Origin of the sequence: Chryseobacterium sp. CFS15 (genome assembly GCF_031118795.1) — a bacterium.
GTDB classification, from domain to species: domain Bacteria; phylum Bacteroidota; class Bacteroidia; order Flavobacteriales; family Weeksellaceae; genus Chryseobacterium; species Chryseobacterium indoltheticum.
This window is the reverse complement of the sequence record NZ_JAVHYL010000005.1, coordinates 288,358-346,028: the sequence shown is the minus strand read 5'-3', so window position 1 is coordinate 346,028 and position 57,671 is coordinate 288,358. Positions and strand designations below refer to the sequence as shown.

The window sequence follows — 57,671 nt, the reverse complement described above, 5'->3', positions numbered from 1 at the left end:
CTCTACCGTCTTCGGTTTCTTTTAAAAGATTGGGTAAATCTCTGTATGCATCGGGACCGACCACCAAGTCTACAAGCTGTTCTTCTTCTAAAAATTTGGTCTTAAGCCTTTCAGCCATACAGCCCAAAACACCAACCGTCATGTTTGGTCGTTCTTTTTTTAGGTTTTTGAACTGAGCAAGACGCATTCTCACGGTTTGCTCTGCTTTTTCACGAATCGAACAGGTATTAAGAAGAATTAAATCAGCCTCTTCCACTTTAAGAGTGGTATTGTAACCCTGCTCATTAAGAATTGATGCAACAATTTCAGAATCAGAAAAATTCATCTGACAGCCATAGCTTTCCAAGAATAGTTTCTTAGAATTTCCATCTTTTTCTGCAATTGCAAAAGCTTCTCCCTGTTTGGTTTCGTCTATATATTTTTCCTGCACTTTTTTCAAAATTTGAGATTTGACATTTAAAATTTAAGGCTCAAAAGCTACAAAAGTTTTAAGTTTAATTTTAATTTCAAATTAAATTAGTTTGCAAAGATACAAAATCTAGTGACAGAATGGCAGAGCTTGATTTTAATAAAAGTTAATTTTTTATGACTGCCTTTTTAAGCTTAGTGAAGAAAATATTTAATGTAAATCTCTATTTCACAGGCTCAAATGGCAAGTTTATTTCTTTTACATTAAAAATCTACTAATTTTCGTCTCCCGTACGATGTTCAGTAAATGACGTTGTAAATTGCACAGGAAAAGCGATACGCTGTTTTATAGGAATATTAGAATAAATTGCAGGCATCCAAGTCTTATCTAGTCTTCTCATAGTTCTCATAACATCTACATTGAAAGCTTTATTATCTACAGGCGGATAGATTCTGATATTTGAAATCTGACCTTTTTGATTGATATAAAACTCTAAATTGATAACACCCTGTATTTGATAGTCTCTGAAAAGAGTTCTAAAATTAGCATTAAACTCTCTTTGAAATTCTTTAAAACCGGTAGGATATTTTGCATATTTTATAAAACTTTGTCCATCATATCCGGGTTTATAATCAGCCATAAGATCCGGCGGATAGATAATAAATTCTGTGATAGCGCCAAACTGCATTCCTTTTACTTCTGCAGGTTTCCACTTTTCAAGATTTTTTATGATTTCCATAGACAAATCGTAAGCACACTTATTTTTTGAAATATTTTCGGGATCGCTATCCTGAATAAGTTTAATTACTTTCTCTTTGGTAACGATAATCCTCGGTTGATAAATTTGATTTTTATCACATTCTTTCGCATTAGATTTCACAAGATAATCGTGTGCTTCTTTATAAAAACCGGTAAGTCCGCCTTCATAAAAATCTTGTTTTTTCGGATACTCGTCCAGAATTTGAGCTTTAAAAAACAGTGTGCTTAAAAGAAATAGAAAAACATAAAATTTATATTTCATCATGAAAAATTTAATAAGAAAACCATTGCAAAAAATACAATGGCGAAAATAATGATTTAATTCATTTAGTGGTGTGTTTTAATGATAATTAATCACAAAAATGGTCTCATTAAAAATTAGAAAAAAATATTTTTTATCAAATTACATGTCGGCAGATAATGATGAGAAGCTCATCTTCAGTTTCATTTCAGATTTTACAGGCTGTCCGTTACACATTGCAGGTTTCCAGTCTTTTTTTATTCTTCTTACCACATATTGCATGTCATCAAAGAAGACTTCACTGTTCAACACTTTCGGTTCTCCTATGACATCGACCACTTTACCCATTGCATCAATAGTCAAGGTAAATGTAAAATCACCGGTCAAAGTATAAAAATCTGAATTGAGATACGTGTACATATATTTTCTAAGAATCTCTTTATAAGCCGCAGCTCCACCTTCGAAACTCGCTGCCTGAAAATCGTTGCAGCCCTTCACTGCAACTTGCAAAAAAGATTCTTTAATGTCTATTTTTAAAAGATTTTTATTGTTTTCGACAATAAATGACTCGTCTCTGTCTTCTAGATCCTGTGCCATTGCAAAATTTGCAGCAATGAGCCCGATAAATAATACAAGTGTTTTCATTGGAAATTTTTAAAATTAAGCTAAAAGACTTCGAGTTTGTTTTAAATTTAGTCAAAATTATTTCCCCGACCCTAAAGGGAGTAATTTGATGAATTTTCACGACATTTTTCGTCCTTCAGGGTTAAGGAAAAGGAAATATGTTGAAAATTTATTTCCCGGCTCTAAAGGGAGTAACTTTAATGAAATTCAAACAGACTCTTATCCTATTCCATTATTAATCTGAACCTTACTTCCTGTTTCCTTAAGCATTAGCGAAACAATAATCGCCAAAACAATTCCGCCAATCCAGAATAATATGGAATGCTGAAAATGCAGATCGCCAGAAGTAACTTTCCCCAAACTTTCCCCAAACCAGCTGCTAAATACAGGGCTTAGCAATGTGGTGACTCCAAAAGTTATAAAATTAATCGCTCCCGTTGCACTTCCTTTTACATAATCTGGATTGGCTTCTTTAATCACAGAATACGGAATCATCGCCGCTCCGGAACCTAATCCAAAAATAAACATGCTTATTTTTGCAGGATATAAATCGGGCAGGTAAATCAACTGTAGTAAGCTTATGATCATCAGAACGGCACCACCAATCAAAACAGGCTTTCTTCGGCCTATTTTATCGGTAATGAAACCAAGCAAAGGACATCCGAAAACCCAGCCAAAAGCAACCATTGCACTTGTTATTGCTGCATCATGAAAAACAAACTGTTTATCTTTCTCGAAAAAAGCAACCGCCCAAGTCATCGCAAATATCGTTGTCGGAGCAAAAAGTAAACCTGAAATAATCCCGCAAAGCCAGGACTGAGGATTTTTAAAAACAATCTTATAAGGTTCTAAATACCCGATATGCTGACTTTGAGTCGCCTCTAAATCCTTCGCTTTTTTTTCACTGGGAATAATAAAGAAGAGACCAAAAGCCGTAATAATCGTTGCAATTCCGGACCAAAGCCAAAATGTATCAATATTAACACCCTCTTCTATCCAAGGTCCTACTACAAATTGTCCGGCTGTTCCACCCAACATTCCTATACATTGCGTAAAACCAATCGCCGTCGCTAAAGATTTTGACGAAAAACCTTTACTCGCAAGATAAACACATCCAGGAAAAGCAAATGCGCATCCCGCTCCCTGCAAAAGTCTTCCCGAAACTCCTGCAACCTGAGTTGAAAGCAAAAACAACAAGCAACCAATTCCCAGAATTAAGGTTCCAACGAAAAGAGATTTTTTTGCACCGAATTTATCTAAAGCAATCCCGGCAATTAAGCTGCATGTAGAATACGTATAATAATATGTTCCTATCATGCTGATGAGTTTCAGCTCGGTTGTATTAAAATTATCAACCAATTGAGGAATCATTACCGCAGGAGCAGACCGTATTACATAATCTAAAAAGTAAAAAATCAAACCGATTGCCCACGCAATAATGTAGAATTTCTTTAAAGAACCACTCATTACAATAATCCTTTAATATGTTTATAATTGGTTTTAACGGTTTCTAAAGCTTCTTCCATTTTTCCGCCAAGCATCAACTGAGCCATAGACTTTGTCATCCCGATCACCTGATCAAATTCAATTTTTGGAGGAAGCGCCAATGCATTAGGATTTGTGAAAATATTTAATAAATAAGGTCCGTCATGCTGAAGGCAATCATTAATAGCTGTCTCAACTTCTTCTGGTTTATGAACATTTTTCCCGGGGTAACCCATCGCCTGTGCGATCATTCCAAAATCAGGGTTAATCATATCGGTTTCATTATCGGGCATTCCGCCAACTTCCATTTCCAGCTTTACCATTCCAAGCGCTCTGTTGTTAAAAACAATCAGTTTTACCGGAAGTTTATATTGAAAAATAGTCGCCATATCTCCTAATAACATCAATAAACCGCCATCTCCACACATCGCAATCACCTGTCGATCCGGATGAGCCAACGAAGCACCAATCGCCATTGGCATTGCATTCGCCATAGAGCCATGATTGAATGAGCCCAACATTTTACGCTCGCCTGTTCCCGTTATAAATCTCGCACCCCAAACACAGCACATTCCTGTATCTACGGTAAAAATTGCATCTTTTTTTGCTAATTTATCTAAAGTATGGGCTACATATTCCGGTTGAATAGCATCTTCTTTTCCGAAATCTTTCACATATGTCAACTGTTGTTCTTTTACTTTTTCATAAAACTCCAACTGTTGGTTAAGGAAATGAATATCTGTTTTTTCTTTTAGTAAAGGCAATAATGCTTTTATTGTTTCTTTAACGTCTCCTGTTAATCCCAAATCCAGATTAGCTCTTCTGCCTAAGCGTTCCGGACTTTCATCAATTTGAATGATCTTATTTTTAACGGGCATAAATTTTTGATAAGGAAAATCTGTTCCTAAAAGCAATAACAAATCAGCTTCATGCATGGCGTGATAAGCAGAAGGGAAACCTAAAAGACCCGTTAACCCAACTTCGTTAGGATTATTAGGTTGAATTGCCATTTTCCCTCGGAAAGAATATCCAACCGGAGATTTTAAATATTTTGAAAGTTCTATAACTTCATCACTTGCCTTTTCTGCTCCGATTCCGCAGTAGATCGTTACCTTTTCGCTTTCGTTAATTAGATTCGCCAATTGATTCAATTCTTCATCTGAAGGTCGAATAACCGGATTTGTTTTAAATATCTGATTGGAAGTAGTTGCTTCTTCGGCATCCAATTCTGAAACATCGCCCGGAAGACCAATTACTGCAACTCCTTTTTTGGAAATCGCGTGCTGAATCGCCGTTTGAAGAGTTCGTTGTACCTGCTCTGGTCTGGTGATCATCTGATTGTAATAACTGCAATCATCAAATAATTTTATCGTATTGGTTTCCTGGAAATAATCCATCCCCATTTCTTCACTAGGAATTGTAGAAGCAATCACCAACATCGGAACATGAGATCGGTGCGCTTCATACACTCCATTTATTAAATGAACGTGTCCCGGACCGCAGCTTCCTGCACAAACTGCAAAACCATCAAGCTCCGCTTCTGCCGCAGCTGCGTAAGCCCCAACTTCCTCATGTCTCACATGAATCCATTCTATACTGCTTTTTTTAACGGCAATATTTAGATGATTGAGACTGTCGCCTGTTACAGCGTAAATTCTTTTCACATTCGCATTTTCGAGCATTTCAACAATTTGCTCAGCTATATTTTTAGCCATAATTATATTTTTTGGTGATTATTCGTCAAATGGAAATACGGAAATTGTCGTGATCAGTTAAAATTTAATATTCTCTTAAAAATTGATCCCTATCAAAATTAATTAATAATTTAGGATTTTCCCACGAACTCAATGTTAAAGTTTTATTAGAAGACCTTCTTACAACCATAAAAAAAATACTCCGCAATTTCTTACGGAGTTGATATATTTAAATTACTTCAATCTGATTTCTCACAAGATCTTCAAATTCATCTCTTTTTCTGATCAAATGAGCTTTTCCGTCTAAGTACAGAACTTCTGCAGGCTTCAATCTTGAGTTGAAATTGGAACTCATCTCAAAACCGTAAGCTCCTGCATTGTGAAATGCTAAAATATCACCTTCTCTTACTTCATTCAGCTTTCTGTCCCAAGCAAAAGTATCGGTTTCACAAATATTTCCTACAACTGTATAAATTCTTTCTGCCCCTTTCGGATTAGATAAATTTTCAATCTGGTGATAAGAATCGTAAAACATGGGACGGATCAAATGATTGAATCCTGAATTTACTCCTACAAAAACCGTTGCTGTAGTTTGTTTGATGACATTTGCTTTCACCAAAAGGTATCCGCTTTTTCCAACCAAGAATTTTCCAGGCTCAAACCACAGTTCAAATTTCTTTCCGGTAGATTTTGAGAATTCTGCAATTACTTTTTCTACTTTTTTGCCTAAAGTTTTCACATCGGTTTCTTCCTCGCTGTCCTGATAAGGAATTTTGAAACCGCTTCCCATATCCAGATATTTCAGATTAGGGAAATGCTCAGACAATTCCAACATAATTTCTAAAGCCTGAAGGAAAACATCAGGATCTTTAATTTCGCTTCCGGTATGCATGTGAAGACCTTCCACATTCAGATTGGTAGACTTCATCACTCTTTCAATATGACGAACCTGGTGAATAGAAATTCCGAATTTAGAGTCGATGTGTCCTGTCGAAATTTTGTAATTACCGCCGGCAAAAATATGCGGATTGATTCTTACCAAAATCGGATAAGTGTTACCATATTTGTTACCGAACTGCTCTAGAATAGATATATTATCGATATTGATGTGAACTCCGTGCGTCATTGCTTCCTCGATCTCAGCCAAATCGACACAATTGGGAGTGAATAAGATTTTCTCTTTGGTAAAACCTGCCTTTAGACCTAATTTAACTTCATTAATAGATACACAATCCAAAGAAGCACCCAAGTTCTTGACATATTTCAAGATATTGATGTTTGTCAACGCCTTCGCAGCATAGAAGAACTTTGTGTGTTTTAAAAAAGAAGATGTAAGTTTTTCGTATTGAACTTTAATCGATTCTGCGTCGTAAACGTACACCGGTGTGCCAAATTCATTGGCGATCTTTAATAATTCTTTTGAATTCATATTTTAAATTTTACATAAAAAAAGGCAGATTCTTCGAAAAGAGTCTGCCGCAATAATTATTTTTTATGCAAGGCAACTCCTTAAATATTCCAAACCTTAGAGAACTTTACAGTTCCCTTTTTTCCAGTTTTCTTTTGTTTAAAATTTTGCATTGCTTTTTTTATTCTCTTGCAAAAATACTATTTATTTTGCAAACATTAATTTGAAAGTATTTTCTCTTTGATAAAAAGACATTTTATCAAAAAATATTTTCTTATTTCGGTAACGGTAAAGTTTCGAAATCACCCTTTAGCAGAGCCAATTGTAAGTCATTGATGAGGTCGGTCGCCGACAAAGGCAAATCAAGTTTTAACTTTGAAAGTTTGCTCATCGTCTGAATCTGCGTAAACAACTCATAAAAACCATAAGAAGTAACTTTTCCGTTTTCAATGATAAGAAATAATTTTTCACCCAATTTTCTACCCGTTCCCAGCCAAAGTTCGTTTCGTTTTCTGAAATCGATCTTCTTTTTGAAAACATTTACATCTTTAAATTCTTCAATTTTACTGATAAACTGAACCGCTTTTGAGCCTTGTGTAAAGGCTTTGAATCTAAGAATCGGTTTTTCGGTTTTATTTAATGTATTTTTTTCGACTATATATTTATCATTTCTGAAATACAGTCCGAAAGGCAATACTTCCCTCTTTTTTACTCCTTTTGAGTTTAAAATCAGCTTGGCAATAATATCGGTTCCTGTCAATTCAAAATTGATTTGCTCAACGCCAGTCTGAATATGTTCCCATTTTTTTGATTTGGAATTAAAAAGCTTTTTAGAAAACTTATTAATATCCTGCACATAATCGGAAAAAATAATCTTCCCAGCTTCATTCTGGAAATAAACAAAACCTTTTTCGCTTGGCAAATCCTGAGTTAACAGTTTTATTTTGTTGATATAAGTCTTTGCATTGGTTTCGTCGTGCTGTTTCTGAATAATCTCGTTTTCGGTATCTTTTGAGATTAATAGCTTAAACAATTCTAAAGTCGCTCTTGCATCACCTTCTGCACGATGTGCATTTACCAGCGGAATACCCAAAGATTTCACCAGTTTACTTAATGAATAACTTACCTCATCGGGAATCAGTTTTTTCGCTAATGGAATTGTATCTAAAGTATTGATTTTAAAATCATAACCAAGCCTCTGAAACGATTGACGCAGCATTCTGTAATCGAAATCAATATTGTGACCCACTAAAGTCGTATTTTCGGTAATTTCTACTACTCTTTTGGCCAATTCGTGGAATTTCGGAGCCGTTTTCACCATTTTCGGGCTTATATTAGTCAGCTTCTGAACAAACGGTGTAATATCGCTTTCCGGATTAACGAGTGAAATAAACTGGTCTACAATTTTGTGACCGTCATACCTGAAAATAGCGATATCGATAATGCATTCTTTTCTAAAACCTGCACCATTGCTTTCTATATCTATGATTGAATACATTTATTACGATTTAACCTGAATTTTTTTATCAAACATGAACTTTTGAAAATTTACAAAAGTACATCTGCTAAATTAATAAAAATCACGTCAAAAAAAGTAAAATGATTTCAAACTATATACTATTAGTTAAAACAGATATCATCATAAAAGATTATTTATATTTTGTAATTTTGGTCTGGTAAGAAGATTTTTCAGTAGTTACTTGTATAATATAATTTCCCAGTTTCAATTCTTTTAAATCAATCTTATTATCTGGATTAATAAAATTTTTAACTTGCCTTCCTGATACATCGTAAACTTTTATGTTTTGAAGTCTCTCTTTTGTATTAATATTTACAATATCAGAAACAAAAGTAGGATAAACAATATTCATTTTTTTCGAATTTTCTTGTGTATGCAAATTTGGAGAACGGATGTATCTTAAAACCACATAGTTTTGATTTTTAATACTAGGAACGTTGGAGTTGGGCAAAACTGTTACAGAACCTATAACAAGCGTTTTTCCAGTAGATAACAAAACAACTTTAGCGGGATACTGATAGTAATGATTGGGTTCCATAACATTAGTAAGAACCTGTCCGTTATTCATATATCCGGAATCTATTGTTAAATCTGCCTTTAGTCCAACTGTTTTATATAATTGATAATTTACAAAAGGACCGTCAATAATATACTTTGAAAGAATGATTTTTTTATCATGAGTAATTGTAGCTGCTGAAAAACTTTCATTATGAGGATTTTTTATAAAACCATTTACTCCGAAAGTGGTGTCTAAAATACCATATTTCGTTAGTTGATAAAAGTTCCCTCCTACAATTGTAAATATTTTGTCATTTGGAAAAATTGCACAATCAAGAATTTTTTTATTTTCTTCAGCGATTAAAGCCTGTACTGAAATCCCACCGATTCCATATGTAGGATCTATAGTTCCATCCAAAAAGACTCTTGCTATCGAAAGACTTACATTAAAACTTGAGTTTTCGGATAATCCTATGGCTAATAATTTATTAGAAACAATTTTTAATCGCTGGAAGTTATTATAAGATGTACTAGCATCATCCACGATTAATGTTCCGACACCATTAAAATTTGTATTTATTGAACCATCGAAATTGATGCTTCCGATGAATCCGTCATTACTGATTCTTCCAGCAACATATATGACATTGTTATGGCTAATCACATCATAAAGCTCTAAAAGATTTCCACTTATCAAAGGCAATCTGGCAATTCCATTAATTCCAAATGTTGTGTCTAATAAACCATCCGAGTTTATTTTTAAAAATACAATATCACTGTTAAGATTACTGCCTTCCTCATATCCTGCACCAGAAATAATCATACTTCCATCATTTTGCAGTAAAATCTTCGAGGTAACATTGAACAAATTTTTCTGAGCCATATATGTTGAATAGCGAAAAACGCCATTATTCCCAAAGGAGCTATCCAAAGTTCCATCTATATTTAATCTGAAAACCGTACCAAAAATAGGCTCGAAAAAGCCGGAACTACTGTGTGATGTTCCTAAACAAATCACTTTGCCATCTGGCTGTTCAACGACATCCGTAATATATTCTGTACTGTTATTAGGATATTGAAAAACTGTATCTAGAAAGAATTTTCCACTTCCATTAAATGACGTATCTAGATATGAATTTTGCGAAGAATAAAATAAAGGAAATATCAATATAAATAAAAAAATATCTTTAGTTCTCATTAGTTTAATTTTTTGATTTTAGCATTATAAGTAATAGTACTCCCAGGACCTCTAGTTTTGTTAAACCCTCCAATAATGATTTTATTATCAGATGTTAATCCCATTCGACCTACAATTTCAAAAAAATCATTAGGATTGTTATCTTCCATATCAGAGAAGAAACCATTATTTTGTGCACCAAATGTAGTATCAAAAGAACCGGTTCCATTTAATCTAAAAACAAACCCATGATCTGATATTCCTTGTTTTGTTCTTTTGCCCGAAATTAGAATTTTATCATCACTTTGCACCTTTACATCAAAGAAATAAACATCCGAGTCTGTACCATAAGAATAGGAAAAGGTTCCATTACTTCCATAGGTTACATCTAAAACTCCAGAGGAATTATATTTTTCTATTTCAATTCTCTGAGTGAAGTTTTCTGTTTTCTCAGTAATCAGATAGACGTTATTGGTATTATCTAAAACTATTTTTTTAAATAAATTTCCATTAGACGGTGTGTAAGAAACCTCTACAATTCCATTATTTCCAAAATTCATAACAGGAATCCCTTCAAGATCATATAGTTTTATAATTTTTTTATCTGTCGTGAAATCTACAGTAACAATTCTCTGGCTTGTTAAATCTATTTTAGTAAAATCTACATCAGCAGAACTAGAACTAGAGCCTATAATGGGTAAATACTGATTATTATTCGCAAAAGAAGTATCAATACTTCCATCTAAATTATATCTGCATAATAACGGATTAGGAAGTTGTGTAGAATAAGGTGTAGAATAGTAAGCATAGATTTTATTCTTAACAGCAGAGTAATTCATACCATTGATGTACATTTGATTTGCTCCTTGAAAATCTTTAAATTCGAAGTTGTAAATAATCATTCCGCTGTCATTAAGCATTATATTGTACGATTGCGTCGCTGTTCCTGGTCTGGTAACATTAGCAACTATTCTATTATTAGGAAGTAAATCAAAACGACTAATATCAATATCCGTAAAGGTTCCGTTATTTCCGAAGGATGTGTCTAAAATTCCGTTGTTCAAATATCTTTTTAACTGTTTTTGATATAAAACATAAATTTTGCCATCCTGCCTTATTTTAACATCACTCACACTGCGTGGATTGGCTTGTCCACAAGTTGATGGTGAGACCGAAATGTTTTGTGTAGAGCCAAACTGAATATATCTTCCCGTAGTTTCTCTACAAAATCTATTACCCAACATTGTAATCTCCCCACCAGAATTGCCCAAAGGCAAAATCCCAAAAGCTCCTGCAACCAAATAATCATCATAGAAACTTATATTATGAATAACTCCTGCATAAGGATGAGGATTTGGATTACCATCAGTATAAAATTGTTGGTAAAAAACATCTTTATAGGAAGTACTTTTTTTATATCCTAAAGCGTAAATTGTTTCTTCATTATAGTTATTTATTTTCACATCAATATAATTAATAACATCTTCTTTTGTTCCTGCATCGAAACTAACTTTTCCTGTTCCGTTGAAAGATGTATCCAAACTCCCATCAGCGTTTAATCTTACAATTGCTGCATCAATATTTGTTGCTGTTTTTGTACAGTATCCTGCTAATAATACTTTTCCATTGTCTAAAATCTTTATTGAGTTTAACTGATCGTTTTGTCCATAAAAATCAATAGTTTTAATTCCATTAATCCCAAAAGTATTATCATAGCTTCCGTCAGCATTTAATTTTGCAATGAAAAAGTCTGTGTTTGAGCCATTTTTAGCTGTTCCCGATATCATGATTTTATTATCTGATAAAATCTTTAAGGTTTTTATTTCTGATTTAGTTCCGATTGTGTAAAAAACAAAACCTTTTTGATTGAAAGTCTTATCTGTGTAACCATCAGAAATATTATATCGTACAATTACTGATTTATCGCCCGCTCTACCTCCAATCCATATTTTATTATCTTTGATATCAATTGCATTTGCTGCATCATCATTTGTAAAATCCGTGATCACTTTATTATCTCTGCTAAAAGTTCCAAGAACGGGCAATGTTGCATTCTTTGCAACAAGTTTTACAATCGCAATATTCTTATTGTTTTTGTCGTTAGCATAGCCGGCAAGATAAACATTGCTTCCATAATGCTTAATAGAATTTGCTCTAGAACCATTATCTCCTACTGGAATAGACAATGTTTTATGTGATGCGGAATTATAAAAAAAGAAGGAATCCTTATTTGAAAACATATCCTCTGGAAAAGGTGGAGAATTATCAGTTTTTCCTACACTATATCCTGCAATATACAATGTATCATTGTCATAATTTATTGCCGAAAGAATACTCTTAAACTCATTTTCAACATAATTATACTCTCCTAATCCGAAATTTGAATCTAAAATTCCCTGTTGTGAAAATGCTAATAAGGGCAAGGTAAAAAGAAGTGTGTTTAAATATTTTTTCATAAGTGTTTTTTATTTTTTTATAATTCTAACCGATTTTAAGAAGCCATTAGCTTCATATTTCACTACATAATTCCCTGTAACTAAATCAGAAAGATTAATTGCAACTTTATTATCATAACCAGAGTCAAATGTTTGCTTTTTCACCAATTTTCCGGACATATCATATACAGAAATCACAATATTAGTTTTAATGCTTTTTGTATTGGCATATAAAAAGTCCCGTACAGGGTTCGGATAAACTTTCAAAATATTATCCTCTCCGTTTAGATCATGTGTACTTAAATTGATTGATTTTAAAATTTTAAATACTAAAAAATCTGAATTAAATCTTCCTCCTCCATATATACTCCCATCTGATGCAATTTGAATACTTTGCAAATTAACCGGTGAATCTGATGGTGAAGTAGCAGATCCATCATAAATAAAATAATTGAAATTCCCTTGATTTGCAAAAGTAATATCAATATTTCCATCTAAATTATAACGTGTAATCCATATTGAATTGCCTCCGCTAATTGACTCGTTTCCAGCTATGTATAATTGATTATTATTTAAAACAATATCATTAATAATATATCGTGAAGATAACCCCCAGCAAAGCCAAGGGTTTCCGCTCGGATTATAGAAAAAGTTAGAAATCGTTTGAGATTGCAAATCAAATCTTAATATTCTGTGATCGCAATCATTTATCTGATTAATAATATAAGCATAAGTATTAGAATTGTCTAAGAGTACTTTCTTAAAAACTCCTGGCTTATCATAAATACTTGGAACATCATCATAACCAAAATTTAGATCAATCATTCCATCTAGATTTATTTTTCTGATAATATTATATCTTGTAACAATTGTGGGATTGTTATTAATTTGCTTTTGACTATACCCAACAATTAAAATTTTACCATCATTTAAGAGTTGTGCGTCATTAATACTCTCAATTGTTCCTAAATCCAAAGTAATAGTTCCCTGATTTCCAAAAGACAAATCAAGGAAACCATCTGCATTATATTTTTCTATACACAAATCATCTCCTTTTTTTCCAAAAATATAAATCTTGCCGTTTGGCAGGATCAGCAATTTATTAAATTCTAAATTTGGTATCGGTTCGAAGTGTTTCTTTCCATTAAATCCAAAATTATCATCAAGAACACCGTTTTGGTTTATTTTAATTAAACCCTGCTCGGACAGAATAAGTAATGAACCATCTGCATATTCATAAATATCTTTAGTGGCTGTAGATCTGTGATAAGAATCGAAATAATAGTGAGCTTTTCCCTGATATCCAAACGAATTATCCAGCCCGGAAGTAAGGCTGTGTTTTAAAACGCCAAAACCGCTCTCATAAAACTTATAATCTTGAAGAGAAACTTCTCCGATAGAATAAATTGAATTATTGGATAATTTAATATTTGAAATATTATCAAAGCTTTTGGCTTTATAATCGGTTTGTAAAAAACCTATGCCGTTGAAATTTGAGTCTAAGAGCTGACTCTGCCCATTCGCTTTTAAAACAAAAAGCGACATGAGCACAATAGTTAATTGTGTTCTCATCTGTGTTTTTAATTGTGTTTGAAATAATTTCTATAAAAATAAGAAAAAAACCGAAACGAAGTTAGATATTGTTAATCAAATATTTACCTCGTCTTTCTTCCCAAGCCAAACATTCCCAAAATAGCTTTTGCACCTTCTCTCATTAAGGTATTGGCAAAAGTTCTTCCTGCACTGCTTTTTAATACTTGCTCAAACATTCCCGGCTGTTCTTTTACCGGTTTTGTTTTTTGTGTAGGCGCAGAATTCTGAACTGCATGTTCCATTCTTTTAACTAAAATTTCGTAGGCAGATTCTCTGTCGATTGGCTTTTCATATTTTGAAACCAGAGCAGACTTTGATGTCAATTCAGAAACTTCAGCATCATTCAGCACATCCATTCTTGATTCTGGTGAAATCAAATAAGTATGAACCAATGGCGTCGGAATTCCTTTTTCATCCAAGGCAGTGATAAAAGCTTCACCAATTCCTAAATTCTGAATGAGTTCGGAAGCATTGTAAAATTCTGTGGTTGGATAATTTTCTACAGCTTTAGAAATCTCTTTTTTATCTTTTGCGGTAAAACCTCTCAGCGCATGCTGAATTTTTAAACCTAATTGCGAAAGCACATTCTCAGGAACATCACCAGGAATTTGAGTGATAAAATAAATACCAACACCTTTCGAACGAATCAGTTTTACCATCGTTTCGATCTGAGAAGCCAAAGCTTTCGAAGCTTCGTCAAAAATCAAATGGGCTTCATCGATAAACAAAACCAATTTTGGTTTTCCACTGTCGCCTTCTTCAGGGAAAGTCATATAAATTTCAGCAAAAAGCGAAAGCATAAATGTTGAAAACAGTTGTGGTTTATTTTGAATGTCAGCAACTCTTAAAATATTAACAACCCCTTTTCCATCACGCGTTTCAAGCAAATCATGAACATCAAAGCTCAGTTCACCAAAGAAATCGGCAGCACCTTGCTGTTCCAGCGCAACTATAGATCTTAAAATAGCTCCTAAAGATGCAGGCGATATAGATCCGTAATTAGCCGACAATTCTGCTTTACCTTCTTGGTTATCGGTTACATATTGCAGAACTTTTTTCAGATCATTTAAATCAATTAAAGGCAAACCTTTGTCATCACAATATTTAAAAACAATCGACATGATGCTTTGTTGCGTATCATTCAGTTCTAAAATCTTGCTTAACAAAACAGGACCAAATTCTGTAACCGTTGCACGCAATTTCACTCCTTTTCCACCGGAAATACTCATCAACTCTACTGGAAAAGCCTGCGGATTGTATGGAAGCTCAGTTTTTGCATAACGTTCTTCAATGATAGAATTCATCTGTCCGGATTCAGCAATTCCAGAAAAATCGCCCTTAATATCTAAAACTAAAGATGGAATTCCGGCATGAGAAAGCTGTTCGGCGAAAACCTGAAGTGTTTTTGTTTTTCCTGTTCCTGTAGCTCCGGCAATCAGCCCATGACGGTTGATGGTTTTTAAAGGAATCGTAACGTTGACTTCGGTGACAACTTCACCATCCAACATTCCTTTTCCTAAAATTATATGCTCTCCTTTTGGAGTATATCTTGTCGAAAGTTCTTCAATAAATTTTGTTTTGTCAGCCATTTGATTTTTTCAATACCTAAAGATAAATATTTTTGTAAAGATCTGAACCTCCCGAATTAATTTCTTAATAAATTAAACTTAAAATGATTTCTGTTTAATATGATTTAAAACAGTTTGTTTTCTTTCACAATAAATATATAATCTTTTCAATTGATAGTGAATGTCTTGGCTAAAATATTAACATAAGCAAATTTTTGAGATTGAGAAAAACTATCATTCAGAATTGTCATTTCTTTCTAATTAATCCATTACTTTGTATCTTTATAATCATTTTAAATAAGAATCAATGAAAATTGAGCAAATATATACAGGCTGTCTTGCACAAGGTGCATATTATATCGTATCGGAAAATGAAGCAGCAATCATAGATCCGCTAAGAGAAGTAAAACCATATCTCGACCGCCTGGACAAAGACAATGTCACTTTAAAATATATTTTTGAAACTCATTTTCATGCAGATTTTGTTTCCGGACATTTAGATTTAAGCAAAAAAACAGATGCTCCGATTGTTTACGGACCCACTGCACAGCCTGAATTTGAAGCGATTATCGCTGAAGACAATCAGATATTTGAGATCGGAAACATCAAAATAAAAGTACTTCACACCCCAGGTCATACGATGGAAAGTACAACTTATCTTCTGATTGACGAAAACGGTGTAGAAACTGCTATTTTTACGGGTGACACCTTATTTTTAGGTGATGTAGGACGACCTGATCTTGCTCAGAAAGCAGGAAGTGTAACCCAGGAAGATCTTGCGGGAATTTTATATGAAAGTTTACATAATAAAATTCTTCCTTTAGACGACAGCATTACGGTTTATCCGGCTCATGGAGCGGGTTCTGCCTGCGGAAAAAACATGCAGAAAGAAACGGTAGATATTTTAGGAAACCAAAAAAGAACAAATTATGCTCTGAATCAACCCGATAAAGAATCTTTCATAAGAGAAGTATTAGACGGATTGACAGCGCCACCAAAATATTTCGGGATGAATGTTGCCATGAATAAAGGCGGCTATGACAGTTTAGATACTGTGATGAACAGAGGTTTAAACCCCGTTTCAGTAGAAGATTTTGAAAGTTTTGCTGAAGAAACCGGAGCTTTGATTTTAGATACAAGAAGCCCTGCAGATTTTCATAAAGGCTTTATTCCAAATGCGATCAATATTGGTTTAAAAGGTGATTTTGCACCGTGGGTAGGAAGTCTGATTGTAGACGTAAAACATCCTTTATTGCTGGTTGCCGACGAAGGAACTGAAGAAGAAGTAATCACAAGATTGAGCAGAGTTGGTTTTGATCATGTTTTAGGATATCTAAAAGGAGGCTTTGAAGCATGGAAAAGCTCAACGAAAGAAATAGACGAAATAAAAAGAATTTCTCCTAGCGAATTTGCTGAAGTATTTAATGAAAATTCAAAAGTGATTGATGTAAGAAAGATCGGGGAATATTCGGCTGAACATATTGATAATGCTTATAGCAGGCCTTTGGACACGATTAGCGATTGGGTTTCTACCATTGATGACTCTGAACATTTCTTTTTACATTGTGCAGGAGGCTACAGAAGTATGATCGCAGCAAGCATCCTCAACTCACACGGAATCAGAAATTTCACCGAGATTGAAGGTGGCTTTAACGGCATTAAAAAAACAGAAAAATTTCCTATTTCAGATTTTGTATGCCAATCTAAAACTTTATAAATGAGAGTAAAAGTAAGTGCGTTAATTCTGATTTCAGTATTTGCGCTAAGCAGCTGCAAAACACAAGCTTTACCAGAAAATACTGTTCAAACCGACATTAAACAGGTTGTAAATAGCGCTGATGTAATTTTGGTTGACGTAAGAATTCCTGAGCAATATGCTGAAGCTACAGCAAAAGATGCCGTGAATATTCCGTTGGCTGATTTAGACAAAAATACGGATGCATTGAAAGGTAAAAAAGTAGTCGTTTTTTGCAACAAAGGTATACAGGCAGATCAAGCTGTAGAAATTTTAAAGAAAAAAGGAGTTGACGTTTATGATGGTACGACCTGGAAAAACGTAAAAGCCATTCAGGAAGAAAAACAGTAAAAACGAAATACAATGTCTCAAAAATTCCAAGAAATAATAGATTCTGAAAGACCGGTACTTATCGATTTTTTTGCTACTTGGTGTCAACCATGCAAGGTGCAGTCGTCGGTTCTGAATACAGTAAAAGAAAATGTTGGCGAAAAGGCCAGAATTATAAAAATTGATATCGATCAGTATCCTGCGATCGCCTCTCAGTATGGAGTTCGTGGAGTTCCTACCTTAGCAGTTTTCAAAAAAGGAGAATTGTTGTATAAAGAAAGTGGCGTGCATGACGTCAATCGATTGACCCAACTGTTGGAACAGTTTATGTAATAATATTTAGCCTAAATACTGGCTTATAAAAAAAGGCTTAGATTATAAAATCTAAGCCTTTTTTTTTGAATATTATCAAATCCTAAAACCTAATTAATTTTTAATTACTTTTTTAGATATTTTTTGTCCGTTTTTCAATTGCAGCTCAACAATATAAACTCCTTTCTGAAGCTGCTCCATATTGATTTGGTTATTTGAAAACTGAACATTCATTTTTTGCCCTACTATATTGGTAACGTTTACTTTATCAATATCCGAATCTGTTTTAATATTTAAAATCCCATTGGTTGGGTTTGGATAAATTCCTACAGCAATTTTTCTAATATCTGAAGTTCCTAAGCCTGTAGTAACATCTTTTATACATCTTACAGATTGGCCTTGAGCTCTTGGTCCGCCAGAATTTGGATTCGCTAACGCTGTAGAATTATATAAATATTTTCCTCCCGAATTGGCAACATCTCCACTCCAATAATATCCTCTTTCGCCCACATACGTAAATCCGCCGGTAATTTGACTTCTGTAACCTGCCGCCGGTAATTTTAATTTGCTTGTAAATGCATTGGCCGCACTAGACATTCCTTCTGCACCTACAGCAGCCACCCAATCTGCCTGAGAAGGTAATTTCCAACCTGCACCGATTGCTTTACAGGGATCAACACTCACTTCAGAAGTTATTGCTGAAGTGTTTGCTCCGTTCCATAAATCACTTAAAGCATTTGTTGACCACCACGCAGGGTTATTCCCTAAAATAAATGATGTAATACCGGAAAGACCTGTAGGATTATTAATTGCCGGAACGGTAGTTGTAGCAGAATTTCTGTTTTGATGACCATCATCCCATCTTCCCCACTGGAAAAGATCTCCGTAAGACTCAGTATCGGCCATTGCCGTCGCAACTTGTCTACTTCCTAGGTTCTGCTGAAGCCAAACTTTTCCATCTGCACCTCTTACTGTTGTATAAGTTACTTGCTGACCTTTGTAAGTAAAAGTTACACAACTTGTATCTCCCGGATTTGTTCCAGGATCAGCATTAGTACACCCCGGAGTGTTATTTGATAATTGAACTCTTTTTACCCTTACTCCATTTTGAGAATAAGTAAGAACCAATGTATTGCTTACCGTATCATATTGTAAATCATTGTATAAAGCAGCATCATCCGATACAAAATCACCTCCGAATGTTTCCCAAATATTAGATACTGAATTATAATGATATACGGTGTTTTTTCCACCGTTTGCAGCCCATCCGCTTGCTACAGTGTAGAGCTTCCCGGAAGGAGTAACAGCAATAGAAACATTATATAAGTCATTTGAAATACCAAAGTCGGCGTTACCAATCTGTACCCAATTTGTTCCATCAAATTTCTTTACATTCAGTTTTCTGTTATTTGCTGCTGTAGATGAATATACGACATATAAAGTATTGTCTGAGCCAATCGCAATATCTAAAGTTGCGTTTGCCCCTTCTGTAAAAGCACTTCCTACTGAAGTTCCACCCACTAAAGTCCATGCATCTGTTGAAGAAGCCGTCAAGCTATTTTCAAAAACTCTTACTCCGGAAGCTATATGACAAACATACACTTTTCCATTTGTTCCGATAACCATTTCTGCGTGCGTTGGATTTGCACCGGCAATATTTGTAGGACCTACTTGTTCCCAAGCTCCGTTCACCAATCTTTTTACCGTTCCTGAACCCACAGATGCATACACATACGGAATACCATTCGGAGCTACTGCTGATGCCTGATAATTTGTTGTATCTGTAAATGGAAATGGAAGTAAACTCCAGGATGTTCCATTAAATTTTCTTACTTCCATTCCCGAGTTAGGATAACCCCATTGATTAGTATAATAAACATTTCCCGAAGTATCTAAAGAAAGAGAGTTGTATGTTGCTGTAGCAGTAGTAATTCCTGCATTTCCTCCAACATATGACCAAGAGATCCCGTTAAATTTCTGTACAGAACCTTTTTGAACAGAAACATCATAGTACGAAACATAATAATTTCCCTGAGCATCAATCGCCAGATTATTATAACTGCTTCCACCAATAGAAATACTCCCCGTAGAACCCACATCTTCCCATTGCTGAGCATGTAGTGAACTTCCTACTATAGAAAGGATACCGATTCCGATTCCGGTTCCGATTTTCTTTGCTGTTAATTGTAAATTTTTAAACATAAATAACTTATTTTTATTTATTCTAAATTATATTTTAATTTTCGGCAAAATTACTCTTGATTACAGCAAATCAATTATCATATCCAACCTTTTAGTTATCCCGATGATTACTGCAATAATTCAAACATTTAAGTATAAAACAAAATTGATCACGTTTAAAATTATATTAAAATCGTTAGTTTTCACTTTAGATTATTCTAGCTGATGAGAGCTAGTTTGCAAATAAAATTCCAAAAAGATAATTTTATTTTTATTTATTCTAAATTTAATTTAATTTTGTTCGAAATTTAATTTCTATCCTATCATTGAATGAGATTAATTATTGAATGGAATCTTTTACTTACATATGAGAACGAAAACAGCGAAAGAAATAGATCGATCCAAAAGAGGTTTACTATTTAAATCTGAAGACATTAAGGTTGTTTTCAGTGAAGATGAAACAACTGGAAATTATTTAAAATCTCATTTCATTGAAGGAGAATCCAGTTTTAATCTTTTGTTTTTTCTGAGTCCGAATATCAATTTACTGACTTCAGATTGTGGAACTCATTTAAAATTCAAAAAAAATCAATACATTCTTCATTATTCTTCTGCAGAACACCGTGCAGAATTGTGGACAGAAAATCAGGACATCTTAAAATATCTTCAGATACAGATTAATTATCAATACGTTTTTAATTTAATCGATCCTAATTCTAACACCGAAAGTGCTGAAATACTGAAAAATATGAAGAATAACAGTTTCATTTTTCTTCACAAAGAGACTCCTCCCAATATGACTGTGGAAATGCACATGATCTTAAAGGAAATTTCGGGATATTCTAAAAAAGGGGTAATGCAGAAACTTTTTATTGAAGCTAAAATCATAAAATTGCTTGTTCTCATTTTTGAACAGTTTAAAGAAAAAGACAACAGCGATGATCATTCAAAAACTCCTGAAGCCATCAAAAAATTTTTGGACGAGAATTATCATAAAAACTTGAAAATCGAAGAGATATCTAAAATATTGGGTATTAATCAAAGTAAATTGAGAAAAGAATTTAAAGAACATTATCAAACGACTATTGTAAACTACATTTCAGAGCTCAGAATGCTGAAAGCAAAAAAGATGATCATCAATAATCAAATTATGATTAAAGAGATTGCAATAGAATGCGGTTATGAATATGTTCAGAATTTTACCCGTGCATTTAAGAAGAAATTCGGGGTATCACCGGAAAAACTGCGATTAGGGTAAAAAAGAAAAACCACTAAAATAAATTAGTGGTTTAATATATGTTGTTTTGCTTTGATATTACTTTCCCAGAATTCGTGTGAGAAAGCAATGACAATCAATTAATGATGTCCGTGATCGTGCCCGTGGCTATCGTGAATGAAAGGACCGTGACCTTTAGGCTGGCTGAAAATCACTTCAACGCCTTCTTGCTCAGTAAGCAATTTACTTCTAATCTGCTCAGGATCAAAAGGTTTTACTTTACCAAAATATTCTTTCAAACCTTCAGTTAACCACAAAGGAATAATAAAACCGAAAAACATTAAGATACACCAGAATCCTACAAGGAACATACATACAAAATAAATTGTCCAAAGGAATTGGTAAAACGGCCAAAATGCTGATAACATCATGTTTCTTAAATTTTAAGCAAAAGTAGGGCTTTTTTCTTTTTCATCAAAAGATATAGAACCTAAATTTTGCAATTTATTTTTATTTTAAACTAATTAATTTAGATATTAGAAGTTAGATGTTAGATATTAGACTACAATTGCAACCCTAAAATTCTTCAATATAACTTTCTAACCTAAAATTTTAATGGGCAAGGTTGGCGAAGAAATCGTTTCCTTTATCATCGGTAATGATGAATGCAGGGAAATCTTTCACTTCAATTTTTCTTACTGCTTCCATACCTAATTCAGGGAAATCAACGACCTCAACCGATAAAATATTATCTTTTGCCAAGATTGCAGCAGGTCCTCCAATCGAACCGATGTAAAAACCTCCGTATTTATGACAAGCATTGGTTACATCTGCTGTTCTGTTTCCTTTTGCCAACATCACCATACTTCCGCCGTGACTTTGGAATTCGTCTACATACACATCCATTCTTCCCGCTGTTGTGGGTCCGAAACTTCCTGAAGCCATTCCTTCCGGAGTTTTTGCAGGTCCCGCATAATAGATCGGGTGATTTTTGAAATATTCAGGCATCGGTTGTCCTGCATCCAACAATTCTTTGATTTTTGCGTGCGCAATATCTCTTGCAACGATCAATGTTCCGTTTAATTTTAATCTTGTTTTGATTGGATATTTTGAAAGCTCAGCCAAAATTTCAGGCATTGGTTTATTCAAATTAATCTCAACAGCTTCTTCTAAATGCGGAGGAGTTGCAGGTAAAAATCTTTTCGGATCTTGCTCCAATTGCTCTAAGAAAATACCATCTTTGGTAATTTTCCCTTTAATATTTCTGTCTGCTGAACAAGAAACTCCCATTCCAACCGGGCAAGAAGCTGCGTGACGAGGAAGTCGGATTACTCTAACATCGTGTGTTAAATATTTTCCGCCAAACTGTGCTCCGATTGCACTTTCCTGGCAAATTTTCTGAACTTTTGCTTCCCATTCCAAGTCTCTGAACGCTTGTCCTGCTTCATTTCCTTCTGTCGGAAGATTATCATAATATTTTGCAGATGCTTTTTTCACGGCAGCCAAATTTGCTTCTGCAGAAGTTCCACCAATGACCAAAGCTAAATGGTAAGGTGGACAAGCCGCTGTTCCCAAATCTGAAATTCTCTCTTTTACAAAAGCTTCCAAAGATTTTTTGTTCAGTAGAGATTTTGTTTTCTGGTAAAGGAAAGTTTTGTTTGCAGAACCTCCTCCTTTTGTTAAAAATAAAAACTCGTAATAATCCCCTTTTTTAGCATAAATATCAATTTGCGCCGGAAGATTTGAACCCGAATTTTTCTCATCAAACATCGTTAAAGGAACGACTTGAGAGTACCTTAAGTTTCTTTTTTGGTAGGTATTGTAAATTCCTTTGCTTAAATATTCTCCGTCTTCAACGCCAGTATAAACATTTTCACCTTTTTTACCCATCACAATTGCCGTTCCGGTATCTTGGCAAGAAGGAAGTGCTCCTTCTACAGCAACCGCAGCGTTTTGCAATAAATTATAAGCAACAAATCTGTCGTTATCAGTCGCTTCAGGATCATCGATAATTCTTCTCAAACTTTCTAAATGTGAAGAACGAAGCATAAAAGAAACATCTGCCATTGCCTCTTCAGCCAATAATTCCAAGCCTTTCGGATCGATCGTTAAAATTTCTCTTTCGCCATGCTTTTCAACCTTAACGTAGTCTGAAGTTAATTTTTTGTACACCGTATCATCTTTCAAAATTGGATACGGATCTTGATATTTAAAATCCATTTACTTTCTATTTCGGTGCAAAAATACGGCTTACGAGAAAAACATGAGCAAAATCAGCGACTTAAACTGTATTTATAATGATTATAAATTGCGAGGTTTTTGAGCATTGCTTAACTTTATGAATTGAGGCTGAAGTTAAGATTTAGAGTAAATTTTTTTTAAATTTAAACTCAACCTCAGCCTAAACCTTAATTAAACAATTTCACAATGAATTACAGAATAGAAAAAGACACCATGGGTGAAGTGCAGGTTCCTGCAGATAAGTTTTGGGGCGCACAAACGGAACGTTCAAGAAACAATTTCAAAATCGGTTCGGAAGGTTCTATGCCGCACGAAATCATCGAAGCTTTTGCTTATTTAAAAAAAGCTGCGGCATTTACAAACACCGATTTGGGAGTTCTTCCTGCTGAAAAAAGAGATATGATTGCAAAAGTTTGCGACGAGATCTTAGAAGGTAAACTGAATGATCAATTTCCTTTGGTGATCTGGCAAACCGGTTCGGGAACACAATCGAATATGAATGTGAACGAAGTGGTCTCAAACAGAGCTCACGTGAACAATGGCGGAACTTTAGGCGACAAATCTGAAGTTCATCCGAATGATGATGTGAATAAATCTCAGTCTTCAAACGACACCTATCCAACTGCAATGCATATTGCTGCTTATAAAAAAGTTGTTGAGGTAACCCTACCTGCAGTTGAGAAACTAAAAAATACGTTGAACGAAAAAGCAATCGAATTTAAAGACATTGTAAAAATCGGAAGAACGCATTTGATGGATGCTACTCCACTTACTTTAGGTCAGGAATTTTCAGGATATGTTGCCCAATTAAATTACGGAATCAAAGCGTTAAAAAATACATTACCTCATCTTTCTGAGCTTGCTTTAGGAGGAACCGCGGTGGGAACAGGATTAAATACACCTCAAGGTTATGATGTAAAAGTGGCTGAATATATTGCAAAATTCACCAATCTTCCTTTTGTAACGGCTGAAAATAAATTTGAAGCTTTGGCTGCTCACGATGCGATTGTAGAATCTCACGGAGCTTTAAAACAATTGGCGGTTTCTTTATACAAAATCGCTCAGGATGTAAGATTATTGGCTTCAGGGCCACGTTCAGGAATTGGAGAAATTCATATTCCGGAAAATGAACCGGGTTCATCAATTATGCCGGGAAAAGTAAATCCGACGCAGAACGAAGCTTTAACAATGGTTTGTGCGCAGGTTTTAGGAAACGATACAACGATTTCGTTTGCAGGAACGCAGGGAAATTATGAACTGAATGTTTTCAAACCTGTAATGGCTTACAATTTCTTACAGTCTGCTCAGCTAATTGCCGATGCTTGTATTTCATTTAATGATCATTGTGCCGTTGGAATTGAGCCAAATCACGCAAGAATCAAAGAGTTGGTAGATAAATCTTTGATGTTGGTTACCGCTTTGAATACGCACATTGGTTATGAGAATGCTGCGAAAATTGCAAAAACCGCTCACAAAAACGGAACAACACTGAAAGAAGAAGCCATCAACCTTGGCTTTGTGACTTCTGAGCAGTTTGACGAGTGGGTGAAGCCTGAAGATATGGTGGGAAGCCTGAAATAGATTAAATATTGATAAAACAAAAACACTCTACAGAAGATCCCGCGGAGTGTTTTTGTTTGTTAATGTGAATGTTATTTTTTTATATTCAATTCTTATACCAAATTGAAAAATTCGTCAATTTATCATAATTATTTTTTGTTGAAGAATAGTATTGCCTCCTGAATATTTTTATCCTGTAACAAATCATCAAAATTATCCTGCTTTGAAACAACAATATCTGGTATAATCTGCTTGTAATAATTCCCATTTCTATCGCAATCATATCCAATGCTTAAAGGCATTCTTGCATCAAAAGGCAGAGTTACCACCATATTGGAAGTTGTTTTCCCTAAAGTTTTTTCTCCTATAAAAATGGTATTGGGTCTTCCTTTAAAAGCTAAAGCCGTCACTTCGCCTGAACTTGCCGTTAATCCACCAATGATTACTGCAACTTTAGATTTATTTATCAATTCTCCGCTTGGCTTTATATAAGAAGGTTTCTTATCTCCCTGATCGTAAACTCCTTTATTTAATTTTGTAGAATTAATCAGTTTTTTATCGCCGTCAAGAGTTCCCCAAACAACATTATCTCCTAACAAATCATATAAAGCTAATAACATTGGCGCCGAATTTCCACCTATATTAAAGCGAAGATCTACAATCCAACCTTCCAATTTATTATCGCTTTTTAATTCAGCTATTTTGTCATATAAAGGCTGAGCAATTTTATGAATATTTTCAGAACTAAAATCATCAAACGAAATATTTGGCATTAAGATGTAACCATACTTTTCATCTAAAACTTTTGCTTCGAACCCCGGTTTAGCTTTAAATTTTCTCATCCACGCATCACTGAAATCCTCCCATTGAATATCGACTGCAGGACCATAATTTTTCCCCTGATACATTACCTTAGAATGATCTGCCTCAATTTTATCAAGCAAAACCTTCACTTCTTTCAAAGAACCTTTAAAGTCTTTTGCCGTTTCAAGATTTTTAAATGTTTCAGCCTTTAATTTCTTCCAGTCAAAATCTTTTTTGTGTAAATACGCTACTTCTAACGATTTAAACACTTTATCATAGAAAACTTTTGTACTGTCCTGTGACGTCTTTATTCTTTGCGCATTGATATTGATCGTGAGACAGAAAACGCAGATGAGTCCTAAAAGCTTAGTCATTATTGTTGATCGATCCATTCATATAAATTACCATCCCAAAGCTACTCCAAAAACCAAAGCTTTGTCGTTTTGAAAATAAGAATCTTTGAAGAAGTTGCTGAAATCTTTTTTCACAAAAAGACTTATATTATCATAAGATACTGTAAACTGAGCACCATAAACAAAAGGATTTACCTGATAATTTGATCGGTCTCTGATATTTTTATCGTCTCCTTTCACAATATTATTGGTTGACATTTTAATTCCGCCATACATATTCGCTCCCACTCTGAAACCATCTGAATAGGGTCTGTACTGAACATCCATTCCTGCATTTTTCAGTTTAGAGAAATTATATTGAAAACCAAGCGGAACCATAATATAACCTGTTCTTAGTTTAGCCTTATCAAGACTTCCTTCAAATTTTGATAGTGAAACTTCTCCGTTTTGTTTTGTAAAAACCATATTATTATCTGTACGTACGGTTCTCCAGGAAAAGCCTAATCCGGAAATCAACCCCCACGGACTGGTTCTGCCAAACTGATAATTGAATTTAAAACCAAATTCAAGATTGTTGGCGTAACCTAGGTTTTTATCTAAATCATTATCTACTTTATCATTCGTCAACGTCATGATTCCATAAGAAACATATCCGTCAAAGCTTTTTTTAGGTCGAAACTTTTTCAGTAATTTTTCTTTTAACTCTTCGTTTGAAGTCACGTCAGAATTCAAAAGTGAGTATCTTACCTGTTTCTGAATGACCTGATCCAAATCAAAACCCAACGTTTCAATTCTCTCGTCAATCTTTTGTGAATAGCTATCTGCAATCTGAGCTTTTTGCTTATCGAAATCGGCTTTATCTAAATTTTTAGCCTGAAGAACCAACAATTCAGATTCCATCAGTTTCTTTTCTTCCTGAATAATGGCATTGATTCGTGTAGCATATTCTTCCACCTTCTCCTTTACAATCGGGCTAACCGTAGTATCTTCTTTTGATTGAAGGTTTAAACTTAACGATTTTCTTTGTGCATTTATTGAGGTCGCAACAAGGCACAACATTCCTGTAATGATAAATTTCTTAATCATGATATTATATTTTTTTTTAGTTTAAATTGAATTATTTTGTATTGAGGTCGATGGTCGCAACATTGCTTCCGTCCTTAGATTTTTCGATAACATCTTTATGCTCTACTGAGAAAAGCAGTGTTGAAGGATCTACATATCTTTTCTTTTTCTGAGTCTTTACAGAGTCAGCTTTCGCCATAATTTTTGTTGGCGAATTCAGCGTAATGTGTGAAGCGATAGCTGAAGGATTTTCTTTAAGTAAAGGCAGATTACTGTTGACAGGAACTGCTTTTTCGACTTTTTCTTCCGAAGGAATATTTTTTATCTGAGACAATTTTCCGTGATCCTCTTTTGTGATCATTTCCTGCGAATTTATTTTTTCAGGCTGTGCTGTTACATTTTCTTCTTTCAAAGAAGGTGTTTTCACCGTTTCGGCAACCTGTATTTTGGGTTCGGATTCGTTATTAAAAAACAAAACCGCACCCAAGCCAAATACCAAAACAAAACATGCGGCAAGCAACACCCAGTTCAGGCTAGATTTTTTTGAACTAGTATTTTCGGTTTGCGTTTGAATTTCTGACCACAAATCTCTTGAAGGAGTCACTTCCCGCTCGTCGATCTGCTTTTTGATCTGATATTCCAAATTATTTTTAAACGTGTTCATTTTTCAGTTTTTTTTGTTGTTGAAAGTAAACCTTTCTCAATTTTTCTTTTGCTCTGAAGAGTTGTGTTTTACTTACTGCCAAAGAAATATTTAGCGTATCTGCAATTTCCTGATGCGAATATTCTTCAATCACATAAAGGTTAAAAACCATTCTGTACGCATCCGGAAGCTGATCTAAAAGCTCCTGAGCATTAAAATCAAAATCGATTGCCTCTTCATGTAAATCTTCCAAAACAGAAGCATGAACGTCGTCGAGATAAAAAACCGTCTTGCGGCTTTTGATAAAATTAAGACATTCGTTGACTACAATTTTTCTCGCCCAACCTTCAAAGTTTCCTTCACCACGAAAGCTTTCTATATGTTTAAAAATCTTGCAAAATGCTTTGATCACGCAATCTTCCGCCTGATACAAATCGCTGACGTAGCTTTTGGCTACACTCAGGAATTTTTTTACACTCTGGTCGTAAAAGATTTTCTGCGCAGCCGGTTCCTGCCTTTTAAGGCGGCTTAGCAAATCCTCTTTTTTATTATTAAACAAAAGCTTCATGGTTTATTCTGTTTCTATAGTAAAGACAGCAAAAGTTTAAAATGGTTACAGAAAATTTTATTTTTTCAATTAAAACAACATAACCAACTGAAAATGAATAATATATTTTTTTAAGAATTTATATTTAAAGAGATGTTTTTTCTGTAGATATTTCCTGTTTGCCTAAACTTACCTGATCAGCAAAATATTTTTCAAGATCCTGTAAGGTTTCAGGAGTCGTCTGAATATCACGCACAACTTCTCCTTTATTGACCACCACAATTCTATTACAAACTTCTGTAGTATGCGATAGATCGTGACTGGAAATTAAAAAAGTAACTCCATTTTCATTTGCAAAATCACGAATCATATTTTTAAGCTTGATTTGTGTAGAAGGATCAAGATTCGCAAAAGGCTCATCAAGAATAATAATTTCCGGCTTACCAATTAAAGCACCTACAATTCCCACTTTTTTCTGATTTCCTTTTGAAAGATCGCGAACGTATTTTCCTGAATTTACGATTTCACCATTAAAAAGATCATGAAACTGCTTTAAAAATTCGTCTACCGAAGCTTTATTCTGCCCTCTCAATTCGCCGATGAAATAGAAATATTCTTCAGGAGTAAGATAACCGATCAAAAAGGTTTCATCAATAAACGCTGAAACTTTATTTTTCCAAGCTTCAGATTCGTTTACTTTGATATCATCAACACTTACAAAGCCTGTTGTCGGCTGAATAAGGTCAAGAACAAGACTGAAAAGTGTAGTTTTTCCCGCTCCGTTGTTTCCGACCAAGCCGAAAGTTTCCCCTTTTTGAATTTCAAGATTTTCTATATTAAGAACGGTTGCATTTCCGTATGTCTTTTTTAAATTCTGTATTGTAATCATGTTGTTGAATATTGGATGTTTGATTTTAGGTGATGGATGTTTATATTTTGACATACCAATTCACTTTTACTTTTAACTTTAACCTTGGCTCTTTAGCTGTTAATCTTTTTTAAATGCTTCTAAGGTGCTGTACTTTTCAGATTTGTATTTTTTAATAATAATATCGAATATTTTTTCGCGTAAAACGAAACCCAAAAGCCCCAATGCTGCGATACTTATTACCGCTGCCTGAATGCCAAAAAAGTAATTCATTGCGCCGTAAACTGCCATTGGTAAGATCATTTTAGGTATCATAAGAATCAGGGCTTTAAAGCTGAAACTGTTTTTCTGCCCTACTCTTTTCTCTTTTAAATTAAGATCAACCTGGGTTTTATTGTAAGCTCCCGACCAAAGAGTAAATTGTGAATTGACACCGATATTGTAAAGCCCCGCCGCAAAAAAGGCGAAATACACATCCCATCCGAAATATGCGTAGAAAAGCGCCAGCACAATACAAAATACAGTGACAATATTCAGCAGCCACCATTTTGCCTTGATGTACTCTTTGTACGGAACATTGAGTGTCATCATCAACGGATAATACGCACTGTCGAAAGACGGAACACGCTGCCCAAAAGTAAACTGAAAGCCTCCGGTCACAAAAAGCCCCATAAACATTAATGCTGTAGGCGTTTGATAATATTTATTAGTAAACATTAATAATCCGTAAAACACAAACATAAAACTACCGAGCAAAATGCCTTTCGTCACCTTGTTTCTCTTCAGCATTCTAATATCATTGTTGATAAAAGTTCCTATTGCGCCGTATCTATTCAGAAAATCTATATTTTCGGTTTTACCAACAACCTTTTTGGCTTCGAGTCCTTCATCAAGATAAAAACCTTTGCGGATATAGTTGAATGTTATTTTCCACAATCCTGCGAACAATGCAATCGGAATGAGCACAAAATAAGGCTTTTCAAAAATAGTATAGAAAAACGTTTCCGAATAAGACAATGTCGGGATTACATCATAATACGTCAATAACGACACTACCGCGATAATTACTCCGACGCCGATCGCAATTTTCTCTTTATCGTTAAAAAGGAAGTTCAGAAAATTATTGAGATAAAACAGAAGCGAAACGCCGACAAACCAGGAAATCGTGTTTAAGACACCGTATCCGTTGAAGAGCATAATTCCGCAAAAAGTAATAAAGAAAAAGGAATTCATCCAGCTGAACGGACTTAAAAAAGTTTTGATCAAAGTATAATTAACCACTACTTTTTTAGGAATATTCAACGTCAAAAAAGGTTTTATATTCTGGGTAGGAAGCTGCTGAACTATATATTTAAAGATAAGATCTACCACCCAGGCTACGATCAGAAATCGGGAAACCATCTTCAGCGGGTTTTCTCCCATTTCTTTTTCTACATAGAAATAAGCCAGGAAAGCCATTCCTGCAAAACAGAAAATAAAGTAGAAGATCCCGATCATTCGGAATATCTTCATAAGCAAATTCAAACCGACCGAAGATCCTCTAAAAAAACTTTTCCATTCCAGCTTCAAAAATCTTTTAAACATAATTTACTTTTTAAATATTAGTAAAGAAAAGTTTAAAATTGTTACATAATTTGTCACTAAATATGGGGATAGTCGCAATTTCAAATAATTAAGATTCATTAAAAGGTTTTCATTTTTATTCTAAACAACATTTGGGCACTTACAAATGTATTTTTCGCAGTACTACACCATAATTAATACAAATAACCCACACTATGTTATTATAAATAGTATATTTGATACCATTAACAATTAAAAACACAATGATATGCCAGTACAGTATTCACTAAGTGAGAAGGGAAACCCTTCTGATCAAACAGCTCCAAAGAAATTCTACGCCAATGCAAAATCTACAGGTGAAGTTACTTTCCGTAGCCTCAGTAAAGAAATTGCAGGCGGCTCTACTACAGTAAGCGACACCGATGTTTTAGCCGTATTGAATGATTTGACGAAAGCACTTGCTAAGCATCTTTCTGAAGGAAGAATTGTAAGATTCGGAGATTTCGGATCTTTCAGCTTAACGTTGAGCAGCGAAGGAGCGGAGACCGCCGACAAGTTTAATTCTTCTATGATTAAAAGCGCAAAAATCGCTTTCCGTCCCGGAATTGATCTTAAAGAAATGCTTGCTGTTGTCAAGTTTGAAAAAGCTAAGTAAGCAATTTTAAAAAGCAGGCGTGCATTTCTGAAAAGCAAGCCTGCTTTTTCTAAAAGCTCCCGTGGATTTGTGTAAATCGACGGGAGCTTTTTGTATAATCGTCGAAAGGATTTTGGAATAAGCATTATAGAACTGGATGATATTGTAAAGCCAGAAGAAGGTTACCCGGCAAACAAAAAGATACATTGAAGAAAATTGAAGTAATAATTTGATTCAAAATCAAACTAATAATTACAACAGTTCTGATAAGCTTACAGAAAGTCTTTTAGATCAAATCACATTCCTTAAAGAAGAAAACCAACGGCTGAAAAAAGAAATAGAGCAGCTAAATAAAATATAAACAAAATGCCCGAAGAATTTCTTCGGGCATTTATATTATAACTTCTCGATATGATTTTTTCCAAAAATCTACTCGAAGTGACGGTGGCTACAATACCATTATTAATTACTTCACTTCAACAAAATTATCTTCAGGATTTACATCTGCTAATCTGTGACTGAAATCTATTCCTAAAACTCTCAACTGAGATTTGTTGTATGGAACAGTGAAAGTATATTCTTTCTGCGTCCAAGGCCAGTACTTTAAAGTGGTAAATTCTCCGAATGCATCTTTGGTTTTCCAGGTATGCGTCATGTTTAACGGAATCTGATAATTTACTATTTTATTATCGGAAGTAATGACGCTAAAATCAATCGGCATAGGAATCTGACTGTTGTTAACTAAAGTTACCGTTGTAGATTGAGCACCATATTGTACGTCCTTAATTCCGTAATCAATGGTTTTTGTGGTGTTGATCCAATAATGATGAAACCATTTCAGATCCATCCCCGAAACTTTTTGTGCAATATGAAGGAAATCTCTGTCGGTAGGATGTTTCAAGCTCCATTCTTTGAAATATTCAGTCATGATTTTAGATAAATTTTCTTCTCCAACAATATATCCTAATTGTACCAAATACAATTCACCCTTCACATAACTGGCATAAGAATATGCTGTTCCATTGTCGTGGTGATCACCCAACCAAACTGCAGGCTCTTCAATACCTTTTTTTAGAAACTTTCTGTAAGCATCAATCTTTTCAACGAAAGCATTCGGTCGGTTATCTTTCGGCGGAAATAACTGATGCATTACGTAACTTTCGGCATAACTTGTAAACCCTTCATCCATCCACGGTCTCACAGGTTCGTTAGTTGCCAGCATTTGCTGATACCACGAGTGAGAACCTTCGTGAGCCATCAATCCCATCAAATCTTCAATATTTTTGGCTTCCCCTAAAATCATTGTACACATTCCATATTCCATTCCGCCATCACCCCCTTGAATGAAGGCGTAAGACGGATAAGCATATTTCCCGAATTTAGAATTCATAATCTGGAAATATCTGGTGACATAAGGTTTTGCTTCACCCCAAGCCTTTGTTTTATCGTTTTTCTGATACACAAAATATACTTTCGGACCTTGCGGAACATCGAAACTTTCTACAGAATAATCTCTGTCTGCAGCCCAGGCAAAATCGAGCATATTTTTGGCAGTCCATTTCCAGGTTGCTTTATTGTGATCAGCTTTAATCTGCGCTGAAGCATCATAGCCTCTTACTTCTTTTGGATTTAAAAGTGTTCCTCCAGCTCCCACAACATAATCTTTATTTATTTTAATCGTGACATCAAAATCTGCGAACGGTGCATGAAATTCTCTTCCTATATAATCAAAAGTTGCCCATCCATCATAATCGTATTCTGCAATTTTAGGATACCATTGCGTCATCGTCATATCGACACCTTCACGGTTGTTTCTTCCGCTTCTTCGGATTTGTTGCGGAATTACAGCATCCCACTCCATTGTAAAGGTAGTTTTTGAATGTGCCTTAATCGGTTTATCCAAATATACTTTCATTACCGTTTCCTGAATTTCAAACTTCAGCTCTTTGCCGTTTTGTTTGATCCAATGGATATTTTGAGCACCTTCTTCGTTTTTAGGAATTGAAGCCAATCTGGAAACTCCTTCTTTCTGTAATCTTGAATCCCCATTTTTTCCCTGATTTGCCACTCTTTGATCCATCATTGAGTTTGGTTTAAAAGCGTTCCAATACAAATGGAAATAAACAACATTGAGCTCGTCTGGCGAATTGTTAGAATAATTTAAAGTCTGATTTCCCTTATAAGTAAATTCTTCTGCATTGACGTCGATATCCATTTTATATTGTGCAGCCTGCTGATAATAGGCATTTTGCTGTGCCTGAAACTGCGAAATAACAAATGCAAAAAGGATTATAAACGATTTTCTCATTGATATAATTTTATTTTTTTAAAGGTAAGTAATTTTTAAAAGAAGCTCAAATGTGATTATTTAAGGTCTATTGTGTGCTTTGATTATTTAATAAGGATAATGTTAAAATTTTCTGTTGTATATTTTGCTGATAATGAAGATTCTTAGAAAACTTCTTTGTAAGATTTGCTTAATATGCGAGAGATACACTTAAAGTATTAGCCACGAATTACACGAATCTTCACTAATGGTTGCACATAAGAATCTGTAAAATTCTTAGGATTTCTTTAAACCAGAAATGACAACAAACAATCGTAATTTATTTGTTTTTAAATAAGATCATCTTTTTAATCAAAGTAATCTGTCCCAAATGATAATAAGCATGCTCAATCATGCCATCAATATTTCTTAGATAGGTGCCATATTTTTCATCAACAAAAACTTCATTCAATTTATCATCAGGCATCTGTTCTAACATTGTTACTAACTTTTCAGAATCAGTCCATAATTTATTGAGAAGTTCAGCCCATTGTTTCTGAGATTCAATCGGAGGAAGATCGAAACTAAATTTATCTTTGATTTCCAAGTCGCCACCTTCAAAAACATTAAGAATTCCTGCGATGTAGTAATCAACATGAAAAGTGAGCATGGCAATGGTATTTATATTACCAATCTTCGTTGTTGCCTGTTCCCAAGTAACATCCGAAAGTTTAGCTTTAAAATTGGTATTGGCAATCCACAAACCATCAAGCATTACTTCTCTGAATCTTTTTGCTAATTGTAAGGCTGTACTCATTTGTTTTAGTTTTAATAAATTTAAAGATAATATTTTTTTGAGCTCCCCGCAGATTTCACAGATGAGTGTGCATAAATTGTTAGAGATTCTTTAATACTTTTAAAAAGAAATTTTCTTTCCCCAGCCCTAAAGGGTGGAAAATTTCTCAACATTCGTTAAGACTACACTCTTTTAAGATGGAAAATTAATTTTTATGAATTTTGGAGAGATATTACACACAAGTAATTGGCATTATACGTATGGGAAAAAACAAAACCTCAAATGCAAAAACACTTGAGGTTGATCTATAATTTAAAATAAATTATTTTTTAGGTGAAATTTCTTTCTTTCCGCTTTGTAAGATCTTTTCAAGGATTCTTAAGGTAATCAGATACGTTGGTTTTACTCCAGTCAATCCCAATCCTCCCGAAGAAAGCGTAGCTCCAGTTTCCAAAGGATTATCTGAAGCATAATAAGCGTAACTCACAAAAAGATCCGGTGCTATGTGATGTCTGATTTTTGACGCCACCTGAATTGCTTTCTGGTAATGTGCACCTTCCATCTCAAGACCAATCGCTTTCCAGGAAGTATTCATAAAATACTGAAGAATATCTCTGTTTTGAAGAGATGTTCCCAAAACGGTAATCATCGGTCCTTCAAAAGCATTTAATTCATCATCTTCAAAATCTTCCAATTTCAAAGCATTTTCGAAAGGATAATTGTCTGCCGTTCCTTCAAAAATATGAGCGGTCGGGATCATAATGTCTCCTTTTCCACCTTCAAGAATTCCGGCTTTCCCCATAATAGAAACTGATTTCACCTTCATCATATAGACTTCGCCTTTTTGTTCGAAAGGTCTCAGCAATTCATCCATCACCTCAAAAGCCTGTTCACCAAATGCATAATCGAAAACCATGATCACATCGTCTCCATCGTATTTCAAATGTCCGAAAGGTGTATTTTTAAGATTGGTTTTGCTTAAATCGATAATCTGAACGTCGATGTTACTTCCGCTCTTATCGTTGATGTAGATTAAGCCTTCATCCAAAGCGTATTTTGAAACTTTATCACGAAGATCTTTTTTATCTGAAATATCTCCGTATAGTTTGTAATCTACTTCTTTGGAATCTTTTTTCTTTAAAGCATCATTTCCGTACAGCATATTTTTTACGGAGTGCATGTTGGCCGAAATAATGTGTAACGGACGCATATGAAGATCGTTTTCAAACAAAAATTCTTTCACTTTGTGAGCCCATTTCTCTCCAAAATAGTGGTGCCCTACTCTTTCTTTAAGGATTGCACTGAAATAAATTTCTCTTTCGCGGCTCTGTTTAGCATCTTCCAAACTCACTTTTCCTAAATGGTAAATGATTTTGAATAATCTATCCGGATTTTCATCGTCGCCGAAAGTATTGTAAGCGTTTAAAGTTTCATCGAAAGTTCTTCCTATTAAAGAAGAAAGATGAATCAAAGCCACTTCTTTTTCTCTTCTGCTGAATTTTTTCTCACCTTTTACCACTTCTTCGATGATCTTGAAAGCTCTTGTCGGCTTCCAGTTTTCATCCTGAATAAATGCGAGGTTACGAATTTTATCTGCTTCTATAAATAAGAACGTTAAATGCGTAAGAATATCATAGATTTCTGAACGACCCAAAAGAACTTCGATGTTCATCTGATGTTCGTCGATTCGGTAACAGTTTCTTCTTCTCTTTTTAGGAACGATCGGCTCGAAACTTCCTTTGTCAAAACCTTCATCTGATGTAAGATGAATGAAAGCGCATTCTTCAATACCTTCTGGAAGTCTGTCTAAAACATACATCAAACCATCCAATTCCAATTTGCTTGGAATGCTCATGGTACCGTAAATTTCCGGATTGATCGTCTTCAACAAACTTCTAATGCTTTCTCCAGAAACCCCGCTCGGCTTAAAAAACCCTCTATAAAACAGGTGTCTCATAGATATGTATAGTCTTTCAATTGCCTCGGTAGTTTCTCTTGCTCTAGAATTTGTCATATATTAAAATTTTTATAAAAAGTCTGCTAAGTTACGCAAAATATATTTAATAATTTAAACCGCTTTAAATCAAAGGATTATCATTTAAACTAAATTTTTAAACGATTTAAAATTAATATTTATGGCTCTGTTGTGAAAGAAAACTAGAATAAGTTTTCTTCATATTAGAAATAATACTTAATATATTCTTTCCAGCTTCCTTGCTTCTTCTTTTACCTTATTATAACTAACATTTTCTACCGTTTTCATCAGCTTTCTATTCATATACAATTGCAAAGTATAGGTATTGTTTTGTGTAGGAGTAATTAAAATTCCGTCTTTTGGTTTTCCTTCAGCATCTAATTGAATTCCAGTAATGATGTTGTTTTCGTCTGTTTCTTCGATAAATTTGTTACCTGATATTTTTTCTGCCAAACTATTGAAATTCTCCTGAAGACTTGCGCTTTCTTTCACCATCATATAAACTTTATAAAACAATTCCGTTCCTTCGGTAGGCTCCATCGATTCGTCCATTGGGTTTATAGCCGTCGAAATAATTTTCCCTTCTTTTTCATGATAAGCAATAATGCCTTCTTTATATTTTGATTCTAAATAATCTTTTCTTGTGTCATCAATGACTTTTCCGTCGATTGAAAGTTGTTTATTAAAAGTGTTTTGGGATTGTCCTATTTTAATCTCCGCCTTTCTGTTTGCCTGCATATCGCTGACTTCAATAGCATTACTCTTCAGTTCAAAATGAAGTCTGTTAAAATAATGCATCGCAAACAGATCCCAATCAAAACTTTTTAAGACTCCGTTTTTCCAGTATTTGATTGTAAACTGCTTTTCATTCAGGATATATTCTGCACCGTCAAATATTTTTCCGTCTTTATACGTTGATTTGACATCATAATATTGATGTCTGTAATTATCCATATTTTTCAGATAATCATTCGAATATTGAAATTTGGAAATTCCATTTTCAAAATAATCAACCTGCTTAAACTCCCGACTATAATCGGTTTCAAAATATCCTGAAAAAGGTTTACCATTTGTAAAAATACCTTCGTAAAATTCCTGCGGTTTTTCTGAAATTGTAAACGAATAATCTTTAACCTTCACCAAAATTCCGTTTTCGTAGAATTTTTGCTTTTTAATATTGTCCTTATTATAATGATCTTCAAAAAATATTTCTTCGATAAGTTTTCCGTTTTTGTAGACTGAATTTTTGTCATTATCAACTAAAGTTCCATTGTAAGGCTCGTCATTTTTATATTCTAACGTTCCTGTAATTTTGCCATCATTATAAAAAGTAGTTACTCCATTTAGCTTTTCATTTTGAATAGTGTAGGTTTTTTGTAAATTTTCTAGTCTGTAACTGAAAACTTTCTGCAATCCCTTTTTCTTAAAATTTTCTACAGAAATTAATTCTGCCATGTTATCGCCGGTTTCAATAACAAAAGTTCCGTTATAAGGTTTTCCGTTTTTATAAATTCCTTTGGCTATAATTTGCTGATCTTCATTTTTTGCAACCACTTCTCCTTCTTTAGTACCATTTGTGTAATTTACATTGACATAAATATCTCCGACACGCTCATCAAAATTTCCATTAAAAGGCTTACCTTCTTTATATACTCTTTTGTTTTTCACCGTTCCTTTTTCAGAATACTCTATTTCTTCACCATCCTTTAGACCGCTACGATAATTGGTTTCATAAAAAGTTTCACCCTTCGGAAAATATAGAGTTTCCTTACCTGATTTTTCTCCATCAATGATTTTTGCAGCAGATTTTACACCAGTTGCAAAATTATTTTGAAGATAATAAGCATATTCAGTCCCATTTGCAATCCCATTTCCATATTTTTCAAAATGATTTTCTTGTAAGGATTGAATTAATTTCCCTGATCTGTCGTAATTTTTCTGTACAATCGGCTTAAAGCTGTATGAACTGATTTCATATACTATTTCCTGAGCAAGTTGTTTTGAATCTTTCCAAAATATTTTTTGAGAAACGGTTTTTCGATTTTTCGATTTATTTGAAGAAATCTCTTCAATTGGAATCTCTGCCGGCGCCACAACTTCTACTATTTGCGGAGAAACTTCAACTGTCTGTGCTAAAGCCGGCGATGGCGGAAGAACTACAGCTTCTGTAAGAACCTTCGGCTTATCATTATCATCATCAGATTTTGAATTATAATCGTAATCGTCACTATTTTTTACTTTTTCAAAACTTCCGCTTGTCGGTTTTCCTTTTGTATAAGTTCCCTTCATTAAAATTGCTCCATCGGTAGCATAAATTATAGCTTCGCCATCTTTCACACCATTTTTATACTGAACTTTTTTTCTAATCTTACCATTTGGATGATAATATAATAAGGTAAGGTTCTTTGTGTCATTTCTGTATTGCCTGAAATTATTATCATTTCCATATTCATCATACCAGATAATATCGCCTACGTATGAATCTTCATCTTTTTTAAAAGCATACCCTTCAAACTGCGGAGTTCCATTGATATAAAAATCCTGAAGTAAGACCAATTCGCCAACTTCTTTCATAGGCATTACTCTGTAATAAGATGCTTTCGCCTTTGAAGTCACCTTCCAGTCCTGATCATAATAAACAGGATCTGTATTTTGGCAGAAAAACATTTTTAAGAATAGTAAAGAAATAATAAGTGATGTCTTTTTTATCATTTGAGTTGATTTACTCAAAATTAAGAAATTCTACCCTTCTTTTACATTTCTTTTCAATAACAATTAGTTTAATCAAAATACAAAAGACACCATGAAATTTGAAGGGTAATTTAGATTTAAAACATTAAATAAAATAAAAATTCATAAAAAAAATAGGGGGTATTTTATTTTTAAACCATATTTTTTGTAAATTTGCGCTGTAAAATCAAACCCAATATGTCAACTTTAAGATTCAAAGCGTTAGAAACTTTACCATTTAAGGACTTTAGAAAAGATAACTCTATCGAAGTTCCTGTAAAATTGTCAGAATTATTCTGCCAGAATGTTTTCTCAGAAGAAACGATGAGAGAATATTTGACAAAAGAGGCATTCCAATCTATTTTGGATGCGATGAAAAAAGGAACTAAAATCCAGAGACACATCGCAGACCAGGTAGCTGTAGCGATGAAAGACTGGGCAATGAGCAAAGGTGTTACTCACTACACACACTGGTTTCAGCCATTAACAGGAACTACTGCAGAAAAACACGATTCTTTCTTCACTCCAATCGAAGGTGGAAGAGCTATTGAAAGATTCAGCGGAAACTTATTGATTCAGCAAGAACCGGATGCGTCTTCTTTCCCGAATGGTGGTATCAGAAACACTTTCGAAGCTAGAGGTTACACAGCTTGGGACCCTACTTCTCCAGCATTTATTATGGGAACTACTTTATGTATTCCTTCTATCTTTATTTCTTACACTGGAGAAACTTTAGATTACAAAGCACCTTTATTAAGAGCTTTGAACGCTGTAGACGAGGCCGCAACAAACGTAATGCAGTATTTTGACAAAAATGTAACAAAAGTAACTCCTACTTTAGGTTGGGAGCAAGAATATTTTCTGGTTGATTCAGCATTGTATCAATCTCGTCCGGATTTAGTTTTAACAGGTAAAACTTTGTTAGGACATTCTCCTGCAAAAGGACAACAATTAGATGACCATTATTTCGGTTCTATTCCGACAAGAGTAATGAACTTCATGAAAGAGTTGGAAATCGAATGTATGAAATTGGGAATTCCGGTTACTACAAGACACAACGAGGTTGCACCAAACCAATTTGAGCTAGCTCCAATGTTTGAAGAAGTAAACGTTGCTGTTGACCACAACTCTCTGTTGATGGACGTTATGGCAAGAATTGCTCACAGACATCATTTCCATATTTTATTCCACGAAAAACCTTTCGCAGGAGTAAACGGAAGTGGAAAGCACAACAACTGGTCTTTAGCAACTGATACAGGTGAAAACCTTTTAAGCCCAGGAAAAAATCCAAAGAAAAACTTACAGTTCTTAACATTCTTCGTAAACGCTATTAAAGCAGTACACGAATATGCAGATCTTTTGAGAGCAAGCATCGCTTCTGCAAGCAACGACCACAGATTAGGTGCAAATGAAGCGCCACCGGCAATTATTTCTGTATTTATCGGAAGTCAATTGTTCAGAGTTTTGGAAGAGCTTGAAAAAGTAACTGAAGGAAAACTTTCTCCAGACGAAAAAACAGATTTAAAACTGAATGTTGTTGGGAAAATCCCTGAAATTTTGTTGGATAATACTGACAGAAACAGAACTTCTCCATTTGCATTTACAGGAAATAAATTTGAAATCAGAGCGGTAGGTTCTTCTGCAAACTGCGCAGAATCTATGACGGTAATGAACACAATTGCTGCAAAACAATTAAACGACTTCAAAAAAGAAGTTGATGCTTTAATTGAAACAGGATTGAAAAAAGATGAAGCCATCTTCAATGTTTTGAGAGAATACATCAAGCAGTGTAAAAACATCATGTTTGAAGGTGACGGATATTCTGATGACTGGGCTGTAGAAGCTGAAAAAAGAGGATTAAACAACTGGAAAACAACTCCTGAAGCATTGAAGCAGGAAATGAATCAGAAATTTGTTGATCTTTATGAAGAATTAGGGATCTTCAATCACAGAGAAGTAGAGGCAAGAAACGAAATCAAATTAGAAAAATATTCTACCGTAATTGATATTGAAGCAAGAGTTTTGAGTGATATCGCAAGAAACCACATTATCCCTTCTGCTTTAAATTATCAGAACAGATTGATTGAGAACGTAAAAGGTCTTAAAGAAATTTTTGAAGACAAAGAATTCAAAACTTTGGCGAAAGAGCAAATGAGCTTAATTACCAACATTTCACAAAACGTTTCTAAAATTAAACTAGGCGTTGAAGATTTGATCGCAGCGAGAGAAGCAGCAAAAGCTGTTACAGAAAGTCAGACGCAGGCAGAAGACTACTGCAACAAAGTAAAACCTTTATTTGACATTATCAGAGACGCTTCTGATGATCTTGAAATGATGGTAGATGATGAGCTTTGGCCAATGACGAAATATAGAGAAATGTTATTCACAAGATAACATCTGTAAAGTTCCATATTAGTGAGGTTCTCCGGTTTTCCGGAGAACTTTTTTTATGTTTTTTTAATACAGCTTTTGAGAAACTAAGAAATAGGAAAATCCGATGAATAGAGGAAACTGCATATATTTTGTTAAAAAATCTTAATAAAAAAAACCGCTCAATCACCAAAATAGGCGCGTGGCGGTTTGTTTTTCTTTAACATACTTAATCAATATGTTAAATTGTGTTAAATCAAGAACCTGACAATAATCATATCGAGGCTGTCTTGGCTGGAATATCTACTTTTGTAATGCTTTAGAGAAATAAATATACCTTTTTAACACGGATAATTAAAAATATATGAAGAAAAGAGTTTTGTTTTATTTAGTTGCTTTCGTTTCTACAATATCACTACAATCATGCGTTACTAATTACGTAGTTTCAAAACCGGCAACTTATGCTAAAGAATACAAAACAGATGCCAAACTAGCTGCAATAGATACTAAGATGGAGAATGATAAAAAGTTGTTAATCAACTCTTTTATCTCTGAAAAAGCAGTGGCAATCTCAAACGCTAGAAATTCTTTAAAAAATTCTGAAATCGCAAAAGCGATCAAACATAATAAGACGATTGATAATATCTTAACAGAAGCTCAAACTTATCTTGGAACTCCTTACAGATACGGAGGAATGACAAGAAACGGAATCGACTGTTCAGCATTTGTATTATCAGTTTTCGGCGCTGCAGCAGGTCTTACTTTACCAAGAGTAGCAGCATCTCAGTCTCAGGAAGGAGAAGCTATTGATAAAGAAAACCTTCAAAAAGGAGATTTAATTTTCTTCTCTCACGGAAAAAGAATTTCTCATGTAGGAATTGTAGAAAGTGTAACTGAAGAAGGAGAAGTAAAATTTATTCACGCAGCAACTTCAAAAGGGGTAATGATCTCATCACTGAATGATTCTTATTGGGGACCAAAATACAGGTTTGCAAAAAGAGTAATCAATGAGAACGGAGATAACTACAACAACTTAGCATCTACTAATTTTTAGTCTTAAATAATTGATTATATAAATGAAGCCATCAAAATTTGATGGCTTTAATTTTTTGTTTTAAAAATAGGGCTGGAATACTCCTATCAATAGAATCGGACTTTAACCTGATTAAGCATTTACCTAAAAAATTTGACTTAGCCAAAATCTACAACAAGTTTATAAGTTTCGGCTAAAGCAATTTTGTTCACTGTCACTTTTTAAACGGGCTGAAGCACATTCCTATTGATTCGTATAGTAGATGAACTTCCGTTTAATAAAATTTAAATTAGCTATTTTTATCGATTTCTATATCAAATCGACGAAGTAGTCCGTGAACTTCTGAAAGTGAGAATTTTGTCTTTTTAAGCTTATTAGATTCGGGATTGATGGTGTAATTGAAAGATGTTCTTAAATCTGCCTTTTCCATATTGGTTCTTTCGAATGTTGCTCCGCTAAAATCGCAGTTGGAGAATACAGAATTAGATAAATCACATTCAGCAAAATCGACTTCAATCAGTTTACAATTTTTAAACAATGTTCTTTTGATGGAAGTTTTATAGAAAACAGAATTATTTAAAGCACATCCATCAAATTTGAAAAACATTCCAAACTCGTTACAGTCATCGAAATGCATCCCAAACATTTTACAGTCTTTAAAAACAACATCCCGAAAAGCGGTTCCGACTAATTTCGTCATGCTTACATTACAGTCAACGAATTCACAGTTGGTAAATTTAAAGTTAGAAAAATCGGCATATTCAAAATTGCAGTTCCGGAACGTACAGTTTTCATATTCTCCAACTTCTAAAGGTTGTTCTGTAAAATTTATATTATAGAAATTGTCATCAATAACGTAAGCTTCTCTCATAAATTTTTATGATTTATTTAATGGAAAAATTTATAGAAATTTTATTTCACTGATTTTACAGATTGAGCAGATGTAATATCATTTTTGAAGAATAAGTGTAAACTTCCATCATCCCGCATCTGACTTCCAGCTTTACACCAAACTGTTTTTGTCTGCGTAATTGAGTTTAAAGAAAATAAAGGTCATCATAGAAAAGGCAAGCAGTGAACTTCCTCCGTAACTGAAGTACGGTAACGGAATACCAACGGTCGGAAACAGCCCCATAACCATGCCTAAATTAATAGAAAAGTGCATCAACAGGATGGAAGCAAAGCAATATCCAAAAACCCTGTTAAACACAGATTTTTGCTTTTCTGAGAGATAATAAATCCTTCCGATAAAGATCATGTATGCGAAAACTAAAACTGCACTTCCTACAAACCCCCATTCTTCTCCAACGGTACAGAAAATATAATCGGTTTCCTGCTCAGGAACGAATTTTCCCTGAGTTACGGAACCTTCACGAAATCCTTTACCAAACATTCCTCCGGAACCAATCGCTGTCTTTGAATACAGCAAATTATATCCTGAAGTATCACGAAATTCTCTTTCACCCTTATATAAAACCTCGACACGCTCCTGTTGGTGTTTTGGCAGTTTCTCGAAAATGACCGGCGAAATAAATGACAATGCAGCCAGTAAAAGAATTACGCCTACTCCTGGTAAAAGAGTATATATATTTTTGCGAAGAAAAGCTGCATTAAAGGCAAACCACAATCCGCCAATTACAATAATAAATACTGTGAAATACCACAAACTCCATTGCAGAGGATCATTAAGATAGTTGGCGATAAGAAATACCGCTCCAAAAAGCCCTCCGATTAAAAATAATTTTCCGGAAAGACCTTCACGGTACAATGCAATAAAAAACGCAGTAAATACGAGTAACGATCCTACATCAGGAATTGATAATACAACAACGGCTGGAATACCAATTATTGCCAAAGCTGTTATTAATGATTTTGTATTTTTAAGATCGAAATCTGCTCCGGAGACATAATTTGCAAGCATTAAAGCCGTTCCAATTTTAGAAAATTCCACAGGCTGCATGGTAAAACTTCCGAATTTATACCAGTTTTTCTGTCCGAGAATTTCTGTTCCGAAAACATGAAGGCCGGCAAGCATTAAAACTCCACCAATGTAAATAATCCCCGACATATTTTCGAAAAACTTACTTCGGCTGAAGAAAATAATTAAGCCTACAAAAATTGAAATTCCAAAAAAGATCAACTGTTTTTTACCTAAACCTTCATCTACACTGTAAATATTGGCTATTGCAAATAAGCAAAGCAGAAAATACAGCCCCAAACCTAATTTATCTATTCCTTCTGTCCATTTCATGGTTTACGGTTTTTTGGGTTTAACAGTTTGGGCTTTTTGCAGTTTTTCTTTCGCTTTCTTTACAAGATTCAGACTATCTCGTATTCTTTTCAATTTTATAGAATCCGGTTTGGGTTCTTTATACAAACCTTTTCTTTTCAGGTCGACAATCCATTGTCTTTTATATTCAGGCATGAAGCTCGACGTAATCATTTTTTTGTAAAGATGTTCACGTTTCAGATCTCCGGTAATATATTTTTCGGCAATTACTGTACAGGCAGGGCCAGCCCAGGTAGCACCAAATCCGGCATGTTCCATTACAGCAACAACAACAATTTTGGGTTTATCTGCGGGCGCAATCAATACAAAAATAGAGTTATCTTTCCCTTGCGGAACCTGCGCAGTTCCGGTTTTTGCTAATTGTGTAAAATCTTTAGACATCAAACCTCTTGCAGTACCTCTCAAAACAACAGCTTCCATTCCTTTTAGAACAGGTTCGAAATGTTTTGGATCGACTAAAGTATGATGTTTCTTTTTGAATCTCGGATCAGGATTAGGTCTTCCATCAATTGATTTTACAATATGCGGTGTATAATACCAACCTCTGTTGGCAATTGCCGCAACATAATTGGCAAGCTGTAAAGGCGTTACCATTACATCACCCTGCCCCATTCCGTTGTAAATGGCACCCGTCGACATTTCATCCCAATTCTTATAATCCTTTCTGGTAGAACCATTTGCTTTGATGATTGCTTTAAATCTTCTTTCATAAAAATCCCCTGAAGGAATTCTTCCTTTTGCACCAACTGCAAAATCATTATTTAAAAATTCACCGACACCGAAGCTGCTCATGATTTTCTTCCATTCGTCAACACCTTTTGATGGATTTCCCGGATATTTTTTAATGATTGCTATAAATGCATAGGTGAAAAAACAGTTACTCGAAACCTGAATAGAAGGAATCAACGGATCTGCTCCACCGTGACCTTTAATTCTTTTTCCTTTATAGAAAAATCCGCCACCACATGGGAAAATTGTATTTTCATCCATTACGCCCATTTGCATTGCCGCCAAAGCCGTCAACAGTTTGAAAGTCGATCCGGGAGGATAACCTGCCTGTAAAGAACGGTCGAAAGTGGGTTTGTTTTCGTAAAGCGTATCTTTTGAAAGTGCGTAAAGATTTTTAGATTTATTTGGTCCTGTAAAAAGATTGGGATCAATATCCGGTCCTGTTGCAGCCACTAAAACTTCACCGTTATTTGGATCGATAGCTACTACCGCCCCATGTTTATTCACCAGCATTTCTTCTGCCATTCGCTGAAGATCATAGTCAATAGTCAATGTAATATCTTTTCCGGTGATAACATCTTTATCTAAAGAGCCGTTTTTATAAGGCCCAACATTCCTAAGTTTAATGTCTTTCTGGATATATTTAATCCCCTTTACGCCGCGAAGTTCTTTTTCGTAAGATTTTTCAATCCCTGTTTTCCCGATGAGGTCGCCCGGAAGATAATAAGTAGAATCTTTTTTAATTTCTCTATCGTTTACTTCACTTGTATATCCCAAAAGATTTCCGGAAGTAGAGACTTCGTACTGTCTTTGAGGACGCTGAACGATACTGAAAGCGGGATATTTGAATATAATTTCCTGAACTCTTGCTATTTCCTCTCTGCTTAGATCTTTAATGAAAGTCATCGGCGTGAGTTTGGAATAATATTTTTCAGCTTTAATTAAGTTAATTCTTTTAATGAAATCACTCTTCTCAATTTTCATTAAATTACAGAAAGCCAAAGTATCAAAATCTGGTTTCATTAAAGCCTGAGTAAAAGAAATTTCGTAGGCAGGCTGATTTCCCACCATTATTTTTCCATTTCTGTCGAAAATAACTCCACGCTGCGGAATAACATATTCGGTTTTGATGGAAGTATTGGCTGCATTCAAGGCATAACGATCTGTAAACAGCTGTAAATAAGAAAGCCTTGCTACAAAAATAAGAGCAATGACAATGAGAATCGTTAAGATTTTTATATGGCGTGTGTTCAAACTTTCTGTTTGATTTTAAAGATTAATGCGTAAACTATGATAAATATAAAGGAAATTCCACTAGTTACCAACACATTAAGTAAGATTTCGAAAATTCTGCTGAATTTAAAAAACTCGATATACTGCACCAGAAGCTGATGCAAGAAGATACTTGAGAACAGAAACAGTAAAAACTGCGTCCATTGCAAAGACTGAAATGAGAAGAAATCGGTAGAAGTATCTGTAGACGTACGGAAAATTATCGTACGGAAATAAGCAATTAAAGTAGTTGCCAAAGCATTAATTCCCCAAGAATACAAAAAGGCATCAATTGACAAACCGATTAAAAAACTTAAGGCTAAAAACTGAAATCTGTTTCTAAAAAAAGGATAAAACATCACAAAAACCGGATATAAAACCGGAGTAAACTTACCGAACAGCGTAATCCTGTTCAATACAAAAATCTGTAATGCAACCAGAAAAGCCATGATCAAAAGATCTGTAAATATGGTTCTGCTAATCATTTTCTTTTTTTATTACAGCTTGCATAGTATCCTGAATTTTCTGAACCTCAGCTTTTTTAAGATTTTTAACGACGAAAACTTTATTTAATGCTCCCATTTTCTCGCTTAATTCCACTGAAATATCCCAAAATCCTGTTTTATTATCTACGGTGTATCCCGCAATTTTACCGATCATCACTCCTTTAGGGAAAATTGCTGATTTCCCATCGGTTTCAATGGTATCGCCAATTTTCAGGGAAACATATTTTGGTACATCTGCCAGATGCATCAATCGGGAGTTATCTCCTCTCCACGTCAAAGTTCCGAAATATCCCGAATTTTTCAGCGCAGCATTGATTCTGATTTTATTAACACTTAAAACCGACTGTACTAAGGCGTAACTATCGGTAGAATTAATAACAATTCCGGCAATTCCTCTCGGAGACATTACGCCCATTTGAGGATAAACACCGTCTCTTGTTCCGCGGTTGATTGTAAAATAATTATTTCTTCTGTTGATGCTATTGAAAACAATTTCGCCATCTACAAAAGTATAGATCTGGCCACCACCCAAAGTATCATGTACTTTTCTGAATTGTGGATTTGCAGCGCCTTTTTTCCCGTAAAGCTCAACCATTAAGGCCTTATTCTGAGCAACAAGATCTTCGTTTGTTTGTTTCAGCTTTAAATAAGAAACACCTTCATCAATATACCCGGAAACCCAGGAATTGAAAGCCGCAGTCTGACCCGCAAGCCAAGATTGCTGCATGGCGTTTTTAGAGAATATCAAAATGAGAGCAATAATTTGCAGAAACATAAAGAATACAAAAAGAGCATTCTTCGAAAATAATCTCAGCAAAAATCCCATTCAGATATAAAGTCGTAAAAAGTTAAAAAATTTATTTAATTAAGAAATTGAACTTATCCATATTCTTAAGTGCAATACCCGTTCCGCGAACAACAGCTCTCAAAGGATCTTCTGCCACGAAAACCGGAAGCCCTGTTTTCTTGTGTAATCTGTCTGCAAGACCTCTCAACAAAGCACCTCCACCAGCAAGATAAATACCTGTTTTGTAAATATCTGCTGCCAATTCCGGCGGCGTAAGCGAAAGAGTTTCCATTACAGAATCTTCAATTCTGATAATTGATTTATCCAAAGCACGAGCGATCTCTTTATACCCAACCATAATTTCTTTTGGCTTACCGGTAATAAGATCTCTACCCTGTACAGGAATATCGTCGATATCTACATCTAGATCTTCAACTGCAGAACCTACTTCAATTTTCACTCTTTCAGCAGTTCTTTCTCCGATGTATAAATTATGATGCGTTCTTAAGAAATAAGCAATATCGTTTGTAAATACGTCACCTGCAATTTTTACAGATTTATCACAAACAATACCTCCCAAAGCTACAACGGCAATTTCGGTAGTACCACCACCTATATCGATAATCATGTTACCTTCAGGCTTTTGTACATCAATACCAACTCCTATTGCAGCAGCCATTGGCTCATAAATCAAGCGTACTTCTTTTGCGTTTACTTTCTGAGCAGAATCTCTTACCGCTCTTTTTTCAACTTCTGTAATTCCTGAAGGAATACAGATCACAATTCTTAAAGCAGGCTGAATAAATCTTCCTTTGATCCCAGGAATTTTTTTAATAAATTCTTTGATCATGTGCTCTGAAGCATGGAAATCTGCAATAACTCCGTCTTTCAAAGGACGGATGGTTTTTATATCTTCATGCGTTTTACCCTGCATATGTTTCGCCTGTTCTCCAACAGCAATCGGCTTTCCCGTAGAACGTTCTATTGCAACAATAGAAGGCTGATCTATAACAATTTTATTATTATGGATGATAAGCGTGTTGGCAGTTCCAAGGTCTATCGCAATTTCTTGCGTAAACATATCGAATAAACTCATAATTTTCTCCTTGATTTAAGTTTACAAAGATATAAATTTCACAGTACTAACGATTACAAAGTTTTATATAATTTGGTTAAATTTTTATTAAAATTACACTTTTTTCTTAATCTATTGTTTCTGTAAGTTTTAGCAAAAGATACAAAATCTTACATAATTAATTTATAGCTTTTTACGATAATTATCATACAAACAATCACAAAATCTTTAAGTAAAATTTCCTTAAATTTGCGACTGCTTATGATACAGTATTCCAATATACATCAGACGTCAAATTTTGCCGTATTATCCATCAGTTACGAAAAGGCAGATGTTGAAACCAGAGGTAAGTTTGCATTTTTTGATGACAATATTAAAAACTTTGTTACCCGAATTCACGACGAAAATTTAGGGGACGCATTTGTGGTTTCCACATGCAACAGAACCGAAATTTATTCTACCTCACCCAATTATCTTTTGGTAGCCGAAGAATATTGCAAAACGATTGGTGTAAATCTTTCAGACTTTCTTCAATTTGCAAATATTGCAACTAAAGAAGAGGCCTTAAATCATTTATTCAGAGTGGCAGCCGGATTGGAAAGCCAAATCATCGGTGATTTTGAAATTATTGGGCAGATCAAGAAAGCTTACGCCCGTTTTAAAAAAGAAAGACAAAATTCGAATCCTTTTTTAGAAAGATCGATTAATTCTGCGATTCAGATTTCTAAAAGAATAAAAAATGAAACCGGCATCTCCAACGGAGCCGCTTCTGTTTCTTATGCGGCGGTACATTATATTTTAAACAATCAGAAAAGAATTACTGAAAAAAACATTCTTCTTCTAGGAGTTGGTGAGATTGGTCAGAATACGGTTGAAAATTTAGTAAAACACGTTTATCAGCCTAAAATAAAAATTGCCAACCGAACTCAGGAGAAAGCAGCAAAAATTTCAGAGAAATACAATATTCCCAATATTGATTATAATGATTTTGAAAAGGAATTAGAAAATACCGACATTTTAATTGTTGCTACAGGAGCAAAAACCCCAATCATCAACAAGTCTCATTTAAAAAACGGAAAAGAAATTCTGATTATTGATCTTTCCATTCCTCATAATGTTGACAAAGATGTTTCTGAACTCGATAATGTAACTTTAATCGATGTTGATGACCTTTCAAAACAAATCCAGGAAACTATTCAACAGCGTGAAAAAGAAATCCCGAAAGCAGAAGTTATCATTAAAGAAATGACCAGAGATTTTCTGGAATGGGAAAAAAAGAGAAAACTTGCGCCAAACATTCATCACTTCAAAGCAGTGCTGAAAAACATGGAACGCAACGAAATGCACAACTTTTACAGAAAAAATAAGTACATCAATATCAACGACATGGAGCTTTCTGAGAAGATGATTCAGAAAATAACCAACCGTTTTGCAAAATATATTATCGACAATCCTCTAAAAGCCGAGGAAATTAGTAAATTAATGCACGAAATTTTAGTCGAACAACCCAACAACGAATTCAATGAAAAGCATTAGAATAGGAACCCGAAATTCTGCACTTGCACTTTGGCAGGCAAGAGAAGTTGCAAGACATTTGCAAAACCTCAATTATCTTACCGAGATTGTCCCAATCATTTCTTCAGGCGACAAAAATCTTAATCAACCTCTTTATTCTTTAGGAATTACAGGGATTTTTACAAGAGATTTGGATACCGCATTGCTGAATGACGAAATTGATATTGCCGTACATTCCCTAAAAGATGTACCAACAAAATTACCCGAAAATATAGAAATTGTCGCTTATCTTGAGAGAGATCATCCGCAGGATGTTTTAATTAAAAGAAAATCGGCAATGGACAAAGAATTTCACGAGCTCAAATTAGCGACAAGCAGTTTGAGAAGAAGAGCTTTTTGGTCTAAAAATTATCCTGAAACAGAGTTTTTTGACATCAGAGGAAATATTCAGACCAGACTTCAGAAGCTGGAAGAGCAAGACTTTGATGCGACCATTTTATCTTTGGCCGGAATTAAAAGAATGAAAATGGATATCGATTACGAATTTCTTCCATTCATGATTCCTGCGCCTTCACAAGGTGTGGTTGCTGTTGCCGGACATTCAGATAAAAAAGAAATCAACGACATTTTGAAGCAGATCAGTCACAAACAGACTCAAATTTGTGTAGAAATTGAAAGAAATTTCCTGAGCACTCTTGAAGGCGGTTGTACCGCACCCATTGGAGCTTTTGCCGAAAAAATTGAAAACCAGATCAGATTCAAAGCTGCTCTTTGCTCGCTAGACGGAAAAAATTATATCGCCACCGACGAAAGTTTTGAATATAATGAAGAAGAAAATTTTGGTGAAAAATTTGCCAATATTGTTTTAGAAAACGGAGGTAAAGAATTGATGACTGAAATTAAAAGTCAGCTTTAAGGTTTTAAGTTTTAAGTTTTAGGTTTTAGGTTTTAGGTTTTAGGTTTTAGGTTTTAGGTTTTAGGCAAAATTAAGATTTTCTGAATCTTAACATTTCTTTATGCTTAAAGAATCTTCATGTTTAAAATTAATTTTTGAACTTTACAGGACTTGTTTTCATTTCAAAATTTTAAGTCAATGAAAAAATTCTTTTCAATATTCATCTTATTCCTTTTTGTCTTTTTTGGAAAAGCTCAAAATCAGTTTGCACAAAAATTGTCTGATGCAGCTTTAAGCTTAACGAAAGATAAAGTCACCTACGATCCTGCTTATTTTACGCTAAAATATCCAAATGGAGATGTTCCGGCGGATAAAGGTGTTTGTACTGACGTCGTAATCAGAGCGTACAGAAAACTGGGAATTGATCTTCAGAAGGAAGTGCATGAAGATATGAAACAGAATTTTTCAAAATATCCTAAAAACTGGGGTTTGAAAAGACCCGACACCAATATCGATCATCGAAGAGTTCCAAACCTGAGAGTTTTCTTTGCTAAATTTGGAAAATCAAAATCAATCGAAAACAAGCCTGAATTGTACGTTCCCGGAGATATTGTAACGTGGCTTCTTCCGGGGAATTTAACGCATATCGGAATTGTTGTCAACAAAAAATCGGCAGACGGAAAAAGATATTTAATTGTACATAACATCGGTGGCGGACAGGTTATTGAAGATTGTCTGTTTAAATTTACTATTACCGGACATTACCAATATTCAAAATAATTTATGATGAAGAAGGTCGTTTTCGCTCTGTTTTTATTTATTTTAAACTTGAGTTCGGCACAGAATTCAGGTTTAAAGATCATCAATAAGCCAATCAGTTATTCTGCGGAGAGAATTCAATTAAGCTTAGAATATTTAAAAGAACATCATGGTTTAAGTCAAAAAACGCCGACGATTGTTCCGAAGATGATTGTTTTGCATTATACAGCGGGAGGAACGGTAGAAAGCAACTACAAATATTTTAATAAAACCCATCTTGAAAGCGCAAGAAATACTTTAAAAAAGCAAAGTACACTCAATGTTTCTTCGCAGTTTATCATAGACCGGGACGGAACTATTTATCAGTTGATGGAACCAACTCAATTTGCAAGACACACGATTGGTTTAAACTATTGCGCCATCGGAGTTGAAAATATTGGAAGCAAGAAACAACCGCTTACCGAAAAACAAGTGGAAGCCAACGCAGAGTTGGTAAGATATTTAACCAAAAAATATAAAATAGAATATCTTATCGGCCATTCAGAATACGGAGTTTTCAGAAATTCTAAATTATGGAAAGAATCTGACCCCAAATATTTCACAGGAAAAGAAGACCCGGGAAAAGACTTTATGACAAAAGTAAGAAAGCAAGTCGCCGATTTACACTTAAAAGATAAACCTTAATGAACATTTTATTTACCAAAAACATCGATCCAAAATATCTTTCAGAAAAACTGGGAAATAATATTTTGATCGACTGTGTTGAGGTAATAAAAACAAAACCGGTTTTTGTAGAGCATTTTGACCTGAAAGACCGGTCGCTTATTTTCACAAGTTTCAACGGCGTAAAATCTTTTTTTGAAAACAAATTTCAGCCTAATGAAGATTTCACCGCAAAAAACTACAATAAGATCTATTGTGTAGGCGAAAAAACCAAAAGAGAACTTCGCAAAAACGGTTTTGGAACCTTTAAGGTTTTAAAAAACGCAGAAACATTATCCCAATTCATTATCGAAAACTGCGCTCACGAAAAATTCATTCATTTTTGTGGAAATTTGGCGCTTGATGTTTTAGACAAAAAGCTTCCGCTACAAAATATTTCATATAAAAAAGTGACTGTTTACGAGACAGAAGCGCTTAATCCTGTGATACATGAAAAATATCATGCAATAGTTTTTTTTAGCCCGAGTGGAGTTCGTAGTTTTGCGAAAAATAATTCTTTAGAAAATACCATCCTTTTTTCAATAGGAGAAACGACCTCTAAAGAAATAAGAAAGCATACAAAATCTGAGATTTTTACGAGTATAGAAAATACTTTATTAAACTTATTGTCGGTCATAAAAAATAGATTAGAAAAAGACATTTCATAATCTATCAACTAAAAACCGTCAACTATCAATAATATTATGATTAAAAACGACCTATATTTAAAAGCACTTCGTGGCGAAACTGTAGAAAGACCACCAGTTTGGATGATGAGACAGGCAGGCCGATATTTACCCGAATTTATCGCACTTCGCGACAAGTACGATTTTTTCACGAGATGCCAGACTCCCGAATTAGCTTCTGAAATTACAGTTCAGCCCATCAGAAGATATCCTTTGGATGCGGCGATTTTGTTTTCGGATATTTTAGTTGTTCCTCAGGCAATGGGGATTGATTTTAAAATGAAGGAAAATGTAGGACCGTGGTTGGATAATCCGATCAGAACGATGGAAGATGTGCAGAATGTGATCGTTCCTGATGTAAATGACACTTTAGGGTACGTTTTTGATGCGATTGAATTGACTTTAATCAAACTAGACAACGATATTCCTTTAATCGGTTTTGCAGGTTCTCCGTGGACGATTCTTTGCTATTGCGTGGAAGGAAAAGGAAGCAAGGCTTTTGATATTGCTAAATCTTTCTGCTTCCAACAACCGGAAGCTGCGCATTTGTTACTTCAGAAAATTACAGATACTACCATTGCTTATCTGAAAAGAAAAGTTGAAAAAGGAGTTTCTGCCGTACAGGTTTTCGATTCTTGGGGCGGAATGCTTTCTCCGGAAGATTACCAAGAGTTTTCCTGGAAGTATATCAACCAAATCGTTGAAGCTTTAAGTCCATTAACTCATGTTGTGGTTTTTGGAAAAGGATGTTGGTTTGCTTTGGAAGAAATGACAATGGCTCCGGTTTCAGCTTTAGGAGTTGACTGGACAATCAAGCCTGAATTCGCAAGAACTTTGACGAATCACACCATGACGCTGCAGGGGAATTTTGATCCTGCAAGATTACATTCTACACCTGAAACAATCAAGAAAATGGTGAATGAAATGATCAATCGTTTTGGTAAAGACCGATATATTGCCAATTTAGGTCACGGAATTTTACCAAATATTCCTTTGGAAAATGCAGAAGCGTTTATCAGAGCTGTGGTAGATTGGAAGCCGAATAATTAATCTCCCGCAGATTTTACAGATTGACACAGATTTTTCCATACGCTTGTCATTTCGGAGGAATCTAAATCTAGCTTTAAAAATTACGCAAATACATTGTCAAGATTCCTGCGGAATGACAAACTTTATGTAATATTTATTATAAATAAAATCCCTTTCAAAAATAACTTTGAAAGGGATTTTTCTATTAAGAAAAAAATTAGCTCTTGGTATTTTCAATACATTCTAACAACAAAATTAACGTAAAGCATTTTAATAAAAGTAATAAAAAGAGAATTTGAGCAATCGCCAAAATCTATAATAAGAAACTTTATAGTTTAGTTAGTTTAGATACTGTAAAATATCTTTCTTTTCGAGTTTAAACTCTTTATTGGAATCAATTTGGATGACAATAACCTGAGAATTTTCTATAATTTTCTTGATTTCACAAAAAGTTTCTTCGTCGATTTTTGAGACATCGATATTGTTTACCTTAATAATTTTGTCTGCTACATTTAATCCTGATAATTCAGGAATTTTAAGCTTGTTTACAATAACCAATGTGCCGTCAACAGGAGCAAAAGCAATTCCGAAGCTATTATATTCGGGAGTTTTATCTGTTGTATTGAGAATGATTTTTTTGCTGATGAAGTCTAAATCGATGAGGTAATTTTCCATAAATCTTGTTCCGACCAAATTTCGGGAATCTGAACTCGTATCAACAATTTGATTACCTAAAATGTTATGATTAACCTCAGCTTCCATTACATCAAGCCATCTTTCACCTTTACTCACACTATTTAATGATTGAGATAAAAGCCCTTCAAAAGTAAGAAAACTATCGTCTTTTACTAATTGATAAGATTTTGAATCGAGTGTAAAACCTGAACCTGATCCCGTATCGAAAACCAAATCTAAATTTTGCTTTCTTATATTGACATTAATTGTAGGGACATGAGTGAAGTTTTCTTCAGAAAAAGGAATTGATATTGATTGTGCCGAACTTTCAGTTATTTTATCTGAAATTGTGATGGTTTTAGTTCTAAAATCAATTCGCCAAACTTTATTATTCATCATATTGGCTCCAAAAACTCCACTGATTTTCATGCACGCCCGTGAAGCCATCCAACTAATATTCATAAATGAAAAGTTTACTTTTTTAAACTTTAAATCTGCAATTTTAAGTGCATCGGTTGAAAACATTTCATTTTTTGAACTCGAATTGTTAGCATCGATTCCTTCAAAAATCATGTTTTCTTTCTTTTCACTGAGTTGACCCTTCAGCTCGTCAGACAAAATGGTGAATGCGCCTGTATCAAAGATGAAATTGTGTTTCTGATTCTTAATATCAACTTTAACGATTATTTTTCCATCAATATATTCAAAAGGAATGGCAGATGCGCTAAAAAATAACGGAAACATGAACAACGTACAAGCATAAAAAATTTTAAACTTCATCATAGTAAAAATAAAGACTGTCCCAAAGAAACAGTCTGTTAATTATTAAGAAAGCATCCTTTGTGCTTTTTTCACACCTTCTACCAATAAATCAATTTCCTGAAATGTATTGTAAACGGCAAAGCTCGCTCTCACCGTTCCGGCGATGTTAAAGAAATCCATAATCGGTTGCGTACAATGATGGCCGGTTCTCACGGCAACTCCCATTTTATCGAGAATCATTCCGACATCAGAAGAAATACCAATCCCTTCAAGATTAAAAGAAACTACGCCCGTTCTTTGCGCTTTTTCACCATAAACTTTTAAACCTTCGATTTCCAAAAGCTGTCTTTGTGCATAATCCAGCAAAGCATTTTCATGACTCTGAATATTTTCCTGACCTACTTTTTTAATGAAATCAATGGCAGCTCCAAGAGCAATATTTCCGCCTACATTTGGTGTTCCGGCTTCATATTTAAAAGGTAAACCTGCATACGTTGTCGCATCAAACGAGCATACCGCAATCATTTCACCTCCACCATGAAAAGGCGGCAAATCTTCAAGAATTTCCTGTTTTCCATAAAGAACTCCAGTTCCCATCGGAGCATACATTTTATGCCCTGAAAATACAAAGAAATCGCAGTCTAACTTTTGAACATCAATCGTAAAATGAGGAGCCGACTGGGCACCGTCTATGACAATATAAGCATCTGAATTGGCTCTTGTTTTAGCAATAATTTCTTCAACCGGATTTACAATTCCCAAAGCATTGGAAACCTGATTAACAGATACTACTTTTGTCTTTTCACTTAGAAATTCGTCTAAATAATCAAGCTGAAGAATTCCGTTTTCATCAATTGGGATCACGCGAAGTTTTGCACCTGTTCTTTCACACAATAATTGCCAAGGAACGATATTCGAATGATGCTCGAGATATGAAATAATAATCTCGTCGTCTTTCTTCAATTTTTGAGTTAAAATATAAGCGATAAGATTTATTCCTTCGGTTGTACCTTTTGTGAAGATCACTTCAAAATCATTTTTGGCATTTATGAATTTCTGGATTTTTCTTCTTGAAAGCTCCATTTCTTCGGTTGCCAATTGGCTCAATGTATGGATTCCACGGTGTACATTAGCATTGAGTTCTTTATAATAACGATCCCAAACTTCAAGTACCGAGTTGGGCTTCTGAGACGTAGCTGCATTATCTAAATAAACCAATGGTTTACCGTTCACTTCCTGATTTAATATAGAAAACTGACTTCTGATTTCCTGAATGTCAAACATTTATTACAATTTTTAAATTAAAAAGTTCTTTATTTAGAACACATCAAATTTACGATTTTTTATCTAAAAGTCT

General features: G+C 34.4%; 46 protein-coding genes (1 of these 46 running past the window's edge). 14 read left to right on the top strand and 32 right to left on the bottom strand.

Annotated features, from left to right (window positions below):
• The 11 genes from miaB to OH814_RS10725 all read right to left on the bottom strand — a co-directional run.
• Positions 1–430: the beginning of a tRNA (N6-isopentenyl adenosine(37)-C2)-methylthiotransferase MiaB gene (gene miaB, locus OH814_RS10775; RefSeq protein ID WP_308828168.1), read on the bottom strand. 1,007 nt of this gene lie to the left of the window's left edge; only the first 430 of its 1,437 coding nucleotides appear in the window; it begins with the start codon at positions 428–430; its stop codon lies beyond the left edge, outside the window.
• Between the two features lie 253 nt (positions 431–683).
• Entirely contained in the window at positions 684–1,430 is a 747-nt protein-coding gene (locus OH814_RS10770; protein ID WP_308828149.1) for an energy transducer TonB, read from the bottom strand.
• A gap of 141 nt (positions 1,431–1,571) precedes the next feature.
• The gene (locus tag OH814_RS10765) at positions 1,572–2,054 is read right to left on the bottom strand and encodes a hypothetical protein (RefSeq protein WP_308828148.1); all 483 of its coding nucleotides are present in this window, start codon (positions 2,052–2,054) and stop codon (positions 1,572–1,574) included.
• Between the two features lie 198 nt (positions 2,055–2,252).
• Complete coding sequence (locus tag OH814_RS10760) at positions 2,253–3,500, bottom strand: MFS transporter (RefSeq protein ID WP_308828147.1); 1,248 nt, start codon at positions 3,498–3,500, stop codon at positions 2,253–2,255.
• Positions 3,500–5,233 carry a thiamine pyrophosphate-dependent enzyme gene (locus tag OH814_RS10755; protein ID WP_308828146.1) on the bottom strand — a complete coding sequence of 578 codons (1,734 nt, stop codon included), beginning with the start codon at positions 5,231–5,233 and terminating at the stop codon, positions 3,500–3,502. Before OH814_RS10755 ends, OH814_RS10760 begins: the two co-directional genes overlap by 1 nt.
• Before the next feature lie 208 nt (positions 5,234–5,441).
• The gene (gene lysA, locus OH814_RS10750) at positions 5,442–6,641 is read right to left on the bottom strand and encodes a diaminopimelate decarboxylase (protein ID WP_308828145.1); all 1,200 of its coding nucleotides are present in this window, start codon (positions 6,639–6,641) and stop codon (positions 5,442–5,444) included.
• 253 nt (positions 6,642–6,894) lie between these two features.
• The gene (locus OH814_RS10745; RefSeq protein ID WP_308828144.1) at positions 6,895–8,118 is read right to left on the bottom strand and encodes a 3'-5' exonuclease; all 1,224 of its coding nucleotides are present in this window, start codon (positions 8,116–8,118) and stop codon (positions 6,895–6,897) included.
• 151 nt (positions 8,119–8,269) lie between these two features.
• The gene (locus OH814_RS10740; protein ID WP_308828143.1) at positions 8,270–9,835 is read right to left on the bottom strand and encodes a T9SS type A sorting domain-containing protein; all 1,566 of its coding nucleotides are present in this window, start codon (positions 9,833–9,835) and stop codon (positions 8,270–8,272) included.
• Positions 9,835–12,270, bottom strand: coding sequence for a delta-60 repeat domain-containing protein (locus OH814_RS10735; RefSeq protein ID WP_308828142.1), 2,436 nt, complete (start codon positions 12,268–12,270; stop codon positions 9,835–9,837). The genes OH814_RS10740 and OH814_RS10735 overlap by 1 nt, the downstream gene beginning before the upstream one ends.
• Positions 12,271–12,279: 9 nt before the next feature.
• On the bottom strand, positions 12,280–13,821 hold the full coding sequence (locus tag OH814_RS10730; protein ID WP_308828141.1) for a T9SS type A sorting domain-containing protein: 1,542 nt from the start codon (positions 13,819–13,821) through the stop codon (positions 12,280–12,282).
• Between the two features lie 83 nt (positions 13,822–13,904).
• Complete coding sequence (locus tag OH814_RS10725; protein ID WP_308828140.1) at positions 13,905–15,431, bottom strand: helicase HerA-like domain-containing protein; 1,527 nt, start codon at positions 15,429–15,431, stop codon at positions 13,905–13,907.
• 286 nt (positions 15,432–15,717) lie between these two features.
• Here OH814_RS10725 and OH814_RS10720 point away from each other — a divergent pair, with 286 nt between their 5' ends.
• The 3 genes from OH814_RS10720 to OH814_RS10710 are packed head-to-tail and all read left to right on the top strand — an operon-like array spanning position 15,718 to position 17,808.
• The gene (locus OH814_RS10720; protein ID WP_279195656.1) at positions 15,718–17,127 is read left to right on the top strand and encodes a rhodanese-like domain-containing protein; all 1,410 of its coding nucleotides are present in this window, start codon (positions 15,718–15,720) and stop codon (positions 17,125–17,127) included.
• Positions 17,128–17,496 (top strand): rhodanese-like domain-containing protein, encoded by a 369-nt coding sequence (locus OH814_RS10715; protein WP_279195657.1) that lies wholly within the window; start codon positions 17,128–17,130, stop codon positions 17,494–17,496. It abuts the gene before it with no gap.
• A gap of 12 nt (positions 17,497–17,508) precedes the next feature.
• Positions 17,509–17,808: a co-chaperone YbbN gene (locus OH814_RS10710; protein ID WP_115620610.1), complete on the top strand. Its 300-nt coding sequence runs from the start codon at positions 17,509–17,511 to the stop codon at positions 17,806–17,808.
• A 93-nt stretch (positions 17,809–17,901) separates the two neighbouring features.
• Here the strand turns inward: OH814_RS10710 and OH814_RS10705 are convergent, their stop codons facing one another.
• Positions 17,902–19,989, bottom strand: coding sequence for a T9SS type A sorting domain-containing protein (locus tag OH814_RS10705; protein WP_308828139.1), 2,088 nt, complete (start codon positions 19,987–19,989; stop codon positions 17,902–17,904).
• Positions 19,990–20,335: 346 nt separating this feature from the next.
• Between OH814_RS10705 and OH814_RS10700 the strand changes: the two genes are divergently transcribed.
• Positions 20,336–21,226: an AraC family transcriptional regulator gene (locus OH814_RS10700; protein WP_308828138.1), complete on the top strand. Its 891-nt coding sequence runs from the start codon at positions 20,336–20,338 to the stop codon at positions 21,224–21,226.
• Between the two features lie 98 nt (positions 21,227–21,324).
• Here the strand turns inward: OH814_RS10700 and OH814_RS10695 are convergent, their stop codons facing one another.
• Complete coding sequence (locus tag OH814_RS10695; RefSeq protein ID WP_076561283.1) at positions 21,325–21,615, bottom strand: hypothetical protein; 291 nt, start codon at positions 21,613–21,615, stop codon at positions 21,325–21,327.
• A gap of 181 nt (positions 21,616–21,796) precedes the next feature.
• On the bottom strand, positions 21,797–23,404 hold the full coding sequence (locus OH814_RS10690; RefSeq protein WP_308828137.1) for a fumarate hydratase: 1,608 nt from the start codon (positions 23,402–23,404) through the stop codon (positions 21,797–21,799).
• Positions 23,405–23,611: 207 nt separating this feature from the next.
• Between OH814_RS10690 and fumC the strand changes: the two genes are divergently transcribed.
• Positions 23,612–25,006 carry a class II fumarate hydratase gene (fumC, locus tag OH814_RS10685; RefSeq protein ID WP_308828136.1) on the top strand — a complete coding sequence of 465 codons (1,395 nt, stop codon included), beginning with the start codon at positions 23,612–23,614 and terminating at the stop codon, positions 25,004–25,006.
• 128 nt (positions 25,007–25,134) lie between these two features.
• Here the strand turns inward: fumC and OH814_RS10680 are convergent, their stop codons facing one another.
• The 6 genes from OH814_RS10680 to OH814_RS10655 all read right to left on the bottom strand — a co-directional run bounded on the left by OH814_RS10680 (position 25,135) and on the right by OH814_RS10655 (position 30,849).
• A complete protein-coding gene (locus OH814_RS10680; protein WP_308828135.1) occupies positions 25,135–26,163 on the bottom strand; it encodes a S41 family peptidase in 1,029 nt (342 codons plus the stop codon).
• Between the two features lie 27 nt (positions 26,164–26,190).
• Positions 26,191–27,228: an outer membrane beta-barrel protein gene (locus tag OH814_RS10675; RefSeq protein ID WP_308828134.1), complete on the bottom strand. Its 1,038-nt coding sequence runs from the start codon at positions 27,226–27,228 to the stop codon at positions 26,191–26,193.
• Positions 27,229–27,259: 31 nt separating this feature from the next.
• Positions 27,260–27,871 (bottom strand): hypothetical protein, encoded by a 612-nt coding sequence (locus tag OH814_RS10670; RefSeq protein WP_308828133.1) that lies wholly within the window; start codon positions 27,869–27,871, stop codon positions 27,260–27,262.
• On the bottom strand, positions 27,858–28,418 hold the full coding sequence (locus OH814_RS10665; protein WP_308828132.1) for an RNA polymerase sigma factor: 561 nt from the start codon (positions 28,416–28,418) through the stop codon (positions 27,858–27,860). Before OH814_RS10665 ends, OH814_RS10670 begins: the two co-directional genes overlap by 14 nt.
• Positions 28,419–28,542: 124 nt before the next feature.
• Positions 28,543–29,286 (bottom strand): ABC transporter ATP-binding protein, encoded by a 744-nt coding sequence (locus OH814_RS10660; protein WP_308828167.1) that lies wholly within the window; start codon positions 29,284–29,286, stop codon positions 28,543–28,545.
• 99 nt (positions 29,287–29,385) lie between these two features.
• Positions 29,386–30,849: a DUF5687 family protein gene (locus tag OH814_RS10655; RefSeq protein ID WP_308828131.1), complete on the bottom strand. Its 1,464-nt coding sequence runs from the start codon at positions 30,847–30,849 to the stop codon at positions 29,386–29,388.
• 247 nt (positions 30,850–31,096) lie between these two features.
• Here OH814_RS10655 and OH814_RS10650 point away from each other — a divergent pair, with 247 nt between their 5' ends.
• Entirely contained in the window at positions 31,097–31,483 is a 387-nt protein-coding gene (locus OH814_RS10650) for an HU family DNA-binding protein (protein ID WP_115620620.1), read from the top strand.
• Between the two features lie 445 nt (positions 31,484–31,928).
• On the opposite strand, the gene OH814_RS10645 is transcribed toward OH814_RS10650, so the two are convergent.
• The 4 genes from OH814_RS10645 to OH814_RS10630 all read right to left on the bottom strand — a co-directional run bounded on the left by OH814_RS10645 (position 31,929) and on the right by OH814_RS10630 (position 39,211).
• Positions 31,929–33,770, bottom strand: coding sequence for a M1 family metallopeptidase (locus tag OH814_RS10645; RefSeq protein WP_308828130.1), 1,842 nt, complete (start codon positions 33,768–33,770; stop codon positions 31,929–31,931).
• A gap of 298 nt (positions 33,771–34,068) precedes the next feature.
• Positions 34,069–34,545, bottom strand: coding sequence for a DUF1572 family protein (locus tag OH814_RS10640; RefSeq protein ID WP_123886371.1), 477 nt, complete (start codon positions 34,543–34,545; stop codon positions 34,069–34,071).
• 301 nt (positions 34,546–34,846) lie between these two features.
• Positions 34,847–36,538: a DUF6909 family protein gene (locus tag OH814_RS10635; protein WP_308828129.1), complete on the bottom strand. Its 1,692-nt coding sequence runs from the start codon at positions 36,536–36,538 to the stop codon at positions 34,847–34,849.
• 177 nt (positions 36,539–36,715) lie between these two features.
• Complete coding sequence (locus OH814_RS10630) at positions 36,716–39,211, bottom strand: hypothetical protein (RefSeq protein WP_308828128.1); 2,496 nt, start codon at positions 39,209–39,211, stop codon at positions 36,716–36,718.
• 216 nt (positions 39,212–39,427) lie between these two features.
• On the opposite strand from OH814_RS10630, the gene OH814_RS10625 reads away from it, so the two are divergent.
• Together OH814_RS10625 and OH814_RS10620 are read left to right on the top strand one after the other, a co-directional pair.
• Positions 39,428–41,623, top strand: coding sequence for a glutamine synthetase III (locus tag OH814_RS10625; protein ID WP_076561272.1), 2,196 nt, complete (start codon positions 39,428–39,430; stop codon positions 41,621–41,623).
• 340 nt (positions 41,624–41,963) lie between these two features.
• Entirely contained in the window at positions 41,964–42,653 is a 690-nt protein-coding gene (locus OH814_RS10620) for a C40 family peptidase (protein WP_076561271.1), read from the top strand.
• Positions 42,654–42,921: 268 nt separating this feature from the next.
• Here the strand turns inward: OH814_RS10620 and OH814_RS10615 are convergent, their stop codons facing one another.
• The 6 genes from OH814_RS10615 to OH814_RS10590 form a co-directional block, all read right to left on the bottom strand.
• Entirely contained in the window at positions 42,922–43,503 is a 582-nt protein-coding gene (locus tag OH814_RS10615) for a pentapeptide repeat-containing protein (RefSeq protein WP_308828127.1), read from the bottom strand.
• Between the two features lie 132 nt (positions 43,504–43,635).
• Complete coding sequence (rodA, locus tag OH814_RS10610) at positions 43,636–44,883, bottom strand: rod shape-determining protein RodA (protein WP_076561269.1); 1,248 nt, start codon at positions 44,881–44,883, stop codon at positions 43,636–43,638.
• A gap of 3 nt (positions 44,884–44,886) precedes the next feature.
• A complete protein-coding gene (locus tag OH814_RS10605; RefSeq protein ID WP_308828126.1) occupies positions 44,887–46,905 on the bottom strand; it encodes a penicillin-binding transpeptidase domain-containing protein in 2,019 nt (672 codons plus the stop codon).
• Positions 46,902–47,408, bottom strand: coding sequence for a rod shape-determining protein MreD (locus OH814_RS10600; protein ID WP_076561267.1), 507 nt, complete (start codon positions 47,406–47,408; stop codon positions 46,902–46,904). The genes OH814_RS10605 and OH814_RS10600 overlap by 4 nt, the downstream gene beginning before the upstream one ends.
• The gene (gene mreC / locus OH814_RS10595; RefSeq protein WP_076561266.1) at positions 47,401–48,255 is read right to left on the bottom strand and encodes a rod shape-determining protein MreC; all 855 of its coding nucleotides are present in this window, start codon (positions 48,253–48,255) and stop codon (positions 47,401–47,403) included. Before mreC ends, OH814_RS10600 begins: the two co-directional genes overlap by 8 nt.
• A gap of 31 nt (positions 48,256–48,286) precedes the next feature.
• Positions 48,287–49,312, bottom strand: coding sequence for a rod shape-determining protein (locus OH814_RS10590; protein WP_066678895.1), 1,026 nt, complete (start codon positions 49,310–49,312; stop codon positions 48,287–48,289).
• A gap of 240 nt (positions 49,313–49,552) precedes the next feature.
• On the opposite strand from OH814_RS10590, the gene hemA reads away from it, so the two are divergent.
• The 6 genes from hemA (at position 49,553) to hemE (ending at position 54,898) form a co-directional block, all read left to right on the top strand.
• Positions 49,553–50,827: a glutamyl-tRNA reductase gene (hemA, locus tag OH814_RS10585; RefSeq protein WP_308828125.1), complete on the top strand. Its 1,275-nt coding sequence runs from the start codon at positions 49,553–49,555 to the stop codon at positions 50,825–50,827.
• Positions 50,814–51,722, top strand: coding sequence for a hydroxymethylbilane synthase (hemC, locus tag OH814_RS10580; RefSeq protein ID WP_123886376.1), 909 nt, complete (start codon positions 50,814–50,816; stop codon positions 51,720–51,722). The genes hemA and hemC overlap by 14 nt, the downstream gene beginning before the upstream one ends.
• A 177-nt stretch (positions 51,723–51,899) precedes the next feature.
• Positions 51,900–52,481 (top strand): DUF1287 domain-containing protein, encoded by a 582-nt coding sequence (locus OH814_RS10575; RefSeq protein ID WP_076561263.1) that lies wholly within the window; start codon positions 51,900–51,902, stop codon positions 52,479–52,481.
• 6 nt (positions 52,482–52,487) lie between these two features.
• Positions 52,488–53,144 (top strand): peptidoglycan recognition family protein, encoded by a 657-nt coding sequence (locus OH814_RS10570; RefSeq protein WP_308828124.1) that lies wholly within the window; start codon positions 52,488–52,490, stop codon positions 53,142–53,144.
• Positions 53,144–53,830, top strand: coding sequence for a uroporphyrinogen-III synthase (locus OH814_RS10565; protein ID WP_279195672.1), 687 nt, complete (start codon positions 53,144–53,146; stop codon positions 53,828–53,830). Before OH814_RS10570 ends, OH814_RS10565 begins: the two co-directional genes overlap by 1 nt.
• Positions 53,831–53,866: 36 nt before the next feature.
• Positions 53,867–54,898 (top strand): uroporphyrinogen decarboxylase, encoded by a 1,032-nt coding sequence (gene hemE, locus OH814_RS10560; RefSeq protein ID WP_139421040.1) that lies wholly within the window; start codon positions 53,867–53,869, stop codon positions 54,896–54,898.
• A gap of 318 nt (positions 54,899–55,216) precedes the next feature.
• Here hemE and OH814_RS10555 read toward each other — a convergent pair whose 3' ends face one another.
• Positions 55,217–56,332 carry a hypothetical protein gene (locus OH814_RS10555; RefSeq protein WP_308828123.1) on the bottom strand — a complete coding sequence of 372 codons (1,116 nt, stop codon included), beginning with the start codon at positions 56,330–56,332 and terminating at the stop codon, positions 55,217–55,219.
• A gap of 45 nt (positions 56,333–56,377) precedes the next feature.
• Positions 56,378–57,598: a cysteine desulfurase gene (locus OH814_RS10550; RefSeq protein WP_308828122.1), complete on the bottom strand. Its 1,221-nt coding sequence runs from the start codon at positions 57,596–57,598 to the stop codon at positions 56,378–56,380.
• Positions 57,599–57,671 lie beyond the last annotated feature (73 nt).

Coding starts and splice junctions, on each gene's coding strand:
- OH814_RS10770 (WP_308828149.1), bottom strand. CDS start 1,430: ATGAAATATAAATTTTATGTTTTTCTATTTCTTTTAAGCACACTGTTT.
- OH814_RS10765 (WP_308828148.1), bottom strand. CDS start 2,054: ATGAAAACACTTGTATTATTTATCGGGCTCATTGCTGCAAATTTTGCA.
- OH814_RS10760 (WP_308828147.1), bottom strand. CDS start 3,500: ATGAGTGGTTCTTTAAAGAAATTCTACATTATTGCGTGGGCAATCGGT.
- OH814_RS10755 (WP_308828146.1), bottom strand. CDS start 5,233: ATGGCTAAAAATATAGCTGAGCAAATTGTTGAAATGCTCGAAAATGCG.
- lysA (WP_308828145.1), bottom strand. CDS start 6,641: ATGAATTCAAAAGAATTATTAAAGATCGCCAATGAATTTGGCACACCG.
- OH814_RS10745 (WP_308828144.1), bottom strand. CDS start 8,118: ATGTATTCAATCATAGATATAGAAAGCAATGGTGCAGGTTTTAGAAAA.
- OH814_RS10740 (WP_308828143.1), bottom strand. CDS start 9,835: ATGAGAACTAAAGATATTTTTTTATTTATATTGATATTTCCTTTATTT.
- OH814_RS10735 (WP_308828142.1), bottom strand. CDS start 12,270: ATGAAAAAATATTTAAACACACTTCTTTTTACCTTGCCCTTATTAGCA.
- OH814_RS10730 (WP_308828141.1), bottom strand. CDS start 13,821: ATGAGAACACAATTAACTATTGTGCTCATGTCGCTTTTTGTTTTAAAA.
- OH814_RS10725 (WP_308828140.1), bottom strand. CDS start 15,431: ATGGCTGACAAAACAAAATTTATTGAAGAACTTTCGACAAGATATACT.
- OH814_RS10720 (WP_279195656.1), top strand. CDS start 15,718: ATGAAAATTGAGCAAATATATACAGGCTGTCTTGCACAAGGTGCATAT.
- OH814_RS10715 (WP_279195657.1), top strand. CDS start 17,128: ATGAGAGTAAAAGTAAGTGCGTTAATTCTGATTTCAGTATTTGCGCTA.
- OH814_RS10710 (WP_115620610.1), top strand. CDS start 17,509: ATGTCTCAAAAATTCCAAGAAATAATAGATTCTGAAAGACCGGTACTT.
- OH814_RS10705 (WP_308828139.1), bottom strand. CDS start 19,989: ATGTTTAAAAATTTACAATTAACAGCAAAGAAAATCGGAACCGGAATC.
- OH814_RS10700 (WP_308828138.1), top strand. CDS start 20,336: ATGAGAACGAAAACAGCGAAAGAAATAGATCGATCCAAAAGAGGTTTA.
- OH814_RS10695 (WP_076561283.1), bottom strand. CDS start 21,615: ATGATGTTATCAGCATTTTGGCCGTTTTACCAATTCCTTTGGACAATT.
- OH814_RS10690 (WP_308828137.1), bottom strand. CDS start 23,404: ATGGATTTTAAATATCAAGATCCGTATCCAATTTTGAAAGATGATACG.
- fumC (WP_308828136.1), top strand. CDS start 23,612: ATGAATTACAGAATAGAAAAAGACACCATGGGTGAAGTGCAGGTTCCT.
- OH814_RS10680 (WP_308828135.1), bottom strand. CDS start 26,163: ATGACTAAGCTTTTAGGACTCATCTGCGTTTTCTGTCTCACGATCAAT.
- OH814_RS10675 (WP_308828134.1), bottom strand. CDS start 27,228: ATGATTAAGAAATTTATCATTACAGGAATGTTGTGCCTTGTTGCGACC.
- OH814_RS10670 (WP_308828133.1), bottom strand. CDS start 27,871: ATGAACACGTTTAAAAATAATTTGGAATATCAGATCAAAAAGCAGATC.
- OH814_RS10665 (WP_308828132.1), bottom strand. CDS start 28,418: ATGAAGCTTTTGTTTAATAATAAAAAAGAGGATTTGCTAAGCCGCCTT.
- OH814_RS10660 (WP_308828167.1), bottom strand. CDS start 29,286: ATGATTACAATACAGAATTTAAAAAAGACATACGGAAATGCAACCGTT.
- OH814_RS10655 (WP_308828131.1), bottom strand. CDS start 30,849: ATGTTTAAAAGATTTTTGAAGCTGGAATGGAAAAGTTTTTTTAGAGGA.
- OH814_RS10650 (WP_115620620.1), top strand. CDS start 31,097: ATGCCAGTACAGTATTCACTAAGTGAGAAGGGAAACCCTTCTGATCAA.
- OH814_RS10645 (WP_308828130.1), bottom strand. CDS start 33,770: ATGAGAAAATCGTTTATAATCCTTTTTGCATTTGTTATTTCGCAGTTT.
- OH814_RS10640 (WP_123886371.1), bottom strand. CDS start 34,545: ATGAGTACAGCCTTACAATTAGCAAAAAGATTCAGAGAAGTAATGCTT.
- OH814_RS10635 (WP_308828129.1), bottom strand. CDS start 36,538: ATGACAAATTCTAGAGCAAGAGAAACTACCGAGGCAATTGAAAGACTA.
- OH814_RS10630 (WP_308828128.1), bottom strand. CDS start 39,211: ATGATAAAAAAGACATCACTTATTATTTCTTTACTATTCTTAAAAATG.
- OH814_RS10625 (WP_076561272.1), top strand. CDS start 39,428: ATGTCAACTTTAAGATTCAAAGCGTTAGAAACTTTACCATTTAAGGAC.
- OH814_RS10620 (WP_076561271.1), top strand. CDS start 41,964: ATGAAGAAAAGAGTTTTGTTTTATTTAGTTGCTTTCGTTTCTACAATA.
- OH814_RS10615 (WP_308828127.1), bottom strand. CDS start 43,503: ATGAGAGAAGCTTACGTTATTGATGACAATTTCTATAATATAAATTTT.
- rodA (WP_076561269.1), bottom strand. CDS start 44,883: ATGAAATGGACAGAAGGAATAGATAAATTAGGTTTGGGGCTGTATTTT.
- OH814_RS10600 (WP_076561267.1), bottom strand. CDS start 47,408: ATGATTAGCAGAACCATATTTACAGATCTTTTGATCATGGCTTTTCTG.
- mreC (WP_076561266.1), bottom strand. CDS start 48,255: ATGGGATTTTTGCTGAGATTATTTTCGAAGAATGCTCTTTTTGTATTC.
- OH814_RS10590 (WP_066678895.1), bottom strand. CDS start 49,312: ATGAGTTTATTCGATATGTTTACGCAAGAAATTGCGATAGACCTTGGA.
- hemA (WP_308828125.1), top strand. CDS start 49,553: ATGATACAGTATTCCAATATACATCAGACGTCAAATTTTGCCGTATTA.
- hemC (WP_123886376.1), top strand. CDS start 50,814: ATGAAAAGCATTAGAATAGGAACCCGAAATTCTGCACTTGCACTTTGG.
- OH814_RS10575 (WP_076561263.1), top strand. CDS start 51,900: ATGAAAAAATTCTTTTCAATATTCATCTTATTCCTTTTTGTCTTTTTT.
- OH814_RS10570 (WP_308828124.1), top strand. CDS start 52,488: ATGAAGAAGGTCGTTTTCGCTCTGTTTTTATTTATTTTAAACTTGAGT.
- OH814_RS10565 (WP_279195672.1), top strand. CDS start 53,144: ATGAACATTTTATTTACCAAAAACATCGATCCAAAATATCTTTCAGAA.
- hemE (WP_139421040.1), top strand. CDS start 53,867: ATGATTAAAAACGACCTATATTTAAAAGCACTTCGTGGCGAAACTGTA.
- OH814_RS10555 (WP_308828123.1), bottom strand. CDS start 56,332: ATGAAGTTTAAAATTTTTTATGCTTGTACGTTGTTCATGTTTCCGTTA.
- OH814_RS10550 (WP_308828122.1), bottom strand. CDS start 57,598: ATGTTTGACATTCAGGAAATCAGAAGTCAGTTTTCTATATTAAATCAG.